Source organism: Catenuloplanes japonicus, assembly GCF_000717135.1.
In the GTDB taxonomy this organism is placed as follows: Bacteria; Actinomycetota; Actinomycetes; order Mycobacteriales; family Micromonosporaceae; genus Catenuloplanes; species Catenuloplanes japonicus.
This window is the reverse complement of the sequence record NZ_JNXY01000037.1, coordinates 1-56,955: the sequence shown is the minus strand read 5'-3', so window position 1 is coordinate 56,955 and position 56,955 is coordinate 1. Positions and strand designations below refer to the sequence as shown.

Sequence of the window (56,955 nt, the reverse complement as noted above, 5' to 3'; positions counted from 1 at the left end):
CGTGCTCGGTGCCGCAGTTGATCGGCCCGGTCTCGGTGGAGTCGAGCAGCAGCAGGATGCCGCGGACCAGATCGTCCACGTACGTGATCGAGCGGGTCTGGGAGCCGTCGCCGTGCACGGTGATCGGCTCACCGCGCAGCGCCTGGCTGATGAACGTCGGGATCGCGCGGCCGTCGTCCGGGCGCATGCGCGGACCGTACGTATTGAAGATGCGGACGATCGCCACGTCGGTGCCACGGCTGCGGTGGTAGCCCATGGTCGCGGCCTCGGAGAACCGCTTCGCCTCGTCGTAGACGCTGCGGATGCCGACCGGGTTGACGTTCCCCCAGTACGACTCCGGCTGCGGGTGCACCTGGGGGTCGCCGTACGCCTCCGAGGTGGAGGCCATCAGGAACCGGGCGCCGTCCGCGGTGGCGCGCTCCAGCAGGTTGAGCGTGCCGATCGAGCCGACCCGGAGGATCTCCACCGGCAGCGAGCCGAAGTCGGTCGGGCTGGCCGGCGAGGCCATGTGCAGGATCGCGTCGAACCGCTCCGCGATCGCCGGGTGGTGACCGGGCAGGCCCTCGGAGATGTCCGCCTCGACCAGCGTGAACCGCGGGTCCTCGGCCAGGTGACCGAGGTTGTCCTTGGCGCCGGTGATGAAGTTGTCCACCGCCACGACCGTGCAGCCACGGCCGATCAGCGCATCGACAAGGTGCGACGGGACGAAGCCGGCTCCGCCGGTGACGAGAACCCGGTGGCCCTCTCCGAAACGCTGGGCAATGACCATGGTGCCCAGACTATAGGTCGCCCCGGACGCAGCGAAGGGGCGGTCAGGTGCTGACCGCCCCTTCCACACAGCGTGTCAGTGAGCCTTTTTCAACGTGGTCCCAACCCCTGCGCGCCCGTCCCGTCGGCTTGAGCGAAGCGTGCACCCGCTGGCCAGGTTGAAAATTGCTCAGTGAGCCCCGGCGCCGGTGATCGATCGCACCTCGAGCTCGGCGAACTTGGCCGGATCGGCCTTGTCACGGCCGATGACCGTGCCGAGCCAGCCGCAGAAGAAGCCGACCGGGATGGAGACCAGACCCGGGTTGGAGAGCGGGAAGATGTCGAAGTCCGCGTTCGGGAACATGGCGGTCGGCGCCCCGGACACCACGGGCGAGAGGATGACGAGTCCGACGGCGGTGATCAACCCGCCGTAGATCGCCCAGACCGCGCCGGACGTGTTGAAGTTCTTCCAGAACAGCGAGTAGAGGATCGCCGGCAGGTTGGCCGAGGCCGCCACCGCGAACGCGAGCGCCACCAGGAACGCCACGTTCAGGCTCTGCGCGAAGATCGCCAGCACGATGGACACGGCGCCGATGCCGAAGGCGGAGATCCGGGCCACGTTCACCTCCTGGCGCTCCGAGGCCTGGCCGCTCTTGATCACGTTGGCGTAGAAGTCGTGCGCCAGCGAGCTGGACGAGGCCAGCGTCAGACCGGCCACCACCGCGAGGATGGTCGCGAACGCCACCGCCGCGATCACCGCCAGCAGGATCGAGCCGCCGGTCTCGCCGCCCAGGTACCGCTCGCCGAGCGCCTGCGCCAGCTGCGGCGCGGCCGTGTTGCCGGCCTTGTCCTGCGCGGTGATGTTCGCGCTGCCGACCAGGGCGGCCGCGCCGAAGCCGAGCGCCAGCGTCATCAGGTAGAAGACGCCGATGATGCCGATCGCCCAGAGCACGCTCTTCCGGGCCGCCTTCGCGGTCGGCACCGTGTAGAAGCGGATCAGGATGTGCGGCAGGCCCGCGGTGCCGAGCACCAGCGCGATGCCGAGCGAGAGCAGGTCCAGCTTGCTCCAGAGCGTCTTGAGCGCGTCGGCGGACTCCACGCCGTACCGCAGGCCGGGCTGGAGGAACGCCTCACCCTTGCCGGACGCGTCCGCGGCGTTGCCGAGCAGCGACGACAGGTTGAACTTGAAGGCCGCGAACACCATGATCGTCATGACCAGCGCGCCGGTCATCAGCAGGAACGCCTTGACGATCTGGACGTACGTGGTGCCCTTCATGCCGCCGATCGTCACGTAGACGATCATGAGCACGCCGACCAGCACGATGGTCAGCTGCTTGGCCGCGTCCGCGTCCATGCCGAGGAACGTCGCGCCCGGCTTGATGCCGAGCAGCAGCGCCACCAGCGCGCCCGCGCCGACCATCTGGGCCAGCAGGTAGAAGATCGACACCGTGATGGTGGAGACCGCGGCCGCGGTGCGGACCGGCTTCTGCCGCATCCGGAACGCCAGCACGTCCGCCATCGTGTACTTGCCGGAGTTCCGCAGCAGCTCCGCGACCAGCAGCAACGCCACCAGCCAGGCGACCAGGAAGCCGATCGAGTAGAGGAAGCCGTCGTAGCCGGACAGCGCGATGATGCCCGCGATGCCGAGGAACGACGCGGCCGACATGTAGTCGCCGCCGATCGCCATGCCGTTCTGGAAGCCGGAGAACGACCGGCCACCGGCGTAGAAGTCGGCCGCGCTCTTGGTCTGGCGGCTGGCCCAGATCGTGATGCCCAGCGTGAGGATCACGAAGACCACGAAGAGCGAGATCGTGAGGGTACGGGCGGTGTCGTTCGTGGCCTCGGCCGCGAGGACGTCCAGGTTGATCAGTTTCACTTGGCGTCCTCCGGGCCCTCGAGCTCCGCCCGGATCCGGTCCGCGATCGGGTCCAGGCGCTGGTTGGCGTACCGCGAGTAGAACCACGCGATCAGGAACGTGGTCACGAACTGGAGCAGGCCGAAGATCAGCGCCACGTTGACGTGGCCGATGACCTTGATGGCCATGAAGTCGCGCGCGTAGGCGCACAGGATCACGTAGAGGGCGTACCAGAGGAAGAAGGCCACCGTCATCGGGAAGATGAAGTTCCGCAGGGACTTGCGCAGCCCCGCGAACTCATCGGTCGCCTGGACGGCGACGTATCTGCTGTTGTCCGGAGTGTCCGTACTCATGTTGCCGGTACACCAACCTTCACGGGTGTGGGCCGATTCGCTTCCGCACCGTAGGAAGCCGGCGACCGGCCGTGAAGTATTGATCGTCATCCCGGTCGGGAGTTGCGCTGAACGGACATGCCACTGCGCCCAGTGACCTGGGTCACGCCGTTTACCGGTCGCTCAGCTCCCGGTATCGCCCTCGGTAGTGCAGCAGCGGCGCTGCGTCCCCGGTCGTCTCGACGTGCGCGACCGTCGCCTCGACCAGCAGCGTCCAGCCCATGTCACGAGCGCCGTCGATGCGGCAGCCCGCCCAGGTCCCGCTGCCGGCCGGGACCGGGCCCCACTCGGTCTCGGTCCACGGATCGGCGCGGAACAGGCCGCCGGGCGCGGGCATCAGGCCGGCGAACCGGTCCGCGAGCTGCCGGTGCGGCGGGCCGAGCGGCGTGACCGCGATCCGGCCGGACCGCTCGGCCGCGTCCCACAGCTCCGACTCCGGGTCGACCAGGCCGAGCACGCGGGCCGGGTCGCCGTCCGCGATCAGCGTGGAGGAGACGGTCAGGCCGGCCGGGCCGGGCGTGGTCCACAGCGTCACCGGCGAGGCCAGCCGGCCGCGCAGCCGCCGCACCGGGGACTTCTCCGCGTCCGGCGTCGCGAACGGGTCGGTGGCGTGGATGCGGGCACCGGGTTCAGTCATGCGTCCATCATTCGCCGGGCCGGGATCCGGTCATCGCGGGGGACCGGATCCCGCCCCGCGGGATCGGATCCCATCATCGCCGGGGCGTGATCGCGGACAGCAGCTCGGGCATGCGCCGGTCCAGCAGCCGGCCGGCGAAGCGGGTGCCCAGCCACAGCGCGGTCCCGCCGTAGAGCACGCCGGCCGGCAGCCCGGCCCACACCCACGTCTCCTCCGCCAGCGTGGACATCGCGAAGACCGGCACCGAGAGCAGCAGCGTGCACAGCATCGCGGCGAAGCTGAACAGGCTCTTCGTCACGCCGGCGCCGGTGTTCACCGCGAACGGGTTCGTCGTCTCCGGCAGCGAGAACGCGCCGAGCACGGACACGAACAGGTTGATCGCCACGCCGCAGCCGTACGCGGCCGCGGCCGCGCCCCACATCGACGGGATCCAGCCTGGCCGGTGCAGCACCAGCGCCAGCGCCACCGGGATCACCAGGATCAGCGGGCCCAGGTAGAACGAGAAGCCGGCCACCCGCGCGCGCAGTTCCGCGGCCCCGGGCACGCCCGCGATGATGTTCGCGGAGTAGGCGGTGCCGTCGTAGCCGAACTGGTTCGCCAGCCCCACGCCGCCGAGCACGCCCACGAACACCATCGACGCGCTCACCGTGGTCAGCGACGGCGGGATGGCCGCGGACCCCTCGATCAGGCCGCGGCTGCCGATGTTGACCATCAGCGGCACGAACATCCCCACCACGGCGAACGTGATCAGGTTCGCCCGGCGCCGGGTGTCCCGCCACCAGTACCGCACCTGCAACGCCACCAGCGCGCCGGACCGGCTCCGCGGCAGCCCGCGCAGCAGGACGGGGTACAGCCGCGTGGTCGGCGACGTGTGCGGCGTCTCGCGCGTGCCCCGGCCGGACGTGGTGGTCGCGGTGCCGACCATCGCGTTCTCCAGCGTCACCGACCACCACCACAGCAGCGCCGCGATCGTGCCGGCGACGATCAGCAGCTTCAACGGGACCGCCCACCAGCGACCCTCCACCACGTCCAGACCCAGCGTGTACGCCGCGGCCAGCGGCGTCCAGCCGAGCACCCGGGCGACGCCGGCCAGCACGTTCCAGTCCGCGGTCCGGGCCGCGGCCAGCAGCCCGATCTGCAGCGGCCCGAGCAGCGCGGCCAGCACCGCCAGCAGGATCGCGGCCAGGTCCCGGACCCGGCGCGACCGCAGCATCGCGGAGAACGCGCTGGTCGTGGCGCGGCTCAGCGAGACGCACAGCAGCAGCCCGGCGACCACGCCGACCGCCTGGAGCGCGCCCGCCACCGGACCGCCGCGCAGCAGCGCGGCCACGGCCAGGCCGGACGTGGCGGCCAGCGTGGCGAACGCGGGCACACCGGCCAGCGCGGCCGCGAACATGCCGCTGACCAGCGTGCGGCGGTCCAGCGGCAGCAGCGCGAACCGGGCCGGGTCCAGCGTCTCGTCCACGCCGAAGAAGACCAGCGGCATCAGCAGCCAGCCGACCACGACCGCGGCACCGCCCAGGCCGCCGACCAGCACCAGGCTGGTGTCGGTACGCGCGAAGCCGGTCGCGGAGAACAGCACGAAGCCGATCACGGAGAACCAGGCGCCGAAGAACAGGCCGATGACGAACAGCGCGATCCGCCACCGCTGCCCGCGCAGACCGTTGCGCATCACGCGCAACTTCAGCCCCACGAAATGCCAGGGCGTCACAGCCATGCGAGCTCCTGGCCGGTGGCCGTACGGCCGCCCACCACCTGCACGAACACGTCTTCGAGGGAGCGGCCGGCCCGGACGTCCGCGATCGTGCCCGCGGTCAGGATCCGGCCCTGGGCCAGGATCGCCACGTGCGTGCAGATCCGCTCCACGACCTCCATCACGTGGCTGGAGAAGATCACGGTGTTGCCGCTCGCGACGTACCGCTGAAGGATGTCCCTGATCAGGGCCGCGGACACCGGGTCGACGGCCTCGAACGGTTCGTCCAGCACCAGCATCTTCGGCGCGTGCAGCAGTGCGCAGGCCAGCCCGATCTTCTTCTTCATGCCGGCCGAGTAGTCGACGACCAGCGTCCGGTCCGCGTCGCCGAGCGCCAGCACGTCCAGCAGCTCGCGCGCCCGCTGGTCGACCACCGCGGCCGGCATGCCGCGCAGCAGCCCGTGGCAGGCCAGCAGCTCCGCGCCGGTGAGCCGGTCGAAGAGGCGCGCGCCGTCCGGCATCACGCCCAGCATGCGTTTCGCGGCCAGCGGGTCGGTCCACACGTCGTGGCCGAGCACGGTCGCGGTGCCCGCGTCCGGCCGCAGCAGGCCCACGGCCATGGAGAGCGTGGTGGTCTTGCCGGCGCCGTTCGGCCCGAGCAGGCCGTAGAACGACCCGGTCGGCACCTCGAGATCGACGCCGCCCACCGCGACCTTGTCCGCGAACCGCTTCGCGAGTCCGTGCAGCGCCAGGGCGAACGTCATGAATCGACCGTATCCGGTCCCGGCACTCAGAGGTGCAAAGACTCCGGCGCGTGCAACCGGAGCATGGTGGCGCCGACCGTGCCCGGCAGGTGCCGGCGGGTGGCCAGCGAGACCAGGACCATGGTGGTGAACGCGAGCGGGACGGTCCACGCGGCCGGCTGGGCCACCGCCTCGGCCGGCCACCCGGACAGCGGCGGTCCGAGCACCGTGACCAGCACCGCGGCCACCGCGGCGCCGCCACCGGTGACGATGCCGGCCACCGCGCCCGCGGCGGTGAGGCCGCGCCACCAGATGCCGAGCACCAGCAGCGGGCAGAAGCTGGACGCCGCGACCGCGAACGCGAGCCCGACCACCTGCGACACGTCCAGCGAGGCCACGTTCAGCGCGAGCAACAGCGGGATCACGCCGCCGGCCACCGCGGCCAGCCGGAACGTGTGCACGGAGCCGCCGCGGCCGAACACGTCCGTGGCGAGCACGCCGGCCACGCTGGTGAGCAGGCCGGAGCTGGTGGACAGGAACGCGGCGAACGCGCCGGCGGCGACCAGCGCGGCCAGCAGCTGACCGCCCAGCCCGGTGCCGATCGCCGCCGAGGGCAGCAGCAGCACGGCCGCGTCCGTGTCGCCGGTGAGCAGCAGCTGGGGGGTGTAGATGCGGCCGAGCGCACCGTAGATCGTGGGCAGCAGGTAGAACGCGCCGACCATCGCGAGCACGACCAGCGTGGTGCGCCGCGCGGCCGCACCGTCCCGGTTCGTGTAGAAGCGGACCAGCACGTGCGGCAGGCCCATGGTGCCCAGGAACGTGGCCAGGATCAGCGAGTACGTGCCGAAGAGGCTCCCGCCGCGGCCGGGCAGCAGCCAGTCCAGCCCGTCCGCCATACCCGCGACGGCCGGCACCGCGGCCCCGGCCGGGAACGTCAGCTCGTCGCCCGCCTTCACCGTCAGCACGCTGCCGTCGGTCATGGTGAGCGTGGCCGGATGCTCGATCGTCACGACCGTGGCCTGCGGAAACGTCAGTCCGTCCACCGGCGAGGGCCGGCCGTCCGCATTCCAGACCAGGACCAGGAAGATCGCGGGTACGGCGAGCGCGGTCAGCTTCAGCCAGTACTGGAACGCCTGCACGAACGTGATCGCCCGCATCCCGCCCAGCGCCACGTTCGCGGTGACGACGACGCAGACCAGCAGCGCACCCAGCGCGTACGGCGCGCCGGTCACGGTGGCCAGCGTGAGCCCGGCGCCCTGCAGTTGCGGCACCAGGTAGAGCCAGCCGATGAAGACCACGAACACGGTCGCGAGCGTGCGCAGCCGCCGGGAGCCGAGCCGCATCTCGCAGAAGTCCGGCAGCGTGAACGCGCCGGACCGGCGCAGCGGCGCGGCCACGAACAGCAGCAGCGCGAGGTAGCCGGCGGCGAACCCGACCGGGTACCAGAGCACGTCGACGCCGTTCTTCAGGATCAGCCCGGCGATGCCCAGGAACGACGCGGCGGAGAGGTACTCGCCACCGATCGCGGCCGCGTTCCAGGCCGGGCTGACCATCCGCGACGCGACCAGGAAGTCCGAGGTGGTGCGCGCCAGCCGCAGCCCGTAGAAGCCGATCGCGACGGTGGCGACGGTCATCAGGACCACGGTCGGGATGACGAACGGATTGTGTGCGGCGTTGATCATCGGCGCTCGACCAGGTCGGCGAAGTCCTGGTCGTTGCGCTCGGCCAGGTGCACGTACGCCCACCCGACCAGGACCAGGAACGGGAACGGGACCACGCCGAGCAGCAGCCACGGCAGGTTCACGCCGAGGACCGTCACGGTGCTGACCGACGGCGCGATCGCGAACAGCAGCGGCAGTCCGCCGAGCCCGACGCCGACCACCACGGCCAGCCGCACGGCCAGCGCGAACTGGGCCCGCATCAGACCGCGCAGCAGCGCCTCACCGACCTGGTTCTGCTCGGCGAGGTCCGCGCGCGCCCGGTCGGCGGCCGCGCGTGGGCGGCCGACCTCGGCGAGCACGACCCGTACCCGGGCGGGCCGGTCCGGCATGTCAGCGGTTCCAGTCCTGCTTCGCGGCGCGTACCAGCCGGTCCTTGAGCTCGCGGGTGTGCCGGCGGGAGACCGGCAGCTCGGTGCCGTCCACCACCACGACGTAACCGGAGTTGGCCAGGCGCAGCTCGGCGATCAGGCGCAGCTGCACCAGGTAAGACCGGTGTATCCGCACGAACCCGGCGTCGGCCCAGCGCTCGGCCAGCGTGGCCAGCGGGACCCGGACCAGGTGCGAGCCGTCCGAGGTGTGCAGCCGCGCGTAGTCGCCCTGCGCCTCCACCCAGCGCACCGCGGACCGCGGCAGCATCCTGGTGGTGCCGGCCAGTTCCACCGGGATGGTCGGATCGTCCTCGGTCCGGGCCATCGCGGCCCGCTGCGCCGGGATCACCCGGGCCTCGGCCACCCGCCGCAGCGACTCGGCCAGCCGCTCGATCCGGACCGGCTTGCGCACGTAGTCCGTCACGCCCAGGTCGAACGCGTCCACGGCGCCGTCGTCGTAGGCGGTGACGAACACGATCGCGGGCGGCCGGGCGAACCGGCGCAGCACGCGCGCCAGCTCCATGCCGTCCAGGCCGGGCATGCGGATGTCCAGGAACACCGCGTCCACGTCCGTGTCCCGCAGCAGCCGCAGCGCCTCGGTGGCGTCGCCCGCGGTGTGCACCCGGGCCACGCGCGGATCCGTGCGCAGCAGGTACGCGAGCTCGTCCAGCGCGGGCGGCTCGTCGTCCACGGCCAGCACACGCAGAAAGGCCGTCATGCCCGTACACCCGGGTGGAACTTCGGCACTCGCATGCTCACCTTCATACCGGCGCCGAGGGCGGTCTCCACGACCAGGCCGAACTGGTCACCGAAGGCCGACCGCAACCGCTCATCCACGTTCGACAGACCGACGTGCTGGCCGGAGTCGTCGGACTCCGCGGCCGCCTGCGCCATCCCGGCGATGAGCGTCGCCGGGTCCATCCCGACGCCGTCGTCCTCCACCGTGATGTGGCACTCCGCACCGGCGTCGGTCGCGTCGATGCTGACCATGCCGACCCCGGGCTTGCGCGAGAGGCCGTGCCGGATCGCGTTCTCCACCAGCGGCTGCAGGCAGAGGAACGGCAGGCTCACCGGCAGCACCTCGGGGGCGATCTGCAGGCGGACCTGCAGACGGTCCCCGAACCGCGCACGCTCGATGGTCAGGTACCGGTCGATCGAGCGCAACTCCTCGGCGAGCGTAGTGAACTCGCCGTGGGCCCGGAACGAGTACCTGGTGAATTCCGCGAACTCCAGGATCAGCTCGCGCGCCCGCTCCGGGTCGGTGCGCACGAACGAGGCGATCGCGGTCAGCGCGTTGTAGATGAAGTGCGGGCTGATCTGCGCGCGTAGCGCCCGTACCTCCGCGCGGGCCAGCCGGTCGCGGGACGAGTCCAGCTCGGCCAGCGCCAGCTGTGCCGCGGCCCAGCGCGCGGTCTCCAGCGTGGCCTGCACCAGTCCGGGCGCGGGCTGCCCGTCCGCGATCGCGACCAGCACCGCCTCGGAGGCGCCGTCCGCGCCGGTCAGCGGCGCCACCACGGCGCCGCGCACGATGCAGTCCACGCGGTCGCAGGGCAGGTCGGACTCGCCGAGCACGGCGGAGCGGTGCTGCGCGATCGCGCGTTCGCCCGCGGCGGCCAGCTGCGCGTTGTGGTGGGCGCCGCGCCCGTCGAGCGCGATCACCCCGTCCGCGCCGACCAGAGCAAGACCGGGAGCGCCGACGAGGGTACGCAGATGCCGCACCGCCTTGGCCGCGTTCACCCGGTCGAGGCCGGCCCGGAGCGGTTCCGCGGCCATGCCGGCCGTGTGCAGCACCTGGTAGGTGGCCCGTTGCGCGTCCGTGGCGATGGCCCGCCGCTGCCGGAGCCGGAGCACGGCGGCGACGGCCGCGGCCAGCGCGCTGATGAGCGCGAGCACCGACGCCACCGTAGACAGATTCGCCCCCACCGCCGAATCCTGACGGTGGGGGCACCCTTTGTCCATCCACCGCCGTAGCCCAAAAAGATCCGGGGGCCGTGCACGATGTGCACGGCCCCCGGATCAGCGCTGCTAGTAGGCGCCCTTGCGGGCGAGCACGACGCCGATCGTGCGCCACAGGATGCTCAGGTCGTACGCCAGCGACCAGTTGTCCACGTAGTAGAGGTCCAGCCGGACCGCCTCGTCCCAGGAGAGGTCCGAGCGACCGGAGACCTGCCACAGCCCGGTGATGCCGGGCCGGACCAGCAGCCGCCGCCGCACGTCGCCGAGGAAGTCGCCGTCGTCCGCGGGCAGCGGGCGCGGGCCGACCAGCGACATCTCGCCGGTCAGCACGTTGATCAGCTGCGCCAGCTCGTCCAGCGAGCTGGCCCGCAGGAACCGGCCGGCCGGGAAGATGCGCGGGTCGTTCTTGACCTTGAAGAGCAGGCCGTCCGTCTCGTTCATGTCCTTCATCGAGGCGAGCCGGTCCTCGGCGTCGACGTACATGGTCCGGAACTTCCAGACCTTGAACGTCTTGCCCTCGTGGCCCACCCGCGACTGCCGGAAGAACGCCGGGCCCGGGTCGGAGATCTTGATCGCGATCGCGATCGCCAGCAGCACCGGCGACAGCAGGACCAGGCCGAGGCCGGCCGCGACGCGGTCCATCACGTTCTTGACCAGCCAGCCGAGGCCGGAGATGGTCGGCTCCTCGACGTGCAGCAGCGGCAGGCCCTCGATCGGCCGGATGTGCACGCGCGGGCCGGCCACGTCGGTCAGCTGCGGCGCCACCACCAGGTCGATGCCGGTGCCCTCCAGCTGCCAGGCCAGCCGGCGCAGCTCGCCCGGCTCCGCGCTGGCCGAGCCGCAGAACGCGATCGTGTCGGCGCCGACCTCGCGGACCAGCGCCAGCACGTCCTTGCCGGCGTGCACCGGGACCGGCGTCTCCAGGCCCTTCGCGGCGGCGTAGCCGTCGGTCAGGTGGATCGCGACCGGCACCAGGCCGGCGGCCGGGCTGCGGGTGACCGCGGTGTAGACCTCGAGCGTCTCCGGCAGCGTGCCGAGCAGCACCATGCGCTGGGCGGCCGCGCCGAACCGGCGGCGGGACATGTGCAGCACGAGTCGCGCCAGGTACCGCGCGAGGACGATCAGGACCGTGGCGCCGATCAGCGCGGTGGCCACGGAGAGACGGGACAGGTCCGTCTTCGTGGCGAACGCGATGAAGGAAACGCTGGCCGCGACCGTCACCGAAGCCCGGGTCACCCGTTTGAACTCATCGGTGCCGAGACCGAGATAGCGACGGTCGTAGGCGCCGTTGGCCCACAACACGATCAGCCAGCCGACCGGCAACAGGATGTACGCCACGGCCTGGAACCACGGCTCGCCGTTGTCCCGGTTCTGGAAGCCCGAGATCGCCTGCTCGAAGAGCGAGATGGCGATCAGGCTGGCAAGTGCCGCGGCGCCGAAGTCGAGAAGGAGCAACAGGACCGTGTACGGGCGGTGCCACCGGGAGACCGTGCGCTTCGCCCGTGACCAGGCGGAACGCGGCACACCGTTGGTGGGACGCTCCGGCGGGGCCGGTTGAATCTCGAACTCGTCGTACTGGGGCACGCTGTTGCTCCGGCCTGTTTTGACGACCGGGCGTTGGAGGCTCGTCGTCACCTCACCTACGTCCTCCCGCGGGGCAGGTGCTCCCCACCCGCCATCCGGGCTGTGGGAAGCCCACCGCATCAGTTTCCCATGTCTCCTCGGGCGTAGCGGTGACCCGGCAGACATTACGCTCCGTCGCTCGGTCCGGGAAACCGGCACCGGCCTGAGGGCCGGTGTTTCCGCGCTTCGGTACGTGAGACCGGGACACTATACCGGCGGAGGCTCGGTGCGAAAGGACGGCGAGACGCTTGCTTCATGGTTGAGACCGCATTGTTCATCTCCGGGGTGCTGGGGAGTCCGTGCAGGTCACGCTGAGGGTGTGAGCGATTACTGTGGAGATTTATCGCACGATCCGGGAAAGTCGTCGATCAGCGAGCGGCTTTCCGCCGGTCTGACAGGTCGGGCAGTACTGCAGGCTGGTGTCCGCGAACGAGACCTCACGCACCGTGTCGCCGCAGACCGGGCACGGTAACCCGGTCCGGGCGTGCACGCGGAAGCCCGAGCGCTTCTCGCCCTTCAGCTCCGCGGCCCGCTGGCCCACCGACCGGGTGACCGCGTCCGTCTCCACCGCGCGCATCGCCTCGAACAGCCGGCCGATCTGCTCGGCCGAGAGCTTGTTGGTCAGCGCGAACGGCGACAGCTTCGCCACGTGCAGGATCTCGTCCGAGTACGCGTTGCCGATCCCGGCCAGGATCTCCTGGTCGGTGAGCACGCCCTTGACCTGCCCGCGCCGGCTGGTGATCCGCGCGGTGAACGTCGCAAGGTCGACCGCGAGCGCGTCCGGGCCGAGCCGGGACACGCCCGGGACCTCGGACGGATCACGGACCAGGTAGGCGGCCAGGCTCTTCTTCGTGCCGGCCTCGGTCAGATCGAAGCCGGAGCCGTCGTCCAGCCGCACCCGGACCGCGATCGGGCCCTTGCCCGGCTTCAGCGGCGCGGCGGTCGGGAACGCGTCCCGATAGTGCAGCCAACCGGCCCGCGCAAGGTGCGTGACCAGGTGAATCTCTTCGCCGAACGTCACGTCCAGGAACTTGCCGTGCCGGCCCGCGGCCGTTATCTCCAGACCGGCCACCGCGGACGGCGGCGGGTCGTACGTCTTCAGCGCACTGATCGCGACGATCTCCAGGCGGTCGACGGTGCGGCCGACCGCGCGCTCGCGAAGGTACGCGGCGAGCGCTTCCACCTCCGGTAACTCTGGCACGTCTCAAACGGTAGCTTCTTAGACCTATGAAGGTCCTGGTCGCGCACAATCGTTACCGCGACGCCATGCCGTCCGGCGAGAACACGATCGTCGCTCAGGAAATGGCGCAGCTGTCCGAGGCGGGCGTCGAGGTGGTCCCGTTTCTCCGCAGCTCGGACGAGATCCCCGCGATGTCGCCGGGCCGGAAGGCGCTGCTGCCGATCTCACCGATCTACGCCCCTCAGCGTGACCTCGCCGACGCGCTGCGTACACATCGCCCGGACGTCGTGCACCTGCACAACCCGTACCCCCTGATCTCGCCCTGGATCGTCCGCACCGCGCACCGGCACGGGGTCCCGGTCGTGCAGACCGTGCACAACTACCGCCAGGTCTGCGCGCCCGGCCTGTTCTTCCGCGACGGCCGCATCTGCACGGACTGCCGTGGCCGCGCGTTCCCCGTGCCGGCGATCGTGCACGGCTGCTACCGGGGCTCCCGGGCGCAGAGCGCGATCATGGCGACCGCGCTCACCGTGCACCGACCCACCTGGCGTTCCGTCGACCGCTTCATCGCGCTGACGACCACAATTCAAGAGCATCTCCAGGGGTACGGCGTGCCGCCCGCGCACATCGTGGTCAAGCCGAACGCGGTGCCCGACCCGGGCCCGCCCGCCCCGCCCGGCGACGGCTTCCTCTACCTGGCCCGCCTGTCCCCGGAGAAGGGCCTCGGCCTGCTGCTGGACGCGTGGCGGCGGCATCCGGACGGCGCGCTCGGCCCGCTGCGGATCGCCGGCGACGGCGAACTGCGCCCGGCGGTCGAGGCCGTGGCCGCGGAACGTGCCGATGTGGAGTACCTCGGCGTGCTGGACCGGGACGGCGTGCGCGCGGCGTTGCGCCGCTCCGCGGTGGTCATGGTGGTCTCGACCTGGCACGATGTGCTGCCGACGGTGACGATCGAGGCGCTGGCCGCGGGACGGCCGGTGCTCGGCACCGCGCTCGGTGGCATTCCGTACCTTGTCGGGGATGCTGGATGGGTGGTGCGTGCGGACGCGGGGGAGCTGTCCGCCGCGCTGCCTCGCGCCCGGGACGGTGCGGCCGCGTTGTCCGCGGCGGCGCGGGCCCGGTACGAGTCGATGTTCCATCCGCAGGTGGTGACCGGCCGCCTGCTCGACGTGTACGACGACCTTCTCGGTAAGTAGGTCGCGATGCCGCGACGCGTGACGGAGAGCGAACGATGATCCCCCCTTCCCCCATCAGCGCGATGCCGGACAACCTGCCCGACCCGCCGCGCCGGTGGTCGCGCCGTCAGCTCCTGATCGCGGGCGGCGGTCTCGCGGCCGCGGGCCTGGCGGGGTGCGGCGTCGGCTTCGTCATCGGCGCGGACTCGGCCCGGGAGGCGAACCGCGGCTCCGAGGCCGGCGGCGCGGACAATCTGCTCAACTTCATCTCCCGGCCCGACCTGCACGTCCAGCGCGTGGTCGTCTCCACGCCCGCGTCCGACCCGTCGGGCGGCCACGTGTTCCTGACGCCGGCGCAGGGCAAGGGCCAGTTCGGCACCCTGATCGTGGACACGTCCGGCGTGCCGGTCTGGTTCCGCCCGGTCCCGGAGCCCGCCGCCGTAGCCACCGACCTAAAAGTCCAGAAATATCAGGATAAGCCGGTGCTGACCTGGTGGGAGGGGACGATCGACGCGACCGGCGGCGTCGGCATAGGACAGGGCGAGTTCGTCATCTTCGACAACCGCTACCGCGAGGTCACCCGCATCCGCGCGGACGGCGTCACCCAGGCCGACCAGCACGACCTGAAGATCACCAGCCGGGGCACCGCGCTGTTCTGGGTCCACCGCCCGGTCTCCGCGAACCTCACCCCGGTCGGCGGCCCCGCCGCGGGCGCGCTGCACGACGGCGTGCTCCAGGAGGTCGACATCGCCACCGGCGAGCTGGTCTTCGAATGGAAGGCCAGCGACCACGTGCCGTACTCCGAGTCGTTCGCGCCGCTGCCGACCGGGGACACGGCGCAGCTGCCGTACGACTTCTTCCACGCCACCTCCGTCGCCGAGGACACCGACGGCAACCTGCTGATCTCCGCCCGGCACACCTGGACGATCTACAAGATCGACCGGACCGCCGGCGACATCATCTGGCGCCTCGGCGGCCGCAAGAGCGACTTCACGCTCCCGGCGGCCGCGGCCTTCTCCTGGCAGCACGACGCCCGGCGGCGCGCCGACGGCACGATCAGCCTCTTCGACAACGCGTCCGGCCTCACCAAGGAGCACGACCGGTCCCGCGGCCTGATCCTGAAGCTCGACGAGGAGGCGAAGACCGCCACGCTGGTCCGGGAGTACATCCACCCGCGCCGCCTCTCCTCGGCCACGCAGGGCAGCATGGAGGAGCGTCCGGAGGGCCGCTCGTTCGTCGGCTGGGGCGAGCTGCCGTACTTCACCGAGTTCGCCGACGACGGCACCGTCCTGTTCGACGGCCGCCTGCCCTCCGACAGCCAGTCCTACCGCGCGTCCCGCGCCACCTGGGCCGCCGAGCCCGCCGACCAGCCCGCCGTCGGCCTGCGCCGCGAGGCCGGCAAACTCGTCGCCTACGCCAGCTGGAACGGCGCCACCGAGATCGAGACCTGGCAGATTCGCGCCGGCCGCCAACCCGGCACGCTCGGCGTCGTCGCCGAGGGCGAACGCACCGGCTTCGAGACCGCCCTCACCGTCACCAACAACCCCGCCTACCTCCGCGCCGACGCCTTCGCCGACAACGGCCGCCTCCTCGGCTCCTCCGCCATCGTCCCGGTCCGCGCCTGACCGGTCACGGAATGATCCAGGCAGTGACCTCGATGCTGATTCGTTCGTTCGTGGCCACACTCGTGATCTCGGCCCGGACCATCTTGCGGGTGTCGCCGGTCTGCTGAGCTGCGGCAAAGCCGGTGAGTAGGCAGAAGATTTGACCTTGTCGCGCCGGGATCTCCGATTCGGGAAGGACGGGCCCTTTTTGAATACGCTCCGCGCACTCCTGTGGCGTGGCGCCCGCCGAAGAAAGCAATGCAGCTTGCGAATCACCCTGTAGCTTGAAATACGGCGTGGGCGCGTTGCCGCATCTGCTGAGCTTGAGGTCAGCGCCTGGACTCTGTCTGACGATCACGCGCGGTTCATCAAGATCGACATAGGCCTCCGAAGCGCATCCGCCTGGCCACTGGAGATCGAGAATCTCTTTTTCATATTTGATGTTGTAGCGGGTTTCTGGATTCAGTGATGGTGCCGCGGTTGATGGTGGCTCGATAGGTGGAGCGGGATTCGTGGTTGCGGGTGCTGACGGATCGGGCCCTGCCGTGTCGCCGGGCCTGGTCGCTGGCGGTGGCGCGGAGGCGGAGATTTGTCCACTTTGAGCTGTGTGCGCCAGGGTTCGGGCATAGTTCGCCTGGTCCAGTGCCCGCACAGTGCCGACCAGCGAAGCCAGTGAGACCAGCAGCGCGACCGCGCTGATCACAAGCGGGAGAGCGCCTCCTCGTCGTCGGTGCGCCTGGCGTCCGTTGGTCCCGGAATGCGTCGGCTGTTCGGGTGGCCCCGGGAAACCGTCCGCGCTCATTGTCGGCTGCCCGATCGGAGAGTTCGGTGATCCGGACATGTGGCCTTCTCCTAAAGGGTGAATTGATCAATTGGTTGGCGTCGGTCTTGTGTCTGGGCCGTCGATTTGTGGCGGTGACGCCGGATCTATTCTCAGGGAGAAAGCTGCTGCTGAAAGCTTTGTGATGGAGCGTATTCGGGCAGTTGTCTACTGCTGTTTGGTCGGCTCGTATCTCGTATCGGATGATCGAACCAGCCTGTTAGGTGAGCAAACAATGACCTCTTCACCCGGAACGGACCAGCGATGGAATGCCGATCGAAAGCTGAGCTTCGGCCAACTGGTAGTCGGATTGGTGAGCCTTGCCGTCGCAGTGGCGGGCACCTATTTCGCCTACGTGCAGGTGCGGGACGAACTCAATGGATCGATGTCACCGACTCCGCGGCCTGTAACGACCTCGGCCCTGACATCGTCCGCAGATGTTGCCCGAACGCCGGGGCGGGCCACGGGGACTGATGCACCCGTCTACCTCGATTCACTCTCGCCCGAAAAGGGCGAAGCACTGGTCAGTGAGCTTCCTCGGCCGCTGAAGGACGCGGCGGGTTACGGGCACGCTCTAGCCATCGCATGTCCGTCGAACTCCACCGGCGATGCGGTACGCGAGGTGTCCTATGCCCTGAGCCGGCGCTATGTGAGCGTCAACGCTGTGGTCCGCCCCTACTACGAGGTCGAATCCGACCGGCAGTCTGCCAGTCACGTCACCATCTCGGTCGACACGCGGCAGCGCGACGGCACGATGACCACACGAGAGACAGGCGCGCAGAAATCTGCGACCATGGCCGAGCCGCAGTATCTGGTTGCGGATCTTGAAGGCGGAGACGTGTTGACGATCCGCGTCCAGTGCTCGGCGCCTACAGGAATCATCATTCTTACCGAAGCCCGCCTCTCGCCTGCCTCATGACGGCGAGGTCAGTCCGCGTCGCCTTCCGGGAAGACCTGGAAGGCGGCCGGGCTCCTCAGATAGAGCCGGGTGCCGCGACGTAGCAGGTCTCCGCGGACCGAGACGCCGAGCATCTGTTCGTGCGCCCGGGTGGCCTGAAGGTAGTCGCTCTCGGGCAGGTCCATCCAGAACCGGCGCAAGCGGTCATCGCCCTCGACAGTGCCGGCGATGCTTATCTCGCCCGAGCCGGCCCCCTCACGGTGCAGCCGTACCACGTTGCCGACGATGGTCACGCTGTCTTCCGCGACGCGTTCTCTCAGCTCCTGGGCGGCAGCGGCCAGCACCGGCAGGTGATCATGCCGGAAACGCACCGCAGGCAGTCGCCTGCCGGGCAGCGGACGGGATGCCGCAAGCGAGAGGGAGATCTCGAAAGGATGCCCGGACCCACCGCCGATCCCTACCAGCGCCTCGCACAGGTTCGCGCTGATCCCGTGTCGTACGGCCGCAGTGAAGGCATCGAGCCCGTCGTCGCTCACGAGTGCCTCGTTCGCGGCGTTGCCCGCAGCAGCGACGGCATCGTAGAGGCGCAGCGCGACTCTGCGTTCGAAGGGCTCAGTCACCTCGTCGAAGCCGTCCACGATCAGCACCGTCCGACCGGCGGCCAACAGAGGCGGCACAGGCGTGTGCACGTTGAGGACGTAGCTTCCCTCCGTGCTCGGGCCGATGCGGACGTCACGGAGAAACCTGAGCACCTCGGCCGGCTTGCGGGCGGGCTGGACGGCCTTCTGCTGCTCACTGCGCACGGAGTACGCAGCCGCCATGACTAGGTTTCGGACACTCTCCAGGGCTTGCACCCCGTCGTCCAGCCCGATCATCCCGGGCGGGCTGTCGACCGGGAAGGTGCGCACGCTGTGCACGTCCATGGAGACGTTGGAGATGTCCCGCAGCACGTCGAGCTCGGAACGTTCCTCGACGACGGACAACACGCGCAGAATGTCGAGCACCCGGGCGCTGTAATCGCGGAGGCCGGAATCGCTGGGCTGCAGCGCCTCGAACTCCTCGCCGTCGACCAGGAGCACCCAGTAGGCGCCGAAGGTGTCACGCTCGCGGATCTGCCAGTTACGGGAGCGCAGATAGAGGGCCAGCTCGCTGGGTGAGCGTGCGGCCAGAGCCCGGCGATCGGTCACCTGTGCGTCGATCATGACGTCGCTCCCTCCAGGTCTCCGGCGAGCAATGCGCCGAGGCTGTCCGCGGTCAGCAGATTTCGTCTCGGCACGTGCAGAACGATGCTCTTCGGGTCCTCGTCCCCGGCGGGCGCGACCGGCTTGTCGCCCATCTGCAGCCAGTATCCCGCTGTTCCGAGCCGCATGGCCTCATGAGTGCAGACGGCATAGTCGCTGACCTTGTCGGGAACGGTGACCATGAACAGGAAACGGGGAATCTGAAAGCCCTCACCAGCGATCTTGTTATATCCTCCCACCTCAAGCCGTACCCGATAGGAATCGTCTTGAAGATCGGGTTTTGACTTTGCTTTGACCTGGCACTCGATCTTCGGCGAGCGGACAGTTCCCCGGGGCCCGGCCTGGGCGATTTGCCAGTCGACGCCGTCGAGGTCGAGGTTCATCTTTGTGGTGGTGTAACCCGCGGCGCAGGCGAGCGCATGGATGAATCCCTCGCCGTGCAGGCCCTGATGAACATTCGCGTGCAAGGCGTGTGCCACCTCCAGCCGATCGCCCGCAGCGGTTACCGGGCGACCGTACGACACGACGGGACGCGCGTGGGGGCACGGATGTGCCCCCGGCGGGTGAAACGTCAGTCGCGGAGGGCGGTGCGGGCGCTGAAGGCGATGCTGGTGAGGAGGAAGGCGCCGTTGACGAGGGTGAAGGCGCCGATGAACCAGATCATGGCGATGGGGGCGACGGTCAGGACGATGCCGGCCACGGCGATGATGGCGCCGTAGTCGCGGATCAGCTTGACGATCCGGATCGGGAGCGTGGTGGAGTTGAGCATGCTGACCGGGTTCGGGCCGGTGGCCATCACGGACGTGATCAGGTTGACCATCCAGCCGCCGGCGAAGAGCGCGATCAGCCACGCCGGCGTCTCCGGCTCCTGCGCGACCGCGGTGGCGGACAGCGCGGCGACCAGCGCGATCTGGCCGGCCACGTCGCAGAGCACGTCGACGCGGGCCCCGTCGGGGCTGGTCTGGCCGGTGACGCGGGCGAGCTGGCCGTCCGCGCAGTCGAACGCGTAGGCCAGTTGCCAGCCGGCCAGCGCGATCAGGCCGATGACGAAGCCGGGCACCTCGCCGGCGGCGACCGGGCCGGCGGTCGCGATGACCAGCGCGGAGACGACCGCGCTGATGCCCAGGTTGAAGATGGTCAGCGTGGTCGGCGCGAGCTTCTTGCGGTACCCGAAGAGCGCGAGCTTGGCGCCGAGGCGCTGACTGATCGCCTCGCTGTAGAGGCCGCCGCCGCGGTTGACGCGGTAGAAGTCGGACTCGGCCGGCTGGTGTTCAGGAGCGCTGGACTGCATCAACGTAGTCTGCCAGCCGCGCGCGAATCTCCCTCGGACCCAGGTCCAGGTGTTCGATGATCGTGTATCTGTCGGGGCGCGTACGCGGCGCGAACGCGACCACGTCCGCGAACTCCTCGTCCGACAGGCCGAAATCCCGGTGGGTACGGTGCAGCTCGTGCCGGGCCAGGCAGGCGGACATCTGCCGGAACCGGTACTCGTCGCCGCGCAGGAACGTGCAGAACAGCGCGCCCATGCCGGCCAGTTCGCCGTGCGAGCCGGTCCCGGGGTTGAGCACGTCGACCGCGTGCATGATCTCGTGGCAGCCGCCGCTGCACGGCCGGCTGGAGCCGGAGACGGCCATGGCGAGCCCGCTGGCGATCAGCCCTTCCGCGAGCACCGTGACGAAGCCGTCGCCGCTCATGTCACCGGGGTGGCTGAGCAGCGCTTCCGCGCCCATCCGGGCCAGCGACGCGGCCAGGCCGTCGACCGGTTCGCCGCGGACGTCGCGGGCCAGCTCCCAGTCCGCGAGCGCGCTGAGGTTGCTGAGCACGTCGCCGATGCCGCCGCGGTTGTAGCGGGACGGCCCGGCCTCGACGAAGTCCAGGTCGACGATGACCGCGATCGGGATGTGGACGCCGTACGACCCCTTCATCCCGTCGTTGACCAGGCTGGCGACCGGGGAGCCGATGCCGTCGTTGGCGAGGCTGGTGGCGACCGAGACCATCGGTATGCCGTACCGGGTGGCCGCGTACTTGGCGGTGTCCAGCGTGGCGCCGCCGCCGATGCCGACCACCGCGTCGTACGACCGGGCCCGCAGCTTCGCGGCCAGCTCGTTCGCGCTGTCCAGCGTGCCGCCCGCGACCGTGAAGATGTCCGCGGCGCCGAGGCTGGGCCGGATCAGGTCCGCGACGCGCGCGCCCACGCCGTGCCCGACGACCACGGCCACGTCGCCGCCCGCGGATATCCGCCCGTCCGCGAGGATCCGGCCGAGGTCGGCCACGGCGCCGCGCCGCACGTCGACGTGCAGCGGGGTGAGGATCGTGCGCGCTAGTAGCGGCATGCGATGGTCCGGGCCCGCGCCAGGTCGTCGTGGTTGTCCACCTCGACCCACGGGACGTCGCCGATGTCCGCGGCCCGGATCGCGCCGCCCCGGTCGGCGTACTCCTGGAAGCCGTCCTCGTAGTAGAGGTTCGGGTCGCGCCGCCAGACCGCCTCCAGGCAGTCGGCGAGCCCGGTCGCGGCGGCCGGCTCGATCAGCGTGAGCCCGATGTACTCGCCGTGCGCCGAGGCCGGGTCCATCTGCTTGGTGATCCGGCTGAGCCGTCCGTCCGGCGTGAAGAGGGTCTTCATCTCCTCGTCGGCCAGCTCCTTGGCGGAGTCGACGGCGAGCAGGATGCCGGGACCGCGCGAGGCCAGCAGCGTCTTCTCCACGCTGACCGGGTGCACGGTGTCGCCGTTGACCAGCAGCGCGCCCCCGGCGAAATGATCACGGGCCAGCCACAGCGAGTACGCGTTGTTCCACTCCTCAGCCCGGTCGTTGTGCACCAGCGTCAGTCGTACCCCATGGCGATTTTGAAGATCTTGCACCCGGTCCGCCACGGCGGAGGCGCGGTAGCCCACCACCACGGTGACCGACGTCAGCCCGGCCTGCGCGAGGTTGGACAGCGCGATGTCCAGGATCGTGGTGTCGCCGTCCACCGGGACCAGCGCCTTGGGCAGGTCGTCCGTCCAGGGGCGCAGGCGGCGTCCGGCGCCGGCCGCGAGCACGAGACCGCGCATGTCGTTGGCACACATACCCGCATCAACGACCGACCGCCACAAAAAGGTCTAAAAGCCGAACATCCGCAGCATCGTGAAGCCGTCCGTGACGATCCGGCGAATCGTGTCGTCGCCGTCGCGGTTCTCGTCCAGCAGGTCGAGCTCGGCCTCGGTGATCCAGACGAACTCGGTGTGCTTGCCGGCCTCCAGCCGCGGCCGGGACAGGTCGCCGTCCACCCGGCACAGGAAGTCGGTCTCCAGCCGGTAGAGCCCGTCGTCACCCTTCCAGGTGTGCTCGCCGACCGTGCCGAGCACGTGCGACAGGATCCAGCCGGTCTCCTCGCGCACCTCGCGGTGCAGCGTCTCCTCCAGGCTCTCGTCCGCCTCGACGTGGCCGCCGGCGATGTCCCACGTGTCCGGGAACAGCCGGCGGTCCGGTGACCGGCGCTGCACGAAGATCCGCCCGTCGTCGTCGACGATCAGCGCGCCGACGCAGAGCAGCGGGTCAGCGGCCGACCGGCCGGTGGGCGAAGTCACGACCGAGACATTAGCGGAACACGGAGCCCTTGCCGTCCCACATGTGATGTGGCGACCATGTTTTGAGCAGGTCAGGAACGAACAGCAAGCCGTGTCGAAGGAGATGCGCCATGCACGTTCGCGAAGCCATGTCCGCTGAGGTCCTCACCGTGGGCCCCGACCACACTCTCCGCCAGGCGGCCCGGATGATGGCCGCCCGCGGCACCGGATCCGCCGTCGTGCTCGACCCGGACGCCGACGGCGTGGGGATCATGACGGAGCGAGATCTGCTCCGCGCGATCGGCGCCGGACTGGATCCGGACGTCGAACGCACCGCAGCGCACCTGACCTGGGACGTCGTCTACGCGGGTCCGGACTGGACGCTGGAGGAGGCCGCGCTCGCGATGGCCCGCGGCGGCTTCCGCCACCTGGTCGTGCTGGAGGGCGGCGAGGTGCTGGGCGTGATCTCGGTCCGCGACATCATGCGCGTCTGGGCGCGGGAAAAGGCATTGAAAACCTTGTGAGGGTACGGCCGGCGCCGGCCGTTTTCTGCGGCCGGCGCCGCCCGCAACCGGTTGTCTTACGGACTTTTCACCGGCCTTTCACCTGGCGGGAACGGGTGTGGGGTATGACCCGGGCCTGCTCGTATCCTGTAGCGCATGACCGCTGAGCAGCTGATCTCATTCGCCCGTGGCGCCCCCTCCCTGGACATCGTGGACATCGAGGGCCTCAAGGCCGCGGCGGTACGCGCGTTCGACGCCGACCCGGCCGGCATCACCGCCTACGGCACCTCGGTCGGGTACCTCCCGCTCCGCACCTGGATCGCGGAGAAGCACGGCGTCACGCCGGAGCAGGTGCTGATCACGAACGGTTCCCTCCAGGCGGACGCGTTCCTCTTCGACCACCTGGTCAAGGCCGGCGACGCCGTCGTGGTGGAGAAGCCGACCTACGACCGGACGCTGCTCAACCTGCAGAACCTGGGCGGCAAGGTGCACCAGGTGACGCTGGACGCGGACGGTGTCGACACCGCCGAGCTGCGCACGCTGCTGGAGTCCGGCGTGCGCCCGACGCTCGCCCACATCATCCCGAACTACCAGAACCCGGCCGGCGTGACGCTCTCCCTGGAGCGCCGCCGCGAGCTGCTGGCGCTGGCCAAGGAGTACGGGTTCACGATCTTCGAGGACGACCCGTACGCGGACATCCGCTTCCGGGGCGACGCGCTGCCGTCGATGCTGTCGATGGACACGGACGGCGTGGTCGTGCACGCGTCCAGCTTCACCAAGACGGTCTGCCCCGGCGTGCGCGTCGGATACCTGGTCGGCCCGGCGAAGCTGATCGCGGACATCGCGAAGCGCGCCACGAACCTCTACATCTCGCCCGGCATGGTGTCCGAGGCGATCGTGCACCAGTTCTGCGTGTCCGGCGACATCGACCGCTCGATCGCGACCGTGAGCGCGGCGCTGGGCGAGCGGGCCCGGGTGCTGGCCGAGTCGCTGCGCGCGCGCATCCCCGGCGTGCGGTTCACCGAGCCGGACGGCGGCTACTTCCTCTGGATCGACCTGCCGGAGGACGTGTTCGTGGACAAGCTGCTGCCGGCCGCTGCCGAGCGCGGCGTGGCGGTCGTGAAGGGCACCGACTTCCTGCTGGAGGGCGGTCAGCACTCGCTGCGCCTCGCCTTCTCGGCGGTGACGGCCGACCAGATCGACGAGGGCGTCCGCCGTCTGGCCGAGGCGATCGACGCGGTTCGCGGCTGAAAACCGACCGACCAGTGGCCCTTAACGCCTGACGGCGTGAAAGGGTGCCCGTTTTGCTTGTCGGATTCCCGACAAAAAGCCAACAGGCCCGGTCCGGGGTTTCGTTCCGGCCGGGCCTGGGGCAAGAATGCGGATGGCCAATCGCCATGCGGTGGCCCTCATAGACATAACCCCGCCCCCTTGGCGCCGGGTGGGCCGCTCGCACCCCCCACCCCCCGAAAGCGGCCGGTCCACCCGGCGCCACCCCCCTTCGCGCGTAACCTCCATGCGGGATACACAACGCATGGACGAGGGGGTGAATGCGGATGGCTGAGCGGAACAGTGCGACGGCCGGCGGCAACGGACACTCGGGAGGCCGCTCCCGAACCTGGACGGCGCCGGTCCGGGCGATGACCCGGATCATCGGCGCCGACGGAGCCCCGCGTTCCACGCCCGCCCAGGACCCCTCGACCCGCAGCGCGGTCGTGGACTGCGCGCTCTACGTGGACGGCGTGCGCCAGGACGGCCAGTGGGACTACGCGGGCGCGCTCGCCGCCGCGGCCGCGCAGCCCAACGCGTTCGTCTGGCTCGGCCTGCACGAGCCGAGCGAGCAGGAGATGGCGCCGATCGCGGAGGCGTACGGCCTGCACGAGCTCGCGGTCGAGGACGCCATCAAGGCGGAGCAACGCCCGAAGCTGGAGCGCTTCAACGACGTGGTGTTCCTGGTCTGCCGCACCGCGCGCTACCTGGAGCACGGCCGGCTGACCGAGCACTCCGAGGTGGTCGAGACCGGCCAGGTGCTGATCTTCATCGGCCCGACGTTCGTGATCACGGTCCGGCACGGCAATGCCGCGAAGCTCTCCCCGGTTCGCACGGATCTGGAGGCACGCAAGGAGTTGCTGGCGCAGGGCCCGTGGGCGGTCGCCTACGCGGTCACGGACCGGATCGTCGACCACTACATCGAGGTCGCGGACGGTATCGAGGACGATCTGGACGCGCTGGAGGAGGAGGTCTTCTCCCGGACCGGCGGCGCCAGCATCCAGTCGATCTACCAGCTCAAGCGGGAACTGGTCGAGTTCCGCCGGGCGGTGGTGCCGTTCCAGCGGCCGCTGCTCACGCTCACCTCGGACGCCAGCCGCGGCACGGTGCCGAAGGAGATCCGCCGGTACTTCCGCGACGTGCAGGACCACCTGAGCCGCACGATCGAGCAGATCACGGCCGACGACGACCTGCTGAACTCGATCCTCCAGGCGCGGCTCGCCCAGGTCTCGGTCGACCAGAACAACGACATGCGGAAGATCGCCTCGTGGGCCGCGATCGCCACGGTCTGGACCGCGGCCGCGGGCATCTACGGCATGAATTTCGACTTCATGCCGGAGCTGAGGTGGACGTTCTCCTACCCGGTCCTGATCACGCTGCTCGTGACCACGTCCGTCGTGCTCTATCGCCTGTTCCGCCGCAACGGCTGGCTCTAGAACGACACGGAAATGCGGCGGGGGTACGCGTACCCCCGCCGCATTTCCGTGTTTTTGATCGTCAGCCCGCGGGCCAGCGGTCCTGGGCGCCCAGCGGGTCGCCGTGAGCCTTGTTGCCCGCGTTGGCCATGCCGGCCGGCCGGATCCCCGCGGACGGCGACGCCGGGTCGGTGACCAGCCGGTCCGATGTGGAGATCCGATCCGCGGTCGGCTCCTTGGAGTCCGGCGAGATGGCGGAGGCCGCCCGCTCCGCCGTGGTCTTCGCGGTCTCGGCCGCGTTCTTGACCGTCTCCTTGGCGGACTCCGTGGCCGAGTGCAGCTTCTCCTTGGCGTTCTCGGTCATCTGCCGCGCCGCGTCGGTGGCGCTGCGCGCCGTGCTCGACTCGTGCGTCGTCCACTGCTCTTCCTCGCGCTGCCGGCGTCTGCGCATGATCATGCCGCCGGCCGCGCCCGCGGCAATGCCGATCATCAGAAGACCGGCCAGCTTGCGGTTCCGCGACATGCCTCGCTCCTCACGGCCAACGGCGCGTCGCAGCGCCTTGACGTTCTTGCGCTTGATCCGGCGGCTCGACTTCCCGGCCTGCTTACCCGCCTGCCGGGCGCTCTCCGCGGCCGCGACGGCCAGCGGAGTGAGCGCCGCGATGCCACCGGCGGCCGCGTTGCGCGCGCTCCTGGCGGCCGGCGTCACGACCTCGCGCGCGGCGTGCACCCGCGGGCCGACCGTGGCGCCGACGCCTTCCGCGGCGTGCGTCGCGGCCTGCCTCAGGTGATCCAGGCCCTCTTCGAGCTCTTCCCGGACCAACTGGCTGCGGGTTTTGCTTCGCCCGATACCGAACACCAGCCCCACCTCCGTAAGGGTGTCTGTCCTGCCTGTGATCCTCCCCCTTCGGGTGCCGCCGTGTAGGCGGAACCGTCACATGGGAGACTCCGCAAGGAAACTGAACTGTCCAACCGACGAAGGAGTACCCGTGGCCCAGGCTGTATACGCCACCCTGCACACCAACCACGGTGCGATTCGGCTCGAGCTGTTTCCGCTGCACGCCCCGAAGACGGTGGCCAACTTCGTAGAGCTGGCCGAGGGCACCAAGGACTGGACGGACCCGCGCACCGGCCAGCCCGGCAAGGGCCCGTACTACGACGGCACCATCTCGCACCGGGTGATCAGCGGCTTCATGGTCCAGATGGGCGACCCGACCGGCACCGGCACCGGCGGCCCCGGCTACAAGTTCGGGGACGAGTTCCACCCGGAGCTGGTCTTCAACCGGCCGTACCTGCTGGCGATGGCGAACGCGGGGCCCGGCACCAACGGCTCGCAGTTCTTCATCACGGTCTCGGCGACGCCGCACCTGAACCACCGTCACACCATCTTCGGCCAGGTGGCCGACGACGAGTCCGCCCGCGTGGTCGACTCGATCGCCACCACGAAGACCGGTGCGATGGACCGTCCGGTGCAGGACGTGGTCATCGAGAAGGTCGTGATCGAGCGCGTCGGCTGACCTGACGTACTTTTGATCTCATGAGTGACGTTCCGGCGACTGTCCCGGTCTGCTACCGGCACCCGAACCGGGAGACGTATGTCCGGTGCACCAGGTGCGACCGATCGATCTGCCCCGACTGCATGAACGAGGCGTCGGTCGGCCACCAGTGCCCGGAGTGCGTAGCCGAGGGGAAACGTACGCAGCGACCGGTCCGCACCGCTTTCGGCGGAAGCGCGGCCGGTCGCGCCGGATACGTCACGAATGCCCTGATTTCACTGAACGTCCTGGCCGCTGTGCTCGGCGTGGTGCTGTCCGGGATGGACTCGCTGATCGGTTCCAGCTTCTTCTCCGGCGCGTCCGTGGTGCACTACGTCGGCGCCGTGATCGGCCCGAGCATCACCCCGCTACCGGACGGCGCGATGTACCTCGCGGCCGTGCCGGATGCCGGCACGGTCTACCCCGGCGTGTGGGACGGCGCCTACTACCGGCTGTTCACCGCCATGTTCATCCACTTCGGAATCATCCACCTGCTGATGAACATGTGGGCGCTGTGGATCCTCGGCCGCCAGCTGGAGATCGCGCTCGGCCCGATCCGCTTCCTCGCGCTCTACCTGCTGGCCGGCTTCGGCGGCAACGTCGCGGCGCTGGTCTTCAACCCCGACAGTCTCTCGGCAGGTGCGTCCACCGCGATCTTCGGCCTGTTCGCCGCGCTCTTCGTGATGCTCCGCCGCCTCGGCCGGGACACGTCCTCGGTGCTGCCCGTGCTGATCGTCAACCTGGTCATCACGTTCGCGGTGCCGAACATCTCGATCGCCGGTCACCTCGGTGGCCTGGTGATCGGCGCGCTGGCCGCGGCCGGGCTCGCCTACGCGCCGCAGAAGAACCGCGCGCTCGTCCAGGGCGGCGCGCTGACCCTGATCTTCCTGGTGCTGGCCGCGCTGACGCTCGCCGCCTCCTAGGGCCGCTGCAGAAAAGGCAGGATCTCGGCCGGGGGTACGCCGAGGTCCGCCTTCGTGAGCACGTGCAGCGCCTCGCCGGTGTCGATCTCCAGCGTCTCCGTGCGGAGGCCCAGCCGCGGCCGGGTGTCCAGCCGGACCGCCTCGATCCCGGACCAGGGCAGCCGCACGCGGCGGGCGAAGCCGGTCACCACGGTCAGGCCGTCCTCGTCCGTCGCGAGCCGGACCGGGGCCAGCACGTCGCGCGCGGCCCAGGCCAGCAGGCCGGCGCAGACCGCCGCGGCCACGCCGAGCTGGGCCGGATCGCCCTCGGCCAGTGCGACCGCGAGCAGGACGAAGGCGAGGCCGCCGGCGGCCTTCACCGCGGGCAGCCATCGGGGAACACGCCAGGTCATGCGCGCCAGCATGCCAGCCCGCTGTCCGGAAACCGCACCGACGTCTGTCCGATGCGCGCATCGGAGCGAGGTGCGGCGCGTCATATCCACTTCACACGTCGTTAAACGCGCATGGACGTCTTCTATCGAACGTTCCTGCCAGCCGCCGCCGAAGCCGGAGTGGCCATCCCGACCGTCAGCCGGCACATGCCGGTCTTCCGCCGGTGCGTCGAAGCGGACGACACCGCCGTTCTGGTCGCTCGATGTCTGCACCCCGACCGGCCGCTGCAGGGGGAGTTCCTGCTCGTACTGACCGAGCGCCGGTTGGTGGTCACCCAGGAGACGCGGTTGCTGCGTCGCCTGCGGCTGCACCTCAACGCGGAGCTGCGACACCTGGGCAACGTCAACTGGAACCCGGACGTGCGGTCGTCCGCGGTCGAGCTCGCGGCCACCGCGATCGACGGCGTACGGGAGCGGTTCTGGATCCGCGTCGGCCACCCGAAGCAGCTCTGGCACACGGATGCACTGCTCAAGCGCGTGTTCCGCCCGGCGCGCCCGACCCCGGCGGCGGCGGTCGGCTGAGGTCCGTGCGAGTGCCTCGCACCTGTTCGGGGCACTAACGGTGACGGTAAAAGCGCAATTAGTCAGACATGGGGGATCGAGGAAGTAATACGCTGTAGCGACGCAAAGTTGATCTCGTCAGACTCGAAACCCGGGATTACGACTGAGGGGATCCTGCGGCTAGGCTATGGCCGATCTCGTCGTCCCGCAGTGTGGAGAAACCTCCGGTGAAGCTCTCGATCCTCATGCCGGTTTACAACGAGGAAGCCCGTCTGGGTAACGCGTTGAAGCAGGCGCTGGCGGTGGACTACCCCTGCGAGATCGAGCTTGTGGTCGTCGACGACGGCAGCTCCGACCGTACCGCAGAGATTCTCGCGGCCGTGGATGACACGCGGGTGCGGGTGATACAGCACGCGAAGAACGCGGGCAAGGGCGCCGCGATCAAGACCGCCGTGGATTCGGCCGAGGGTGAATACATGGTCATCCTCGACGCCGACCTGGAGTACGACCCGAATGACATCCCCCGGCTGCTCCAGCCGGTGCTCGACGGTCACACCGAGGTCGTCTACGGAAATCGGACGTTCGGGAGCCACAGCGCCTACAGCTTCTGGTACGTGATGGGAAACAAGGGCGTCACCACCGCGGCCAACGTCATGTATAACTCGTACATCGGCGACCTGGAGACCTGCTTCAAGCTGATGCCGGTCGCGCTCTACCGCTCGCTCGAGATCAAGTCGCGCGGCTTCGGCATGGAGGCCGAGGTCACCGGCAAGCTGCTCCGCCAGCGCATCCGGCCGTACGAGGTGCCGATCTCGTACCGGGCCCGCGGTCGCGAGGAGGGCAAGAAGATCACGTGGAAGGACGGCGTCGAGGCGATCTGGATCCTCGCCCGCGAGCGCGTCCGGAAGCCGAAGGCGAAGCCGTCGCGCTGACCCTTCCATTCGACCAGAACGCCCGGGTGCACGTCCGCCCCGGGCGTTTTTGCATGGCCTGGTAAAAGCGTCACGTACCATTCAATGCTGTTTTTGCCATAGGGGGTGCGATGCAGGATCTGCTGACGATCGGCGACATGGCGGCCCGCAGCGGCGTCGCGCCGTCCGCATTGCGGTACTACGAGCGACTCGGACTGATTCATTCGGTCCGCACCGGCGGTAACCAGCGCCGTTATCAGCGTTCCGAACTGCGCCGCGTCGCGTTCATCCGGGTGTCCCAGCAGGTCGGTGTGACGCTGGAGGAGATCAAGGAGGCGCTGGCCTCGCTCCCGGACGGCCGCGTGCCGACCAAGGCGGACTGGGCACGGCTCTCCGCCCGCTGGCACGACCGGCTGGAGGAGCGCATCGCGCTGCTCGAACGGCTCCGTGACAACCTCACCGGCTGCATCGGCTGCGGCTGCCTGTCGCTGCAGAAGTGCACGCTCTACAACCCGGACGACGTGCTGGCAGCCTCCGGCCCCGGCCCGCACAAGCTGCTACACGGCGAGTAGCACCTTGCCCAGGTGCGTGCTGGACTCCACCACCCGGTGCGCCTCCGCGGCGTCGCGCATCGGCACGGTGCGGTCCACGATCGGCCGGACCGCGCCGGACGCGACCAGCGGCCACACGCGCTCGCGTACCTGCCGGACGATCTCGGTCTTCTGCTCCTCGGGCCGGAAGCGGAGCGCGGTCCCGAACAGCGTGCCGCGCTTCTCCAGCAGCGGCGACAGGTCCAGCTCCGCCCGTCGGCCACCCTGCATCCCGATGACCGTGATGCGCCCGTCCGGCGCCAGCGCCTTCACGTTCCGCGCCAGGTAGGAGCCGCCCATGATGTCCAGGATGACGTCCGGCCGGACCAGCTTCTCGAAATCCTCGGCCCGGTAGTCGATCACCTGGTCCGCGCCCAGCGCCCGCAGTGCCGCGTGCTTGCCCGCGCTGGCCGTGGTCGCCACCGTGACGCCCAGCGCCTTCCCCAGCTGGATCGCGAACGTGCCGATGCCGCTCCCGCCGCCGTGCACCAGCAGAGTCTCGCCCGCGGTGAGGCGCGCGGCCATCACCAGGTTCGACCAGACCGTGCACGCGACCTCGGGCAGCGCCGCGGCCTCCACCAGGCCGACGCCCGCGGGGACCGGCAGCACCTGTCCGGCCGGCACGGCGACCAGCTCGGCGTAACCGCCGCCGGCCAGCAGCGCGCAGACCCGGTCGCCGACCGCGAATCCGGTCACGTCCTCGCCGAGCCCGGTGATCACGCCGGAACACTCCAGCCCCGGATACGGCGAACCGCCCTTCGGCGGCGGGTACTTCCCCTGGCGCTGCAGCAGGTCGGCCCGGTTCACCGCGCCGGCCGCCACCTCGATCAGCACCTCGCCGCGAGCCGGCGCCGGATCCGGCACCTCGGCCCAGACGAGCGCTTCCGGTCCACCGGGCTCCGGGATCGTGATCGCGAACATGGTCTCTTTCTATACCCATCCGCTCCCCGGCACACCGTCGCATCGGCGCTGGTAGAAAAGTTGCGGGCCGCACTGTCCAACATGTGATCGCCGCCCTGCCCCCGGGGGTGCTAATTACGTCGCGCCGTCTGGCAAACTGGTGGGGGTCGTCGCAATGGCCGGAACTTTTTTGCGGCGCCACGGCGGCGGAGCGTGCCCAAGCACCTCCGACGAAACCGGGAGGGCTCGCCTAGTGGCCGATGGCGGTAGTCTTGAAAACTACTAGGGGTGGTGACACTCCTCCAGGGTTCGAATCCCTGGCCCTCCGCACCGCACGTGAAGCCCCGCTCCTCAGCGGGGCTTTCGTCGTTTCGGTCGTTCGGAGTGCGCCGCTCGTGAGGTGCGCGTGGCTCGTGAGGTGTGCGTGGCTCGTGAGGTGCGCGTGGTGAGCGGGCGCGCGGCGCGGGCCGGGGTCACGGTCGCGGTGGTGCTGCTGGCGGCGAATCTGCGGCCGGCCGTGGTCGCGGTGTCGCCGCTGCTGTCCGGCATCCGGGCGGACACCGGGCTGTCCAGCCCGGCCGCCGCGCTGCTGACCACGCTGCCGGTGCTCTGCTTCGGCCTGCTGGCGCCGCTCGCGCCGATGCTGGCCCGCCGGATCGGCCTTGTGCCGGCGCTGGTGGCGGTGCTGGTCGCGATGATCACGGGCAGCCTCCTGCGGTTGCCGGACCCGATGGTGCTGCTCTTCGCGGGCACGGTGGTCGCCGGCGCCGCCGTCGCCTGCGGGAACGTGTTGCTGCCGGTGCTGGTCAAGCGCGAGTTCCCGGACCGGGCGGGCACCATGATGGGCGTCTACTCGGTGGCGCTGTCCACCGGTGCGGCGATCGCGGCGGGCACGGCCGTGCCGCTGCTCACGCTGCTGGACGGCTGGCGGCCCGCGCTCGCGCTCTGGGCGGTGCCGCCCGCGGTGGCGCTGATCGTCTGGCTGCCGTTGTTGCGCCGCCGTTCCACACAAACCCGGCCCGACACCCACAAAAACACAATCTCCCTCCGGGGTACGCCGCTGGCCTGGGCCGTCACCGCGTTCATGGGAACCCAGTCGCTGGTCTACTACGCGACCGTCGCCTGGCTGCCGGAGATCCTGATGGCGTCCGGCAGCAGCCAGGAGCGGGCCGGATATGCGCTCTCCGTCTTCAACCTGGTGGGCATCGCCGGATCGCTGGCCTTCACGGTGACGGTCGGGCGTACGAAACGGCAGATCGGGTATGCCGTTGTCAGCGCCGTGTTCTATGCGGCCGGATTCGGCGGGCTGCTGTGCGCGGCGGCGGGCCCGCTGGACTTCGTCTGGGCGGCGCTGCTGGGCCTGGCCCAGGGCACCACGATCAGCCTGGCGCTGGCCCTGATCCTGCTGCGCATGCCGGACGCGGAGCACGCCGCGCGGATGTCCGGGATGGCGCAGGGTGTCGGTTACGTGCTGGCCGCGGCCGGCCCGGTGCTGGTCGGGATCGTGCACGACACGACCGGCGGGTGGTCCTGGCCGCTGCTGCTGCTCGGGGCCATGCTGGTGCCGATGACGGCCGCCGGTGTGGTGGCCGGCCGCGACGTGGTGCTGAGCCGCACCTGACGGCGCCCGGTCGCACCTGACGGCGTCCGGTCGCAGGTGAACGCGCCACCGAGAGAGATTGGAGTCCGATCATGAGTCTGGAGCGACCGCTCGCCCCGGATCCGTACGACCTTCTTCCGCCCCTGCCCTCCTTCGCGCTGACCAGCGCGGATCTTCAGGACGGCAAGCCGCTGGAGGACACGTTCGCGCACGACAGCGTGGGTGGTCAGAACCTCTCCCCGCAGCTGAGCTGGTCCGGTTTCCCCGCCGGGACGCGCAGCTTCGTGGTGACCTGTTTCGACCCGGACGCGCCGACCGGTTCCGGCTTCTGGCACTGGGTCGCGGTGAACCTGCCGGCGTCCGTGACGGAGCTGGCACGCGGCGCGGGCTCGACGGAGGGCGGCCTCCCGGAGGGGGCTTTCCACATCCGTAACGATTACGGCACGCTTTCCTATGGTGGTGCCGCGCCACCCGCGGGGGACCGCGAACATCGATACGTCTTTGCGGTACACGCAGTAGACGCTGATGTACTTGACGTTACTTGGGACGTTTCTCCCGCAGTGGTGGGCTTCAATCTCGCGTTCCACACTTTGGCGCGCGCGACTCTGCGTTCCACTTATCGGGTGAGTTGAGCCGTGAGCTAGGACACAGAACCGGGCCGTCCAAATAATGGGCGGCCCGGTTGTTGTCCGAGAGTCAATTACTCCGGAACACGTGCGACGACGAACACCGACTGGCCGAACGGCGGGCGCATCACGGACTCCGCGGCCTTGGTGACCGGGAGCACGAGCGAGTCGTAGAACTTGACCATCGGCCCCTCCTTCGGCGTGAGCCGGAAGATGCTGGTGGCGCCGTAGTAGCCGATCAGACCGAGCGCGTTCGCGTAGTGGAGCGTCTCGATCTCGAGACCGGCCTCCTCCATCGCGGCGCGCATGGTCTTCTTCGTGTACCGCCGGACGTGTCCGGTGGCGTAATCGACGGGGCTCATGGCGAACATGAACGCCGGGACGATGAGAACGACCTTGCCCCCGGGACGCACGAGACCCTTCATGCAGCGCAGCGCGCTGACGTGGTCCTCGATGTGTTCCAGCACGTTGTAGCTGACCAGAGCGCTGTGCGACCCGCTCTCGGACGTCGGCAGGAGCATCTCCCGCACCTCGACGTTCGGAGTGTCGGCGAAGCGCTCCTTGAGCTCCACGAGGCGGTCCGGCTCCGCCTCGGTGGCGGTGAACCGAGACACGTGCGGTGCCCACGCGGCGGCGTAGTTCCCGATGCCGCTGCCGATCTCGATCGGGTCGTCCCCGAGGTGCGGGATCGCCAGCTCGACGAACCACTGACGGTGGTTGACCGCCGTCGCAAGTCCTTCGAGCACCTCGGATTGGACGCGCTGGTCGCCGGTGAGCTCTGCCATGTGTGGGTTCCCTCATGTGGTGATCCGGATTCAGCGAGACCAGAAGTTAACCACTCAACGCCGATGATCGAAAGTTGAGCGGGGCCCCAAGCATGAATTTATGACCTATTTGAGACATGTATCGCAGAGGCTACGCGCGCATAACGGAACTGTGATCCTGCCGTGACCAACGTCGTCACCGAGATGGGTAACGGTCATCTCCGGCCCAGCTCATAGAGACATACGCGTTATCAACCTCGGTTAGGCTCGCGTGGCTATGACTATTCAGGACATCGACCCCTCGAACCGGCCGCTCGGGGTGGCCATGCCCTCGGTGGACATCGAAGCCGAGCGGATCCTCCTCGAGCAGGATCTGGAACGGTCTTCCGGCCTGCGCTCGCCCCGGTGGCGGGCGCGCCTGCTGGATCTCGCCGCGCTGGCCAGCTTCGCGCTGATGGCGTGGCTCGTGACCCGCACCGCGTGGTTCAACCTCGACCACGAGCTCGTCAACGCCCAGGACCAGTCGTTCTTCGAGTGGATGCTGGCCCACGGCGCGCGGGTGGTGACCGACGGCGTCAACCCGTTCGTGTCGTACCAGGTGAACGTGCCCGAGGGCATCAACCTGATGGCGAACACGTCGGTGCTGGCCGTCTCCATCCCGATGGCGCCGGTCACGCTCGCCTTCGGCCCGCACATCGCGTTCAACGTGTTCCTCACCGGCGCGCTGATGCTGACCGGCGTTTCCTGGTACTACGTGCTCTCCCGGCACTTCGTCACCTCGAAGGTCGCCGCGTGGGTCGGCGCGCTGTTCGCCGCGTTCGCGCCGAGCATGATCGCGCACGCCAGCGGCCACCCGAACATCATCTCGCAGTTCCTGATCCCGCTGATCATCTGGCGGACTCTGTGTCTCAAGGAGTCCGGCCGCGCGGTGCGCAACGGCGTGGCGCTCGGCCTGCTGATCGTGTGGCAGGCGTTCATCAACCTTGAGATCCTGTTCATGACCGCGGTCGGCGTCGGCGTGTTCGTCGCGATCGTGGGCCTGACCAAGGCGGAGCACCGGCGTTACTTCAAGACCTTCATCGCCGGCCTCGGCGTGACGGCCGTGGTCGCGCTGACGCTGCTGGCGTACCCGCTCTACATCCAGTTCTTCGGCCCGCAGGCGTACCACGGGCTCGCCACCGACATCCGGAACTTCGGCGCTGACCTCGCGTCGTACTGGAACTACTCCCGCCGTTCGATCGCCGGCGACTGGGAGACCTCCATGTATATGACGCAGAACCCGTCGGAGGAGAACGCGTTCTTCGGCTGGGGCGTCCCGGTGCTCTTCATCGGCCTGGTCGTCTGGCTGCGCAAGAGCCGCGTGGTGGTCGGCCTGGCGTCGGTCGCGCTGCTCTTCGCCGCGATGTCGCTCGGCCCGGAGATCCGCTACATCGGCAAGGACACCGGCTACTCCGGCCCGTGGGAGCTGCTGCACGGCATCCCGATCCTGAACTCGGTGGTCCCGACCCGGTGGGCGCTCGCGGTCGCGCCGGTGCTGGCGATCCTGATCGCGATCGGCATCCAGCGGGCCAACGGCCTGGTCCTGGACCGTCCGAAGGCCGTGCTCCCGGTCCGGCTGGTCACCACCGCGCTGGTCGCGGCCGCACTGGTCCCGCTCTTCCCGACGCCGCTGCTCACCCAGCCGATGGTGCCGACGCCCGCGTTCATCACGAACGGCACCTGGCGGGAGTACGTCGACGAGGAGCACACGGTCGTCACGCTGCCGCTGCCGGACGCGACGTTCCCCGCGGCCGCGCGCTGGTCCGCCTACACCGGGCTGGACATGCGCCTGCCGCGCGGCTACGGGCTGTACCGCAACCCGGTGGACGGCACCGGCGCGTTCGCCGCGCCGCCGCGGGCCACCAGTCAGTACTTCTACAACCTGTGGGCCGGTTACTGGGTGCCGAAGGTCGACGACGCGCGCCGCGCGCAGACGATGGAGGACCTGACCTACTGGGAGGCGGGCCTGGTCATGCTGCCACCGCAGACGCACGACATCGAGATGCGCCGCGCGATGAGCGACATCCTCGGTTTCCAGCCGACCTGGGTCGACGGGGTGTGGATCTGGGATGTCCGGCACCTGACCAGCATCAACAACTGACGTTCATACACCTGTTCTATCCACAGCCTGTGGACAGAGCCTGTGTATAAAAAGCGGCGGGGGGACGCGTACCCCCGCCGCTTTTCTATGTCGTCAGGATTTTATGCAGCAGCCGGTGCACACCTTGGGTGCCGGCAGCGTGAACGCCAGGCAGCAGGTGCGGCGCTGGACCGTGAGCGTGCCGTCCGGTGCCCGGACCAGCTCCACCAGGTCGGCGACGCCGAGCGAGGTCAGCAGCGTCTCGATGTTGTCCACGGTCCTGCCTGGCAGCACGTCGGCCGTGCGGAGCACCCCCTGGGCCACGCCGGACGCGAGCGAGCCGAGCAGGGTCCGCGCGCCGACCCGGGCCTGGCCGCGGAGCCGGTCCAGCAGCGGCGTGAGGTGTTCGTCCAGCAGCGAGGTGCGCAGCGTCGACAGCAGATCGGCCTCGTCCGCCGCGACGCGCACCCCGGGAGTCCCGGCGAGGGCCAGCGGATCGGTCGGCAGCACCGCGACCTCGGTGGACGGGGAGAGCCCGACGCGCAGCAGCGGCGCCTGATCGTCCACCCGGATCAGCGTGTCCGACGGGCGCAGCAGCGGGACGCGGCGCGCGCTGGCCCAGCCGACCACGGCCGGTAGCGCCACCCAGTAGGCGTAGTGCTTCCAGGCGAGCGCGGCGGCCGCGTGCGGCTGGGCCTGCCAGAGGCGGCGGGCGGAGTCGAGCAGTGCGGCCAGCGCGTCGCCGTCGTCGGCGATCAGGTCGCTCGCGGAGATCCAGCCGTCCGGCCGGTGATGGGCCAGCAGGCCGGGGAGCAGGCTCGGAAGCGGATAATTCGCACCGTAGGCGGCCCGGAGCGTCGCGGTGATCGGTGCGAACGGCTCGATGGGCGCCGGGCGGCGGTGGACGACGATGGTCACTCGGCGTCGCCGGCCTCGGTGCGGAGCGTGTCACGATCTGTGATCGGCGTGGCGGCGCTGCGCAACGACTCCCGCAGGGAGCCGGTGAGCCGGATGCATCGCCGCATAACCGCCGCCACCTCGTCAGATCGTTCACCGTCGGACCGACGGTTCACCATAGCTTGCTAAGGATAGCCTAACCAGACTTGGCGGCGAGTTCGCCCGTTTGGTTACTCACAATGACGATACCGAGGACGCTCCGGTTGATCTCCATTAATCCAACGATGATTCCCGTTTTATCCGGATATGAGCGGGCGTTACGTTACGCCGAGTAATCGGTGAGTCGCCATGTGTGCACAATCGTGTCGGGTTTGTCAATGCTTCTGTCCGCAAGGCGCTACTCACTCACGCGGGCTCGGTCGGACAACGGACACTGAAAGCCCGGTCGACTCCGGCCGGTCCGCCATAAGCGGTCCGGTGGGAAGCACCGGCAGCCGAGAAGGACGCGTGATGACAGCACAGCCGACATCGCCGACCTCGCCGCTGGAGCGCGCGGCCGACTCCTTCGCCGCGGAGCTCTCCCAGTGGCGTGCCGACCGAGGGATGACGAAGAAGCAGCTCGCGGCGCGAATGGGCTTCGACCCGTCCTACGTGAGCCACGTCGAGGGCCGCCGCCACCGCCCCACCGAGGACTTCGCACGCCGCGCCGAGGCCGTGCTGGAGGCCGGCGGCCGCATCTGGCAGCGCTTCCAGGAGTACGACGAGCTCCGCCACGTGCGCAGCGTCGGCCTGACCCACCGCGACCCGCCCGTCCCCGAGCAGTGGCTGCCGCCCGGCACCGGCCTGGTCGTCGAGCAGGAGATCGCGGAGCTGGTCTACTCCGGCGGCGAGTACCGCTGCCTGATCCGCCGCGCGCTCTACAACGCCGGCACCGAGCCGGTCACGCGATACATGGTCAAGGTCGCGGTCGACCGCTTCCCCACGGATCCGGAACGATCCAACCGGCACCACCGCGACAACCCGCTCTCCTTCGACGAGCTGCGCCTCACCGCGTTCTGGGGTGCGCCGTACGCGCGCGAGCCCATGCGCTGGCGGAAGAAGCGCGACCGCGACGCGGACAAGGAGATGTGGCTGCTCTTCGAGAACGATCACGGCCGGTTCCCGCTCTACCCGGGTCAGCGGACCACGATCGAGTACGCCTACTCCGTACCCGAGGAGAAATGGGGTCAGTGGTTTCAGCGCGCGGTGCGGCTGCCCACCCGGCAGCTGACGGTCCGCCTCGACTTCCCGGCCGGTCTGGACCCGACCGTCTGGGGCGAGGAGACCTCACTCTCCGCCGAGGAGGCGCCGCTGCGCACGCCGTTCACCCGCAACGAGGAGAACGGGCGCGCCGTCTTCGAATGGTCGACGGACGACCCGCCGCTCAACGCGCGCTACAAACTCTCCTGGCGATTCCGCGGCACCGTGACGTCGTCCGCAGAGACCGGGAGCCGCGCCGGTGACCGCATGCGCGCGGCCGGCATCGTGCAGCGCGGCGCCCCGCAACTCACCGAGCCGGCCCGCCAGCTCGTGCTCCCCGAGCAGGCCACGGACGCGCGTGACGTGGTAGCCCAGCTGCACCGCGCGCTCGACCGGGTCGGCACGCTGCACGACTTCCGCAAGGGCATCGGGCTGGCCGCGCCGCAGATCGGGCTGCCCTGGGCGGTCGCGGTGGTCCGCCCGCCGGACGCGGAAGAGCCGTTGGTGCTGCTCAACCCGCTGGTCGTGGCCGAGTCGCCGGAGACCGACATCCAGTACGAGGGCTGTCTGTCCTTCTTCGACCACCGCGGCGCGGTCCGCCGGCCGCTGCGCCTCCAGGTCGAGCACGAGCGGTGGGACGGCAGCCGGACGGTCACCACGTTCGACCGGGCGACGGCGAGGCTGGTCGCGCACGAGATCGACCACCTGGACGGGCGGCTCTACCTGGACCGGATGCCCCCGGACGCACGGCTGCTGACCATGGACGAGTATCAGGGCGGCGGGCTGCCCTGGCACTACTGACCTCTACCGCACGTGACCTTCACTGCACGGCCCCGAACGCGTCGTACCGGATCCGATCCGCCGGCACGTTGAGCGCGGCCAGCGTGCGCAGCGTCGCCCGGACCATCCCGGACGACCCCGCCACGTAGAAGTCGTGCCTGTCCCACGGCCCGTACCGGCCGACGATCTCCGAGACGTCGCCGTGCTCGCCCTCGAAACCCGCGTCCCGGCTGCAGGCCGGCACCAGCGACACCCACGGGTGCCGGGCCGCGATCGCGCGCAGCTCCGGCAGGTCGTAGAGATCCTCCCGGGTGCCGCCGCCGAAGAACAGGTGCACCCAGCGCGTCCTGTTGTACCGGGTCAGCTCCTCCAGCAGCGCCTTGATCGGGGCCAGGCCGGTGCTGCCCGCCACGAAGACGATGTCCCGGGTCGAGTCGCGGTCCATGGTCATCGAACCCATCGGCGCGGCCAGTCGCAGCAGGTCACCGGGGCGCACCCGGCGGACCATCATGCCGGACACCCACCCGGTGCTCAGCGCGCGGACGTGGAACTCCAGCGTGTGATCACGGCGCGGCGCGTTCGCGATCGAATAGACCCGCCAGAGCCTCGGCTGGTGCGCCGGGCACTCCACGCTCACGTACTGACCCGGCCGGTACTCCAGCTTCCGCCCCGGCAGCGCCGTGAGCACGGCCACATCCCGCCCGCGCCGCTCGTGGCTGAGCACCTCCGCGACCCAGTACGGCGGGTTCGTGTCCGCATCCGCCTCCGCCGCGTCGATCATCTTCTGCGCGATCAGGCCGTACGCGTCCCGCCACGCCTGATCGAACTCCGGCGTCCACCGCTCGCCGCCGAAGATCCGCAGCGACTCCAGCAGCGCGTCGCCGACCACGGCGTACTGCTCCGGCGCCACCTCGAACTTCCGATGGTCCCGCCCCAGCCCGCGCAGGTAGACGTCGAGCTGCTCCGGCGCGTCCAGCGTCCGCACGGCCGTGACGATCGCGCCCAGCAGCCGGGCCCGCTGCACGTCCATCTGCACCGGGAACAGGTCACGCAGATGCGGATTGGACAGGAAAATACGTGCGTAGAAGTAGCCGGCGAGCTTCTCCTGCTGCTCCGCGACCACGGTCCAGCTCTCTTGCAGAAGGTGCGACAGGTTACCCATGGGACCTCCGTGCCTCCGGGATCGACCGACCCGGCGCGATCGTCGAGCCCCGGCGATCAGGTGAAGCGGACCCGCTGTGCGACCGGACACGGACGGGCGGCACAGTAGGACCCGTGAGCGACGTCGCACCGCAGGATCGGACGATCAAATTCGAGCTGCTGATCGTGTTCGGCCTGTCCCTCGGCCAGTCCGCGGTCTACTCCGTGGTCAACATCATCGGCCGGCTCACCGCCGCCACGCCGCTCTCCGCGCAGACGTCCACGCTCAACCCCGCCGCGTCCGACCGCCCCTACCTGGACCTGACGCTGCAACTGCTGCGCATCCTCTTCGGCCTGATGCCGGTCGTGCTCGCACTGCACCTACTGGCTCGCGAGCGAATCTCCATGCCGTCCCTCGGCCTGGACCTCCGCCGCCCGTTCTTCGACCTCGGCTCCGGCGCCGCCCTCGCCGCCGGAATCGGCCTGCCCGGCCTCGCGTTCTACCTGGCCGCCCGCGAACTCGGCCTCAACACCACCGTCCAGGCCTCCGCGCTCAACGACGTGTGGTGGACCATCCCGGTCCTGATCCTGGCCGCCGCCAAGAACGCCATCCTCGAAGAGGTCCTGGTCGTCGGCTACCTGATGCGCCGCCTCGACGACCTCCGCTGGCGCGTCCCCGCGATCATCCTCACCAGCTCCGTCCTCCGCGGCTCCTACCACCTCTACCAGGGCTTCGGCGGCTTCATCGGCAACATCATCATGGGCGTGGCGTTCTGCCTCTTCTACCTGCGTACCCGCCGCGTGATGCCCTTGATCGTCGCCCACACGGTGCTCGACATCGTGGCGTTCGTCGGCTACGCGCTGTTGGCGCCGCATGTGTCGTGGCTTTAGGGGCTTTTAGGGGCATAAAATCCAGATTTTCCCGCTCCCGGCGTGGTGCGGCCCGTTTGCTCCCGCGGGCAAACCTCCGGGGGTCGGAAGACTCCGCTGGCGCTCCGCTTCCGACCCCCGGTCGGAGCCGGTTTCGCGGTGGCTTCTGCTCACCAGCCGTGCGGCGCGCGTTCCAGAACAGAAATGGCCTCCCACTTTCCGTGGGAGGCCATTTCTTACTGTGCGCCCGAAGGGACTCGAACCCCTAACCTTCTGATCCGTAGTCAGATGCTCTATCCATTGAGCTACGGGCGCTTGCCTTGCTTCCTTGCTGCAGTCAGCATACACACCTGACTTTCGCGCGGAGACTCCGGGATTCGAACCCGGGAGGGGCGGTAGCCCCAACCGCATTAGCAGTGCGGCGCCATAGACCAGACTAGGCGAAGTCTCCTCGGCCACCCGGGGGCGACCGCGCGTTGAGAATACCGTGCCCCCACCCGGGTGGGCAAAGCAACCTCCCAGGCCACGCCGCCGGACCCGAATGCGGGCGCTCGGGGACGAAGATCCTGGCACGGTCCCAACCCTGCAAAACCGTGGTCAACAGCTAGGCTACCTGGGCATGGAGGACCAAACGGAGGGCACCGAGGGCGGCACGGAACCACGTCGCCCCGAGAAGCGGGCGAACACGCGGGCACGTCCGTCGTGCGCGCCGTTCCAAGCCGCCGAGCCGGACCCGGCCGACCGCAGCACCTCGCAGCCGCCCGCGCGCCGGGTGCCGCCACCCGCGGTCACATTCCGTCCTCCCGTCGATTCCGCTCCGATTCCACCCCAGGTCAAGCCGGCCCCAGAGCCCGCATCCGAGGCGCCCGAACCACCCGATGTGACGGTGGCCACGCCGCCCGAGAAAAAAGCGCCGGCCCGAAAGGCGCCCGCGCCGAAAAAGACGCCCGCCCCAAAGCCACGAAAGGCGTCCCCACCTGTGAAAACCGCCGCCGAAAGCACGCCGGAGCCAAGAAAGGTGGCACCTGCCGTAAAGAAGACGACTACACCACGTAAGCGTCCGGAGTCCGCCCTCGTACCCCCGACAGATCCGGCCCTTCCCGCGGGAGCCGCGCCTTCGGCGGCGACCTCGTCTGCGCCTGTCGTGAACGTGGCGCCTGCTACGGAGGTCGGGTCTACGGCGCCTGAATCTGTGGCGGAGGTCGCGTCTGTGGCGGAGTCTGCGCCTGGAGTGGGGGCGGCGTCTGTGGTGGAAGCGGTGCCTGCGGCGAACACCGCGCTTCCGGCGGAGGCTGCGGCTGTCGTGGAAACCGCGCCGCCGCTGGACGCCACGCCTGTGGCGGAGCCTGTACTTCTGCCTGAGGCCGCACCTGCGGCGGAGTCTGCGCTTGCGGAGAGATCTGCGTCTCCGTTGAGGGCCGAGTCTGCGAAGGAAGCGTCACCTGCGGCGGAAGCCGCGCCTATGGCCGAGGCTGCGTCTGCAGTGGAAGGTGCGCCCGCAGTAAAGCCCTCGGTGCCGGCAGAAGCTGCACTTCCCGCTGAGGCCGCCGCGCCGATGTCAGCCGCGGACACTGCCTCTCCGGCGGAAGCCGCGCCGCCGGTAGATCCGGAGCTTTCGGCCGTGGCCACGTCTCCGCGCGGGAGTACCGCGCCGACAACGTCTGTGAGCCGGATCATTCCAAGTCAGACTTTCGGATCCGCCGTCACCGGCCCCATCTGGGCCAAGATCGCGGACCGCCCCGGCCACGCCGGCGAACTGCTCACCCTGGCAGCGGTGGAAACCCTCGGCCCGCGCGCTCGCGACTGGGCCGCGCAGATGCACGCCACCTACCCCTCGGCCGCCCCCGACGCGCTCGCCCGCCTGGCAACCATGCGGTCCACGCAGGTCTCCGCCGCCGCCGGAATGCTGGCCGCGACCACCGGCGCCTACGCGCCGCTTGTCGAGTACACCTTTGTCGCCTGGGTGCAGGCTGCCCTGGTCCTCCGCGTCGCGGCCGCTCACGGCGTCGACCCCACCGACCCCGAACGCGCGATCGACCTCCTGGTCCTGCTCCGCCTGCATTCAAGCCGCGAAAGCGCCCGCGCTGCCCTCGACGCCGCGGTCGGCGAGCACGGCGGCGGCCTGCTGCGCGCCCACCCCCTTGAGGGCATCTGGCGCCTGGCAACCCCGTTGGCAGCCCGCGTCGGCGGCTGGGCCGCGCTCCGCACCGCCGCCCGCCTGCTCCCCGGCGCCGCCATCCTGGTCGCCGCCCTCACCGACGCCGCGGCCACCGACCTTCTGGCCGCCCGCGCCATCGCCTACTACCGAAAGCTCTGACGCGTTTCGGTGTCGAGCTTGCCAGGCGTTTCCCCTGCGGATTACGGACCAGCACCACGCGCACAGGGCCGATACGCGCTTCTGCCCAGGTAGTCGACGCCCGAAATTTCACCATAAAGCCGAACCGCCATCGATCCACAGCTCGATCGGCCTCAGCGCCGGGCTGGGTCCCTCTCCGCCCGTGATGGTCGCGCAGACTCCGGCAATAGCTCCTTTATGCCGAAATTTCGGGCGCGAGGCACCCGCCCTCGCCGCGGGCCTTAGCCGGTCAGGATCGACCTCGGCTGCGATCCGACCACCGTCGGCCGCCCTGCCACGCTCGTGCCGTAAGCAGCCGACGAGACTTCCGCCGCCACGCGACGCGCCCGGCAGACCGGCCCATCTGACTACGGATCAGAGGGCCAGGGGTTTGACGCCCTTCGAGCGCCCCATGGGAGAGGCGCTAATTGGCTGTGCTGATACGCGAGGATGGATGGGTGGCTCCGGTGGACGAATTCGCGGATCTTCGCCGTGAAGTGGAGCGGTTGCGGGCGGAGAATGCCAGGCTGTCTCGGCTGCTGGAGATTCGCGGGAAGGACACCGTTCCGGCGCCGGAGCAGCTGACCACGCCTGCTGCCGTGCCGGGGCTCGTCACGATGGGCTCACCGGTGGCGGACAAACTAACGCTGTTCGCCGCCCTCTTCCGGGCCCGCGCCGACGTCTACGCGGTCCGTTGGGAGAACGTCCGATCGGGTGGTGCCGGGTGGATGCCCGCCGTGGCCGGCGGCTGGCGAAAGGGCATGGACCGGCGCGGTGCCGTTCACCTTCCCCGTACCAAGGAGGTTGTCGCGGCGCATCTGGTCGGCGACCTGTTCATGGGGCTCTACCCGCTGTTGCCGGGCAACACCTGCCACTTCCTGGTAGCCGACTTCGACGGCGTGACGGCGATGCTCGACGCGCTCGCCTTCGTCAAGGCGGCTCGGGCCGCCTCTGTGCCGGCCGCGTTGGAGATCTCTCAATCTGGGCGCGGAGCCCATGTGTGGATCTTCTTCACGGATGCGGTCGCGGCGGCGACGGCTCGGGCGGTCGGCACCGCGCTGCTTCACGAGGCGATGGTGCTGCGCGGGTCGATGGATCTGCGCTCGTACGACCGTCTGTTCCCCAATCAGGATGTGCTTCCCGACGGCGGGTTCGGCAACCTGATCGCCGCGCCGCTGCACGGCCGGCGACGCAAGGACGGCCTGACGACGTTTCTCGACCTCGGCACGCTTGAGCCGTACGAGGACCAGTGGGCATTTCTGTCGACGTTGGACCGGTGCAGTCCCGGTACGGCGGACCGCATCGCCCGGAGTACGAGACGCGCCACGACCGGCGCTGACGTGGCGAAGATCAGCCGGTCGGCTGCCACCCAGGTCCATCCCGCGCTGCCCCCGGTGGTTCGCGCGGAAGCCGGCGCCGGGCTGAGCATCGGGACGGCGCAGCTGACTCCGGCCGCGCTGACCACGTTCAAGCACACCGCAGCCATGATCAATCCGAAGTTCTACGAGCGGCAACGACTGCGGAAGTCGACCTGGGACACACCGCGGTTCATCCGTGGGTACGACCTCACGCTCGACGACCGTCTGGTCCTGCCGCGCGGGCTGCGCCCCACGGTCGCCTCCATCATCGAGCAGGCAGGGTCGCGATTGGCCGTCACCGACGTCCGGAATGCCGGCCGGGAAATCGACGTCGCCTTCGCTGCCGAGCTCACCTCCACACAGAGCGCCGCGGTGGGCGCCCTTCTTGCACACGACGACGGGCTGCTGGTTGCTCCGCCCGGTTCCGGCAAGACGGTGATGGGCTGTGCCATCATCGCCGAGCGGGGCGCCTCCACGCTGGTCCTCGTCGACCGCAGGGCGCTCGCCGACCAATGGCGTATGCGCATCGAACGGTTTCTTGGCATCACACCGGGCCAGCTCGGCGGCGGCCGGCGCAAGCTCACCGGGGTCGTGGATATAGCGCTGCTGCCGTCGCTGGCCAGACGCGACGACATCGCCACTCTCACCGAGGGGTATGGGCACGTCATCGTCGATGAGTGCCACCACCTCGGGGCCGCCGCATATGAGCATTCGGTCAAGCGGATCGCCGCCCGATTCTGGCTCGGCCTAACCGCCACTCCCGACCGGCGTGACGGTCTCGGCCAGCTTGTTACCTGGCAGCTGGGACCGGTGCGGCACACCATGACGGACGAGATGCAGGGGACGCTCGCGGCCGCGATGCAGACCGAGGCCGGCCCGCGACGGGTGCTGTTCCTCCACGACACCACGTTCCTGCCCGGAGACGTGGACCTGGGGGAGCCGGGCGCGCTGGCCGAGGTCCATCGCAGGATGGCGCTCGACGAGCCGCGCAACAACCAGATCGCCGACGACGTCGCCGCGGCGCTGACCCGCGGGCGTAACTGCCTGGTCCTCACCCGGCGGGTCGCCCACGTCGAGGCGCTTACCGCCATTCTGTCCGCGCGAGGGCACGAGGCGCTCGTGCTGCAAGGAACGATGAGCGCGACCAGCCGTCGCGCGGTGGTCGACCGACTCGACACGGCCAAGGCCGGCGACGGGTTGCTCGTGATCGGCACCACGCCGTTCATCGGCGAAGGCTTCGATGCCCCGGTGCTCGACACCCTCTTCCTTGCCGGACCGATCTCCTACGACGGTCTACTCGTCCAGTGCGCCGACCGCGTGATCAGGGCCGCGCCGGACAAGGACACCGCGGAAGTCCACGACTATCACGACCGGGACGCCCCATCCTGGCCTCCTCGCTTCAACGTCGCATGCCCGGATATCGGACGCTTGGCTTCGAGAGGCCCGCGTAAAGAAGAGGCCGCGTTAAGAACAGACCTCACAAGGCGCGATAGGCGGAGGCGAGGCGGCGGGCGGCCTCGGTGAGGTCGTCGGGGGAGTAGCGGGAGAAGGCGAGGCGGATGGGGCGGCCGGGGGCGCGGTCCAGGAAGAACGTGTTGCCGGGGAGGAAGCCCACGCCGTGCGCGGCGGCCGGAGCGGCGAGGTCGTCGGCGCCGGGGAGGCGGATCCAGAGGAACCAGCCGCCGTCCGGTACGTCGAAGGTGGCCGCGGGCAGGTGGTGATGCAACGCGGAGACGAGGGCGTCGCGTTGCGCGGCATAGCGGAGCCGCAGCCGGTCGAGGTGGGCGGCGTAGTCACCGAATGCTGCCATCGCCATCGCGGTCGTGTGGTTCACGCCGCCGCCGCTGTCGATGTAGCCGCGCTGGGTCAGCAGGCGGATTCGGTCCGGGGAGGCGGTGATCCAGCCGAGGCGGAGGCCGGGGGCCACGGTCTTGGCGAGCGAGTTGATCCGGATCACGACGTCGGACGCGTCCAGCGAGTAGAGCGACGGTGACGGGGTCACGCCGTAGTGCAGTTCCCGGTACGTGTCGTCCTCGATGATCGTGAGCCCGCCACGACGGGCCGTCTCGATCAGGGCGACGCGATGTGGGCCGGGCAGGGACGCACCGGTCGGATTGCTGAACGTGGGCACCACGTAGAACAGTGCCGGCCGCCGCTCACGGATCACCGACGCCAACCGGTCGGGATCGTCGGCGGGTGCCTCGATCAACTCCAGGCCGTGGTCGGCCAGCGTGCGGAGCGCGTAATGGTACGTAGGCGTGTCGACCAGTACTGGCCCGCCCCGGCCGAACACGGACGCGATCAGCTCCAGCGCGTGCGAGGCACCCGCGGTCACGAACACCTCGTCGGCCGGCCCGCCGATCCACTCGATCAGGGGCGCGGGTCCGGCGGTGCTGCCGTAGGCGAGCGCCGCCGGACCCCACCGCTCCAGCGCCACGGAGACCGCGGCAGTCCACTCGGTCACCGGCAACGCGTCCGGGTGCGGATGGCCCCAGCCGAGGTCCAGCGTCCCGGGTGCGGTGTGGAACTGCTCGATTGCGGTCATGCACCGCAATGTTTCACATGAAACATCAACGGCGTACCCCCGGATGATGTTGATCTTTAGATGGCCTTGAGAAGGTCGCGGAGGCGGTCGTAGGCGTTGTTCTGGTCCTCGGCCTGGAGGGTCCAGTCGAGGGTGACGCGCTCGCCGCTGCGCAGGACGATCTCGAACCGCTTCGGGAAGGTGCGCACCTGGGAGCCGGACACCATCTCCTCCATCGGCAGGTAGCGCGTGCCGGGCGTGGCGACGACCGCCTCCGCGTCGCCACGCTGGACCCAGTCCATCACCCGGCCGCGCATCTTGTGGGCCAGGGTCATCCGGCCGAAGCTGGGGACGAGCGCCAGCCCGGTGTCCAGGATGATCACGTCGATGCGCCGGTGGGGCATGCCCGGCACCTTCATGTTGATCACGCCGGCCAGCACGCTGGCGCGACGCAGCGGCACGGTCGTCTCGACCTGCTTCGCGGCGGCGACGTCGATGCCGAGCGCTGCCAGCTGCCGGCGTGCCTCGCCGACCGTGGCCCGGTCCGTCGCCAGCAGCGCGATCGGCTCAAGATCAAGCTCGGCCTCGGAAGTCCCCGAAGCCTCGGAGGTCGCAGGCGCCACAGAAGCGCCGGCCGCCACCGGGACGGACGACAACAACCGCGGCCCGCCGGTCCACGAGTGATCCCAGTGCGCCACCCCCGACCGCACCGCGGCCAGCGCGAACAGCGCGTCCAACGGCCCGGCGAAGAGCTTCGCCGCCTCCTCCGGCGCCGCGTCCGGGAACACCACGGCGGCCATCGCCGGCAGTCGCCCGGCCTCGATCTGGTCGAGCACCACGCCGACGTCCGCGACCGGCCGGCCGATCGCCCGAGCCAGCGCGCGGAGCAGGCCGTCCATGTTCTCCTGCAGCCTGCTGCTGGCGCCGTGGCCGATGAACTGCTGCCACGGCATCACGGTCAGCTGCCGGCCGCCGAGGATGTGTTGCTGCAGCGCGAGCCCGGCATCCCCGAGCCCGGGGAGCAGCAGCGCGGCGGGACGGTCGTCCGGCGTGATCGCCGACTCCGGCGCGGCGTGGATCGCGGCGACCCGCTCGTTGATCGGCGGGTGGCTGTCCCAGCGGGAACGGTGCTCGACCGGACGGGAGGCCCGCAGCGCGGCGATCTCCTCCGCACGCGCGGTGAGCAGCTCGCGGAAGCCGGCGAAGAGGTCGTCCGGCGCGGCGCCCGCCTCCAGGCCGGGGCCGACGTACCGGTCCAGGTAGAAGTCGAACGCGGCGGCGAGCACCCGGACCTCCTCCAGGGCGCTCGCGGCCGCGTCCCGGCCGGCGACCCGCACGGAGGACAGGTCCGCCTCCAGCTCCTGCTTCCGGCTGACCGCGTTGTCGACCAGCAGGAACAGCCGGCCGTACCCGCGGTAGACGTAGCCGATCAGGTTTCCGGAGCCGAGGTGTTCGATGGTGCGTCCCATCGCCATCCTGCCCCGGTACGACACGCCCGCCAGCCGCGTGTGCGCGCCGGACAGGTGACCCAGCTCGTGCGCGAGCACGGACCGCAGCTGCGCGACCGTGAACGCCTGCAGCAGCGGCATGCCGATCAGCATGGTGCGGCGGCCGCCGATCAGGCCCATCAGGCGGGTCTTCTCGGAGACGGCCGCGTTGACGCTCGCCACCAGGAAGATCTCGTCGGGGGTACGGGTGCCGACGGCCTGCGCCAGCTCGTCCACAGTGGCCCACAGGTGGGGTGCGTTCTGCCGGGTGAGCGGGATGCCGTTCGGCGGTGAGTTCTGTTCGCGGACGGCCTTCCACGTGCCGTAGCCGACCGCCCACACCGTGGCGAAGAAGATGACGAACGCGAACTTGGCCGGTGCGGCGCCGGCCCTGGTGTTGACCGCGATCCAGACGGCGAGCCCGGTGCCGGCGGCGAACAGCACCAACGCCACCAGGTAGAAGCCGACCAGCATGATGATGGAGACGAGCGCTCTGAACGCCGTCGTCATTGAGCCTCTTTGAACGCGGTCCCAGCCCTTGTGCGTCCGACCCGTTGACCCGGCAGCGGTGTCTACCTGCTGGCCGGGTTGAAAATTGCTCATTGGAGTCCTCCCCGTGATCGCACGGGAAGCTACCGGCGGGCGGGGCGTAGCACAATCGGCTCGTAAACTATTTCGTCGCACCGATTCACACTCAATGAGGAGCCACGGAGCCACATGAGCACCGAGACGCTGGAGTTCCAGGCAGAAGCGCGCCAGCTGCTGCAGCTGATGGTCCATTCGATCTACTCGAACAAGGACATCTTCCTGCGGGAGCTCATCTCGAACGCGTCCGACGCCCTCGACAAGCTGCGCCTGGAGTCGCTGGTCGACAAGGAGCTCGACGCGGACACCGGCGATCTGCACATCGCGCTCGACGTCGACGCGGAGTCGCGCACGCTGACGGTCCGGGACAACGGCATCGGCATGTCCCGTGAGGACGTGGTCCGACTGATCGGCACGATCGCCAAGTCCGGCACCGCGGAGGTGCTGGCGAAGCTGCGCGAGGCGAAGGAGAACGCGGAGCTGATCGGCCAGTTCGGCGTGGGCTTCTACTCGACGTTCATGGTCGCGGACCGCGTCACGCTGACGACCCGAAGGGCAGGGGAGTCCGAGGGTACGAGGTGGGAGTCCGCCGGCGAGGGCACGTACACGATCGAGACGGCCGAGGACGCGCCGCAGGGCACCACGGTCACGCTGCACCTCAAGCCGGAGGACAGCGAGGACCACCTCTTCGACTACACCGCCGAGTGGAAGATCCGCGAGATCGTCAAGCGGTACTCGGACTTCATCTCCTGGCCGATCCGGATGACGGTGGAGAAGAAGGGCGACGACGACACCGTCGAGTACGACGTGCAGACGCTGAACTCGATGAAGGCGCTCTGGGCCCGCCCCCGCAAGGAGGTGGAGCAGTCCGAGTACAACGAGTTCTACCGGCACATCAGCCACGACTGGACCGACCCGCTCGAGACGATCCACATGAAGGCGGAGGGCACGTTCGAGTACGAGGCGCTGCTCTTCATCCCGTCGCACGCGCCGTTCGACCTGTTCATGCGCGAGGGCAAGCGCGGCCCGCAGCTGTACGTGAAGCGCGTCTTCATCATGGAGGACGCGGAGGCGCTGCTGCCGGACTACCTGCGCTTCGTCAAGGGCGTGGTGGACGCGCACGACCTGTCGCTCAACATCTCCCGCGAGATCCTGCAGCAGGACCGGCAGATCCAGGCCGTACAGCGGCGGCTGGTGAAGAAGGTTCTAGCCACCGTGCGTGATCTGCAGGAGAAGGAGAACGAGAAGTACCAGACCTTCTGGCGCGAGTTCGGCCGCGCCGTCAAGGAGGGTCTGATCAACGACCAGGACAACCAGTCCGCGATCCTGGAGATTCTGTCGGCCGCGACCACGCACGACGCGGACCAGGTCACCACGCTGCGCGACTACATCGGGCGGATGAAGGACGGCCAGCAGCACATCTACTACATGACCGGCGAGTCCCGCGCGATGATCGAGAACTCGCCGCACATGGAGGCGTTCCGCGCCAAGGGCTTCGAGGTGCTGCTGCTCACCGACCCGGTGGACGAGGTCTGGGTGGAGCGGGTGGCCGAGTTCGACGGCAAGCCGCTGCAGTCGATCGCGAAGGGCCAGGTCGACCTCGAGTCCGAGGAGGAGAAGGCGGCCGCGAAGCCGGAGCAGGAGCAGCGGAAGAAGGACTTCGCCGGCCTGCTCACCTGGATGACCGGCGTGCTGGACGAGAACGTGAAGGAGGTCCGGCTCTCGTCCCGGCTGACCACGTCGGCCGCGTGCATCGTCGGCGACGACCAGGACGTGACGCCGACGCTGGAGAAGATGTACCGCGCGATGGGCCAGGAGGTGCCGCACGTCAAGCGCATCCTGGAGCTGAACGCGACGCACCCGCTGGTGACCGGCCTGCGGTCGGCGCACGAGGGCGGTGCCACCGAGGGGCTGTCCGAGACCGCGGAGCTGATCTACGGCATGGCGCTGCTGGCCGAGGGCGGCGAGCTGTCCGACCCGTCCCGGTTCACCCGGATTCTCGCGGACCGGCTCGCCGCGACGCTCTAACTCGTCAGGTACGGCCCGGTGACGAACTCGCCGCCCACGGTGTACGGCCAGGGGTTGACGATGCATCCGTTCAGCCCCATCGACTGCTGCATCATCGCGGGCGCGAGTTCGCCCTTGCCGGGGCAACCCATGTGGTCGAACCCCAGGTAGTGGCCCATCTCGTGGTTGATCACACCGGCGTGGTACCCCTCCACGGACATCGAGATCGGCGAGCCCTGCAGCCAGCGCCTCAGGTTGATCAAGATCGTGTTGCCGATCTTGCAGGAGAACTTGCCACCGGTGTCGTAGCCCTGCGCGGCACACTGCGCGTCCACGGTTCCCGGCGTGGCCAGCCGCACCCGCACCGCGTACTGAGGCCCGCTCACCCGCTGGAAACGCCATGACGCGTCGGCCAGTCCGTGCTCCGGCGCGGTGATCGGCGCCGCGGCCGAGCCGGCCCAGCTGCGCCGGTCGTGCCACACCTCGTCGATGACGGCCGCGAACCCGTCCGCCGTCACCGGCTCCACGTCGCCCCACTCGATGCCGGTCTCCACCTCCACCCGGTAGGTGATCAGCGTCCGCCCGGTGCCGATCACCTCCTGTGAGCCCTTCGCGGTCGCGAACCCGCCGTCGCCGAACTCCGGCACCAGCTCGTCCGGCACCGGCTCCAGGCTCGGGCTGGGACTCGGGCTAGGACTGGGGCTCGGACTCGGGCTGGCCGCGGACACCTGCTCCACCGTCGGATCGCCCACCCGCCACGTCGGCCCCTCCGGCGCTGTCCCGCACGCGGACAGCGCGACGGACAGCAGCACGGCGACTCCGATGATCCGACCTGCACGTTGCCGCACCGGCAGACTCCCCCCACACTCGTGGCGCCCGCCCCCGACGGACGCCCTCGGCTGAAAAGGTCCGGAAACCAGATCAAGACCATTCCGTGGTACGTCGTATCCGACCTACAGACGTGGCCGAGGTCCCAAAAGTGGGCGGGAGTGTCGTACCCCACTATTAGCGTGTCGTCATGGCTACCGCGGCGGCATACGCATACCTCGACCACTCGGCGCTGGCGACGGACACCGGCCTGACGTTGCAGACGTCCGGCGGCCCCGCCGCCAACCCGCGGTTCTTCACCGGCTTCCTCACCCAGCCCGGCGCCGCCGCGGTCGGTCTGCTCGCGGTGGCCGAGGTGGCCCGCACCCGATACTTCCGGCCGGTCAGCCCGGCCAGCCTCGACCCGGTCGTCACGGCCGGCTCCGACCGGCTGCGGTTCGAGTCGTTCTCCGGCTGCTGCGGCGTCTACGCCCGGCTCGACGTGCTGCCCGCCGGCGTCGACGGCGACATCACCGACCACGGCACGACGAACGTGGACGTCAACGTCCCGCTCCAGCGCGCGCTCTCCCGCGTCGGCCGCGCCGACCCGATGCACCTCTCCGTCGGGCCGGATGATCTCACCGTCACCACGTTCGACGGCCCGACCGTCGAGCGGAAGGTGCCGCTGCCGTCCCGCTGGCTGCGCGGCTTCGCCGAGGCCCAGGTGATCACGTCCCGGTTCGACCCGCGCGCCGAGGTCGGCGCCGCCGAGGCCCGCGCGCTGCTGCACCGCCTCCCGGTCGCGGAGCGCGGCGTGCTCTGGGCCGTCCCGGCCGGCCGCTCGCTGCGCCTCACCTCCCGCCCGGTGCCCGGCGCGGTCTGCCTGCCCGGCGCCGGCCGGCTCGTCGCGCTCCGCCCGTTCCTGCGCTTCGCCACCACGCTGCGCGTCTACGGCCCGCCGGTCACGGCCGGCAGCGGACCGGTCGCCAGCACCTGGGAGCTCAGCTCGCCCGCCATGCGCCTGTCGCTCACGCTCTCCCCCGAGCCGTCCCGCGGTTTCTCCGGCGAGGGCGCGGTGCTCGAGTCGCTCGCCGCGGACGACGCAGCCGACGACGCCGACCTGATCAGCGCGCTGCTCTCCTGGGACCCGACGATCGACACGGACGCGCTCGCGCTCTCCTCCGGCCTCTCCGCCCAGCGCGTGCGGGACGCGCTCACCCAGCTCGGCACCGCCGGCCGGGTCGGTTACGACGTGGCCGAGGCCGGTTACTTCCACCGCACGCTGCCCTACGACGCGGCCGCGGCCGCGAAGATGAACCCACGGCTCGTCGGCGCGCGCGCCCTGGTCGCGGCCGGCGCGGTCACGCTCGACGGCGAGGCCGCCTCGGTCCGCAGCGGCGACGAGACCTATCGGGTGCGTGTGCTCGCCGACGACGCCTCCACCTGCACCTGCCCCTGGTGGGCCAAGCACCGCGGTGAGCGCGGCCCGTGCAAGCACGCGCTCGCGGTCCGCATGGTCCGCGCCGGCGACGCCGCCGACCTGGACGAGAGCGCGGAGGCGCTGGCATGACCGAGGACGCGGGCACGCTCTTCGAGTGGCTCGATCGCCGGCAGCGCAACAAGGACTACGTCGGCGTGGTCAGCCTGCTCATCAAGATCTCCGAGGAGAGCCGGCTCGCGGTGGCGCCGCTGGCCGAGGCGTACATCAAGTCGATCAAAGGCGAGGCCTGGTGGAGGCCGACCCCCGCGCCCCAGGCCGCCGGCCTCGGACTGATCGTGCTCGGCACCGCGCCCACCGCGGCCAAGGCCGCCGCGCTGCTCACCCGGCGTGAGATGCGCGACGCCTGGGGTGCGATCCCGCTCGTCCCGCTGCGCGACCTCCTGAGCGCACGTCAGATGCCGTGGCTCGGCGACGTCGCCGCTCGCGTCGCCGAGCGGCTCTCCCCGCAGAACGTGACCTGGTCCGGTGAGTGGGAGTTCGCCGACACGTTGTTCCGAGAGTCCGGCACCATGCCCCCGGCCACCGAGGCGGTGCTGCTGGGCTGGCTCACCCAGATGACCCGCACCCGGCACCACCGGGAGAAACCGGTCCCGGTCGTCGACAAACTGCGCGACCATCCCTACCTCGACCTGCTGCTCCCCGCGTTCTTCGAGATCGACGGGCTCGGCGGCATCACCGGCGGCGGCGAGTGGAACCACGAGACCAAGGCGTGGGAGACCATCCCGCACTTCCCGCTCGCGCTCGCCCAGCTCGCCACGGAGGGCCGCCTCGACCGCGCGATGCTGCTGACCGGCACGCTCGACCGGCTGCTCCGAGGCGACAAACCCAACTCTTTGCGTACGTTCACGGCGCTGCACGACGCGCTCGCCCCCACGCTCGACGAGCTCGCCGCACACGCGCTCGACTACGCCCGCCTGCTGCCGGACGCCGGCTCACCGATCGCCGGGCTGGCCCAGCGCGCGCTGCGCGCGATCGACGACGCCGGCCGGCTGGAGCTGGAGACGCTGCTGGAGGCCAGCGCGCCGACGATGCTCCGCAAGGAGAAGGCGCTGGTCAAAGCGCAGCTCTCCTGGCTGGAGAAGGTGGCCCGTCGCGAGCCCGGCCGGCGCACCGAGATCATGGAGACAGTCGCGGCCGCGTTCGGTCACCCCGCGCTCGACATCCAGGAGCGGGCGCTCACCATCGTCGGGCGCGCGCTGCCGAAACTCGCGCCCGACGACCTCACCCGCCTCGCGGACCAGGCCGTGCTGCTCGGCGGCGACCTGCCCGCCCGCGCGGCCGCGCTCTTCGGCGTCACGGTCGGTTCCGTGGGCGATGACCCGATCACGCTCCCGCCGCATCCGCCGGTCGCGGCGATGCCGCCGCCGATCGGCAGCGCCGCCGAGCTGGCGGAGGAGATCGTCGTGCTCGTCGAGTCCGAGACCGCGGTCGGCTGGGAACGGGTGCTCGACGCCGTCGTCAGGCTGAGCGCGGCCGGGGATCGTGCCGCGCTCGCCGAGGCCGTGCACCCGGTCCTCGACCGGAACGCCATGGCCTTCACCGAGAACGCGTGGATTCGTCGCCCGCGCTTCCTGTTCCTCGGCGAGGCGGTGCGCGCCGCGACCAGTGAGCAGTCCGGCCGTGACGGAAAGATCTGGCAGAAGATGGTGGCCGCGATCCGGGAGGCGTGGTCGGCCACGTCGCTCGTGCACCGAGCCGGCGACTCTCCCTACGGCGTGCTGGTGCTGCGCATCTCGGAGCTGTCCCTCAAACTGCGCCGTGAGCCGGTCCCACTCCTGCTCTCCACACCCACGCACGTGACCGGCTCGATCGACGCGGGCGTGCTGTTGGAGCGGCTGCGCCGCGCCGAGGCCGAGGGATGGACCCCGTGGCCGTTCGACCTGGACCAGGCGCTCGTCCGGGTACCGCGCACGGTCGACCCCGAGGTGGTCACGCACGCGTCCGCGCTCACCAGCACCGCGGGGAAGGCGTTCGCGGAGATGCTGCGCGCCGGCGGCGTGGCCGATCCGATCGCCACCCGGGTGGAGCAGCGTGCCCGGAAGGACCGGCAGAACTACGGGGAGGTCCCGCGACGGGTGGTGGTGACGCTGGAGCCGGCCGCCCCGACCGGGCTGGTGTTCGAGCGGCGCCTGCTGCACCTGACCCGCGAGGCCTACCCGACCTATGCGGCGGCGGAGGTGACCGACGTCTGGACGATGACCATGCCGCACCACCGGGACGCGGTCGCCGCGTGGGCGCTGCCCAGCCTTGCCGGGCTCGCGGACCTGGACGACAAGGGTGCCGCGCGGATCCTGCCGATGCTGGCCGAGTGCGACGGTCCGGCCGGGCTCGGCCTGTCTTACGGGCTGGCCTACGCGCTGGGTGCGCGGCACCCGTCCGATCGGGTCGCCGCGGTGGACGCGTTCCTCGCCCTGGCCGCACGCGGTGAGCCGTTCGCCGGTGGGGTGGGTGCCGCACTCGGTGACCTGGCCGCGGACGGCGCGGTCAAGGTGAGCCGGATCGTGGCGCCGCTGCGCGACATTCACCAGGCCGGAGCATCAGCAGAAACGTGGGAATTACTCGTGGCGGCACTTCCACTACTACTCCCAATCGGCCCGCGCGCATTGCCGGACCTGCTGGAACTGGCCGCTCAGGTGGCGCCGGCCGCCGGTGCCACGGGCACGTTCGCCGAGCTGGAAGCGGTTGCGGGCCGGTCCGGAACGGGTCGACTGATGAAAGAGGCAAAACGCTTGCGCGATGTGTTGAATCGGTAACGCAAAGTGGAGGTTTCGCACGTGGGGGGCCCGATTTGGCGCTGAAGGAACCTCCCTGTAATGTTCTCTTCAGCGGGGCACCGGGCCAGCGAAGCGGAAACGCAAACGGGCCGGCCCACTGAATCCCAGGAAATATCGCTGAGGTAACCTTCTGCGGTCTGGATCTGGGAAACCAGGAAGTCCAAGTTGAACGGCCCGAAAAACACCGGGTTGACACAGCGAAGACAACCTAGTAAGATAGACCAAGTGCCCGGCGGTGACAAAGGGCGCGAATACGGACGAAATACCCCAGAACTTGGGTCGGTGTAGCCGGTTTGAGTGTGGTGTGTGGTTGTTCTTTGAGAACTCAACAGGGTGCTTGAAAAGCCAGTGCCAATTATGATTT

At 69.8% G+C, this 56,955-nt stretch carries 48 protein-coding genes, 3 tRNA genes and 1 pseudogene (1 of these 52 only partly in view); 22 read left to right on the top strand and 30 right to left on the bottom strand.

The annotated features are described in order from the left end of the window. The 12 genes and pseudogenes from OP04_RS40645 to OP04_RS40590 all read right to left on the bottom strand — a co-directional run. A protein-coding gene (locus OP04_RS40645) for a UDP-glucuronic acid decarboxylase family protein (RefSeq protein ID WP_033345335.1) crosses the window boundary here: on the bottom strand, positions 1–769 show its 5' portion. Its footprint begins 209 nt before the window's first position; 769 of the gene's 978 nt are visible here — the first part of the coding sequence; it begins with the start codon at positions 767–769; its stop codon lies beyond the left edge, outside the window. Between the two features lie 168 nt (positions 770–937). Further along, positions 938–2,614, bottom strand: a complete 1,677-nt coding sequence (locus OP04_RS40640; RefSeq protein WP_033345409.1) for a solute symporter family protein — start codon at positions 2,612–2,614, stop codon at positions 938–940. Between the two features lie 5 nt (positions 2,615–2,619). Then, positions 2,620–2,955, bottom strand: coding sequence for a DUF485 domain-containing protein (locus OP04_RS40635; protein ID WP_033345334.1), 336 nt, complete (start codon positions 2,953–2,955; stop codon positions 2,620–2,622). A 160-nt stretch (positions 2,956–3,115) separates the two neighbouring features. Then, positions 3,116–3,640, bottom strand: a pseudogene (locus OP04_RS40630) (flavin reductase family protein); the annotation flags it as partial. A 64-nt stretch (positions 3,641–3,704) separates the two neighbouring features. Continuing rightward, positions 3,705–5,348 carry a hypothetical protein gene (locus OP04_RS40625; protein ID WP_033345332.1) on the bottom strand — a complete coding sequence of 548 codons (1,644 nt, stop codon included), beginning with the start codon at positions 5,346–5,348 and terminating at the stop codon, positions 3,705–3,707. Further along, complete coding sequence (locus OP04_RS40620; protein ID WP_033345331.1) at positions 5,339–6,088, bottom strand: ABC transporter ATP-binding protein; 750 nt, start codon at positions 6,086–6,088, stop codon at positions 5,339–5,341. Before OP04_RS40620 ends, OP04_RS40625 begins: the two co-directional genes overlap by 10 nt. Positions 6,089–6,114: 26 nt before the next feature. Continuing rightward, positions 6,115–7,749, bottom strand: coding sequence for a sodium/solute symporter (locus OP04_RS40615; protein WP_033345330.1), 1,635 nt, complete (start codon positions 7,747–7,749; stop codon positions 6,115–6,117). Continuing rightward, positions 7,746–8,117 (bottom strand): hypothetical protein, encoded by a 372-nt coding sequence (locus tag OP04_RS40610; RefSeq protein WP_033345329.1) that lies wholly within the window; start codon positions 8,115–8,117, stop codon positions 7,746–7,748. Before OP04_RS40610 ends, OP04_RS40615 begins: the two co-directional genes overlap by 4 nt. 1 nt (position 8,118) lies before the next feature. Further along, positions 8,119–8,874, bottom strand: a complete 756-nt coding sequence (locus tag OP04_RS40605; protein ID WP_033345328.1) for a LytR/AlgR family response regulator transcription factor — start codon at positions 8,872–8,874, stop codon at positions 8,119–8,121. After that, on the bottom strand, positions 8,871–10,079 hold the full coding sequence (locus OP04_RS40600) for a sensor histidine kinase (RefSeq protein WP_033345327.1): 1,209 nt from the start codon (positions 10,077–10,079) through the stop codon (positions 8,871–8,873). The genes OP04_RS40605 and OP04_RS40600 overlap by 4 nt, the downstream gene beginning before the upstream one ends. A gap of 102 nt (positions 10,080–10,181) precedes the next feature. Next, positions 10,182–11,816, bottom strand: a complete 1,635-nt coding sequence (locus tag OP04_RS40595) for a sugar transferase (RefSeq protein ID WP_051799834.1) — start codon at positions 11,814–11,816, stop codon at positions 10,182–10,184. A gap of 259 nt (positions 11,817–12,075) precedes the next feature. After that, positions 12,076–12,936, bottom strand: a complete 861-nt coding sequence (locus OP04_RS40590) for an Fpg/Nei family DNA glycosylase (protein WP_033345325.1) — start codon at positions 12,934–12,936, stop codon at positions 12,076–12,078. Between the two features lie 26 nt (positions 12,937–12,962). On the opposite strand from OP04_RS40590, the gene OP04_RS40585 reads away from it, so the two are divergent. After that, positions 12,963–14,111 carry a glycosyltransferase family 4 protein gene (locus tag OP04_RS40585; RefSeq protein ID WP_033345324.1) on the top strand — a complete coding sequence of 383 codons (1,149 nt, stop codon included), beginning with the start codon at positions 12,963–12,965 and terminating at the stop codon, positions 14,109–14,111. A 35-nt stretch (positions 14,112–14,146) separates the two neighbouring features. Next, positions 14,147–15,715, top strand: a complete 1,569-nt coding sequence (locus tag OP04_RS40580) for an arylsulfotransferase family protein (RefSeq protein ID WP_232323924.1) — start codon at positions 14,147–14,149, stop codon at positions 15,713–15,715. Positions 15,716–15,719: 4 nt separating this feature from the next. Here OP04_RS40580 and OP04_RS54060 read toward each other — a convergent pair whose 3' ends face one another. Continuing rightward, positions 15,720–16,397 carry a hypothetical protein gene (locus tag OP04_RS54060; protein WP_157241027.1) on the bottom strand — a complete coding sequence of 226 codons (678 nt, stop codon included), beginning with the start codon at positions 16,395–16,397 and terminating at the stop codon, positions 15,720–15,722. Between the two features lie 352 nt (positions 16,398–16,749). On the opposite strand from OP04_RS54060, the gene OP04_RS54055 reads away from it, so the two are divergent. After that, on the top strand, positions 16,750–17,433 hold the full coding sequence (locus tag OP04_RS54055; protein ID WP_157241025.1) for a hypothetical protein: 684 nt from the start codon (positions 16,750–16,752) through the stop codon (positions 17,431–17,433). Positions 17,434–17,441: 8 nt separating this feature from the next. On the opposite strand, the gene OP04_RS40570 is transcribed toward OP04_RS54055, so the two are convergent. From OP04_RS40570 to OP04_RS40545, 6 genes are all read right to left on the bottom strand, one after another. After that, entirely contained in the window at positions 17,442–18,614 is a 1,173-nt protein-coding gene (locus OP04_RS40570; protein WP_033345322.1) for a hypothetical protein, read from the bottom strand. Beyond that, on the bottom strand, positions 18,611–19,120 hold the full coding sequence (locus OP04_RS40565; RefSeq protein ID WP_033345407.1) for a DUF4365 domain-containing protein: 510 nt from the start codon (positions 19,118–19,120) through the stop codon (positions 18,611–18,613). The genes OP04_RS40570 and OP04_RS40565 overlap by 4 nt, the downstream gene beginning before the upstream one ends. A gap of 104 nt (positions 19,121–19,224) precedes the next feature. Further along, on the bottom strand, positions 19,225–19,944 hold the full coding sequence (locus OP04_RS40560) for a CDP-alcohol phosphatidyltransferase family protein (RefSeq protein WP_033345321.1): 720 nt from the start codon (positions 19,942–19,944) through the stop codon (positions 19,225–19,227). Then, on the bottom strand, positions 19,925–20,986 hold the full coding sequence (locus OP04_RS40555; RefSeq protein ID WP_033345320.1) for an iron-containing alcohol dehydrogenase family protein: 1,062 nt from the start codon (positions 20,984–20,986) through the stop codon (positions 19,925–19,927). Before OP04_RS40555 ends, OP04_RS40560 begins: the two co-directional genes overlap by 20 nt. Continuing rightward, a complete protein-coding gene (locus tag OP04_RS40550) occupies positions 20,974–21,705 on the bottom strand; it encodes a phosphocholine cytidylyltransferase family protein (RefSeq protein ID WP_033345406.1) in 732 nt (243 codons plus the stop codon). Before OP04_RS40550 ends, OP04_RS40555 begins: the two co-directional genes overlap by 13 nt. 48 nt (positions 21,706–21,753) lie before the next feature. Beyond that, the gene (locus tag OP04_RS40545) at positions 21,754–22,221 is read right to left on the bottom strand and encodes an NUDIX hydrolase (RefSeq protein ID WP_033345319.1); all 468 of its coding nucleotides are present in this window, start codon (positions 22,219–22,221) and stop codon (positions 21,754–21,756) included. Between the two features lie 110 nt (positions 22,222–22,331). Between OP04_RS40545 and OP04_RS40540 the strand changes: the two genes are divergently transcribed. The 3 genes from OP04_RS40540 to corA all read left to right on the top strand — a co-directional run bounded on the left by OP04_RS40540 (position 22,332) and on the right by corA (position 25,408). Beyond that, positions 22,332–22,724 carry a CBS domain-containing protein gene (locus OP04_RS40540; protein ID WP_033345318.1) on the top strand — a complete coding sequence of 131 codons (393 nt, stop codon included), beginning with the start codon at positions 22,332–22,334 and terminating at the stop codon, positions 22,722–22,724. Between the two features lie 135 nt (positions 22,725–22,859). Then, positions 22,860–23,954, top strand: coding sequence for an aminotransferase-like domain-containing protein (locus OP04_RS40535; RefSeq protein ID WP_033345317.1), 1,095 nt, complete (start codon positions 22,860–22,862; stop codon positions 23,952–23,954). 305 nt (positions 23,955–24,259) lie between these two features. After that, positions 24,260–25,408, top strand: coding sequence for a magnesium/cobalt transporter CorA (gene corA, locus OP04_RS40530; protein WP_033345405.1), 1,149 nt, complete (start codon positions 24,260–24,262; stop codon positions 25,406–25,408). A 61-nt stretch (positions 25,409–25,469) separates the two neighbouring features. Here the strand turns inward: corA and OP04_RS50660 are convergent, their stop codons facing one another. Beyond that, entirely contained in the window at positions 25,470–26,255 is a 786-nt protein-coding gene (locus OP04_RS50660; RefSeq protein WP_051799833.1) for a hypothetical protein, read from the bottom strand. A 121-nt stretch (positions 26,256–26,376) separates the two neighbouring features. Between OP04_RS50660 and OP04_RS40520 the strand changes: the two genes are divergently transcribed. Further along, entirely contained in the window at positions 26,377–26,904 is a 528-nt protein-coding gene (locus OP04_RS40520; RefSeq protein ID WP_033345316.1) for a peptidylprolyl isomerase, read from the top strand. A gap of 20 nt (positions 26,905–26,924) precedes the next feature. Continuing rightward, positions 26,925–27,845, top strand: coding sequence for a rhomboid family intramembrane serine protease (locus tag OP04_RS40515; protein WP_033345315.1), 921 nt, complete (start codon positions 26,925–26,927; stop codon positions 27,843–27,845). On the opposite strand, the gene OP04_RS40510 is transcribed toward OP04_RS40515, so the two are convergent. Further along, a complete protein-coding gene (locus OP04_RS40510; RefSeq protein WP_157241022.1) occupies positions 27,842–28,237 on the bottom strand; it encodes a PH domain-containing protein in 396 nt (131 codons plus the stop codon). The two genes, OP04_RS40515 and OP04_RS40510, sit on opposite strands and share 4 nt — an antisense overlap. Before the next feature lie 111 nt (positions 28,238–28,348). Between OP04_RS40510 and OP04_RS40505 the strand changes: the two genes are divergently transcribed. The 3 genes from OP04_RS40505 to soxR all read left to right on the top strand — a co-directional run bounded on the left by OP04_RS40505 (position 28,349) and on the right by soxR (position 30,260). Continuing rightward, positions 28,349–28,798, top strand: a complete 450-nt coding sequence (locus OP04_RS40505) for a hypothetical protein (RefSeq protein WP_051799832.1) — start codon at positions 28,349–28,351, stop codon at positions 28,796–28,798. Positions 28,799–29,004: 206 nt separating this feature from the next. After that, the gene (locus OP04_RS40500; protein WP_033345313.1) at positions 29,005–29,709 is read left to right on the top strand and encodes a glycosyltransferase family 2 protein; all 705 of its coding nucleotides are present in this window, start codon (positions 29,005–29,007) and stop codon (positions 29,707–29,709) included. A 110-nt stretch (positions 29,710–29,819) separates the two neighbouring features. Further along, the gene (gene soxR, locus OP04_RS40495; RefSeq protein WP_033345312.1) at positions 29,820–30,260 is read left to right on the top strand and encodes a redox-sensitive transcriptional activator SoxR; all 441 of its coding nucleotides are present in this window, start codon (positions 29,820–29,822) and stop codon (positions 30,258–30,260) included. Here the strand turns inward: soxR and OP04_RS40490 are convergent. Then, entirely contained in the window at positions 30,246–31,199 is a 954-nt protein-coding gene (locus OP04_RS40490) for an NAD(P)H-quinone oxidoreductase (RefSeq protein ID WP_033345311.1), read from the bottom strand. The genes soxR and OP04_RS40490 overlap by 15 nt on opposite strands. Positions 31,200–31,417: 218 nt before the next feature. Between OP04_RS40490 and OP04_RS54050 the strand changes: the two genes are divergently transcribed. The 3 genes from OP04_RS54050 (at position 31,418) to OP04_RS40480 (ending at position 33,410) form a co-directional block, all read left to right on the top strand. Then, positions 31,418–31,506: transfer RNA gene (locus tag OP04_RS54050), tRNA-Ser, on the top strand. Between the two features lie 117 nt (positions 31,507–31,623). Continuing rightward, entirely contained in the window at positions 31,624–32,799 is a 1,176-nt protein-coding gene (locus tag OP04_RS40485) for a CynX/NimT family MFS transporter (protein WP_198154157.1), read from the top strand. A 71-nt stretch (positions 32,800–32,870) separates the two neighbouring features. Further along, positions 32,871–33,410, top strand: coding sequence for a YbhB/YbcL family Raf kinase inhibitor-like protein (locus OP04_RS40480; protein WP_033345310.1), 540 nt, complete (start codon positions 32,871–32,873; stop codon positions 33,408–33,410). 68 nt (positions 33,411–33,478) lie between these two features. Here OP04_RS40480 and OP04_RS40475 read toward each other — a convergent pair whose 3' ends face one another. Continuing rightward, complete coding sequence (locus OP04_RS40475) at positions 33,479–34,189, bottom strand: methyltransferase (protein ID WP_033345309.1); 711 nt, start codon at positions 34,187–34,189, stop codon at positions 33,479–33,481. A 256-nt stretch (positions 34,190–34,445) separates the two neighbouring features. On the opposite strand from OP04_RS40475, the gene OP04_RS40470 reads away from it, so the two are divergent. Continuing rightward, on the top strand, positions 34,446–36,308 hold the full coding sequence (locus tag OP04_RS40470; RefSeq protein WP_085067165.1) for a glycosyltransferase family protein: 1,863 nt from the start codon (positions 34,446–34,448) through the stop codon (positions 36,306–36,308). A gap of 93 nt (positions 36,309–36,401) precedes the next feature. On the opposite strand, the gene OP04_RS40465 is transcribed toward OP04_RS40470, so the two are convergent. Beyond that, positions 36,402–37,205, bottom strand: coding sequence for a hypothetical protein (locus OP04_RS40465; RefSeq protein WP_232323923.1), 804 nt, complete (start codon positions 37,203–37,205; stop codon positions 36,402–36,404). A gap of 489 nt (positions 37,206–37,694) precedes the next feature. On the opposite strand from OP04_RS40465, the gene OP04_RS40460 reads away from it, so the two are divergent. Further along, positions 37,695–39,224 carry a peptide deformylase gene (locus OP04_RS40460; RefSeq protein ID WP_033345308.1) on the top strand — a complete coding sequence of 510 codons (1,530 nt, stop codon included), beginning with the start codon at positions 37,695–37,697 and terminating at the stop codon, positions 39,222–39,224. 19 nt (positions 39,225–39,243) lie between these two features. Here the strand turns inward: OP04_RS40460 and OP04_RS40455 are convergent, their stop codons facing one another. After that, on the bottom strand, positions 39,244–40,365 hold the full coding sequence (locus tag OP04_RS40455; protein WP_033345307.1) for a globin domain-containing protein: 1,122 nt from the start codon (positions 40,363–40,365) through the stop codon (positions 39,244–39,246). A 113-nt stretch (positions 40,366–40,478) separates the two neighbouring features. Here OP04_RS40455 and OP04_RS40450 point away from each other — a divergent pair, with 113 nt between their 5' ends. Then, entirely contained in the window at positions 40,479–41,234 is a 756-nt protein-coding gene (locus tag OP04_RS40450) for a CPBP family intramembrane glutamic endopeptidase (protein ID WP_033345306.1), read from the top strand. A gap of 221 nt (positions 41,235–41,455) precedes the next feature. Here the strand turns inward: OP04_RS40450 and OP04_RS40445 are convergent. Together OP04_RS40445 and OP04_RS40440 are read right to left on the bottom strand one after the other, a co-directional pair. Continuing rightward, positions 41,456–41,528, bottom strand: a tRNA-Arg gene (locus OP04_RS40445). A gap of 47 nt (positions 41,529–41,575) precedes the next feature. Then, positions 41,576–41,664: transfer RNA gene (locus tag OP04_RS40440), tRNA-Ser, on the bottom strand. 1,323 nt (positions 41,665–42,987) lie between these two features. Here OP04_RS40440 and OP04_RS40435 point away from each other — a divergent pair. Further along, positions 42,988–43,530: an EcsC family protein gene (locus OP04_RS40435; protein ID WP_157241020.1), complete on the top strand. Its 543-nt coding sequence runs from the start codon at positions 42,988–42,990 to the stop codon at positions 43,528–43,530. Positions 43,531–44,015: 485 nt separating this feature from the next. Further along, complete coding sequence (locus OP04_RS48780) at positions 44,016–46,430, top strand: DEAD/DEAH box helicase (protein ID WP_232323922.1); 2,415 nt, start codon at positions 44,016–44,018, stop codon at positions 46,428–46,430. On the opposite strand, the gene OP04_RS40425 is transcribed toward OP04_RS48780, so the two are convergent. Together OP04_RS40425 and OP04_RS40420 are read right to left on the bottom strand one after the other, a co-directional pair. After that, positions 46,384–47,451 (bottom strand): aminotransferase-like domain-containing protein, encoded by a 1,068-nt coding sequence (locus OP04_RS40425; protein WP_033345305.1) that lies wholly within the window; start codon positions 47,449–47,451, stop codon positions 46,384–46,386. The two genes, OP04_RS48780 and OP04_RS40425, sit on opposite strands and share 47 nt — an antisense overlap. 56 nt (positions 47,452–47,507) lie before the next feature. Next, positions 47,508–49,427, bottom strand: coding sequence for a M48 family metallopeptidase (locus tag OP04_RS40420; RefSeq protein WP_051799829.1), 1,920 nt, complete (start codon positions 49,425–49,427; stop codon positions 47,508–47,510). Positions 49,428–49,634: 207 nt separating this feature from the next. Here OP04_RS40420 and htpG point away from each other — a divergent pair, with 207 nt between their 5' ends. Continuing rightward, on the top strand, positions 49,635–51,530 hold the full coding sequence (htpG, locus tag OP04_RS40415; protein WP_033345304.1) for a molecular chaperone HtpG: 1,896 nt from the start codon (positions 49,635–49,637) through the stop codon (positions 51,528–51,530). Here the strand turns inward: htpG and OP04_RS40410 are convergent. Continuing rightward, positions 51,527–52,321: a DUF3152 domain-containing protein gene (locus OP04_RS40410; protein WP_198154156.1), complete on the bottom strand. Its 795-nt coding sequence runs from the start codon at positions 52,319–52,321 to the stop codon at positions 51,527–51,529. The genes htpG and OP04_RS40410 overlap by 4 nt on opposite strands. 206 nt (positions 52,322–52,527) lie before the next feature. On the opposite strand from OP04_RS40410, the gene OP04_RS40405 reads away from it, so the two are divergent. Both OP04_RS40405 and OP04_RS40400 read left to right on the top strand, forming a co-directional pair. Continuing rightward, positions 52,528–53,886, top strand: coding sequence for an SWIM zinc finger family protein (locus tag OP04_RS40405; RefSeq protein ID WP_033345302.1), 1,359 nt, complete (start codon positions 52,528–52,530; stop codon positions 53,884–53,886). Beyond that, positions 53,883–56,570 carry a DUF7824 domain-containing protein gene (locus OP04_RS40400; RefSeq protein ID WP_033345301.1) on the top strand — a complete coding sequence of 896 codons (2,688 nt, stop codon included), beginning with the start codon at positions 53,883–53,885 and terminating at the stop codon, positions 56,568–56,570. Before OP04_RS40405 ends, OP04_RS40400 begins: the two co-directional genes overlap by 4 nt. Positions 56,571–56,955: the final 385 nt, after the last annotated feature.

What these genes read in the sequence shown, in the direction of transcription:
- OP04_RS40635 (WP_033345334.1), bottom strand. Translation starts at nt 2,955, where the DNA reads ATGAGTACGGACACTCCGGACAACAGCAGATACGTCGCCGTCCAGGCG.
- OP04_RS40625 (WP_033345332.1), bottom strand. Translation starts at nt 5,348, where the DNA reads ATGGCTGTGACGCCCTGGCATTTCGTGGGGCTGAAGTTGCGCGTGATG.
- OP04_RS40620 (WP_033345331.1), bottom strand. Translation starts at nt 6,088, where the DNA reads ATGACGTTCGCCCTGGCGCTGCACGGACTCGCGAAGCGGTTCGCGGAC.
- OP04_RS40615 (WP_033345330.1), bottom strand. Translation starts at nt 7,749, where the DNA reads ATGATCAACGCCGCACACAATCCGTTCGTCATCCCGACCGTGGTCCTG.
- OP04_RS40610 (WP_033345329.1), bottom strand. Translation starts at nt 8,117, where the DNA reads ATGCCGGACCGGCCCGCCCGGGTACGGGTCGTGCTCGCCGAGGTCGGC.
- OP04_RS40605 (WP_033345328.1), bottom strand. Translation starts at nt 8,874, where the DNA reads ATGACGGCCTTTCTGCGTGTGCTGGCCGTGGACGACGAGCCGCCCGCG.
- OP04_RS40595 (WP_051799834.1), bottom strand. Translation starts at nt 11,816, where the DNA reads ATGCGGTGGGCTTCCCACAGCCCGGATGGCGGGTGGGGAGCACCTGCC.
- OP04_RS40585 (WP_033345324.1), top strand. Translation starts at nt 12,963, where the DNA reads ATGAAGGTCCTGGTCGCGCACAATCGTTACCGCGACGCCATGCCGTCC.
- OP04_RS40580 (WP_232323924.1), top strand. Translation starts at nt 14,147, where the DNA reads ATGATCCCCCCTTCCCCCATCAGCGCGATGCCGGACAACCTGCCCGAC.
- OP04_RS54055 (WP_157241025.1), top strand. Translation starts at nt 16,750, where the DNA reads ATGACCTCTTCACCCGGAACGGACCAGCGATGGAATGCCGATCGAAAG.
- OP04_RS40570 (WP_033345322.1), bottom strand. Translation starts at nt 18,614, where the DNA reads ATGATCGACGCACAGGTGACCGATCGCCGGGCTCTGGCCGCACGCTCA.
- OP04_RS40560 (WP_033345321.1), bottom strand. Translation starts at nt 19,944, where the DNA reads ATGCAGTCCAGCGCTCCTGAACACCAGCCGGCCGAGTCCGACTTCTAC.
- OP04_RS40555 (WP_033345320.1), bottom strand. Translation starts at nt 20,986, where the DNA reads ATGCCGCTACTAGCGCGCACGATCCTCACCCCGCTGCACGTCGACGTG.
- OP04_RS40550 (WP_033345406.1), bottom strand. Translation starts at nt 21,705, where the DNA reads ATGCGCGGTCTCGTGCTCGCGGCCGGCGCCGGACGCCGCCTGCGCCCC.
- OP04_RS40540 (WP_033345318.1), top strand. Translation starts at nt 22,332, where the DNA reads ATGCACGTTCGCGAAGCCATGTCCGCTGAGGTCCTCACCGTGGGCCCC.
- OP04_RS40535 (WP_033345317.1), top strand. Translation starts at nt 22,860, where the DNA reads ATGACCGCTGAGCAGCTGATCTCATTCGCCCGTGGCGCCCCCTCCCTG.
- corA (WP_033345405.1), top strand. Translation starts at nt 24,260, where the DNA reads ATGGCTGAGCGGAACAGTGCGACGGCCGGCGGCAACGGACACTCGGGA.
- OP04_RS40515 (WP_033345315.1), top strand. Translation starts at nt 26,925, where the DNA reads ATGAGTGACGTTCCGGCGACTGTCCCGGTCTGCTACCGGCACCCGAAC.
- OP04_RS40510 (WP_157241022.1), bottom strand. Translation starts at nt 28,237, where the DNA reads ATGACCTGGCGTGTTCCCCGATGGCTGCCCGCGGTGAAGGCCGCCGGC.
- OP04_RS40505 (WP_051799832.1), top strand. Translation starts at nt 28,349, where the DNA reads ATGGACGTCTTCTATCGAACGTTCCTGCCAGCCGCCGCCGAAGCCGGA.
- soxR (WP_033345312.1), top strand. Translation starts at nt 29,820, where the DNA reads ATGCAGGATCTGCTGACGATCGGCGACATGGCGGCCCGCAGCGGCGTC.
- OP04_RS40490 (WP_033345311.1), bottom strand. Translation starts at nt 31,199, where the DNA reads ATGTTCGCGATCACGATCCCGGAGCCCGGTGGACCGGAAGCGCTCGTC.
- OP04_RS40480 (WP_033345310.1), top strand. Translation starts at nt 32,871, where the DNA reads ATGAGTCTGGAGCGACCGCTCGCCCCGGATCCGTACGACCTTCTTCCG.
- OP04_RS40475 (WP_033345309.1), bottom strand. Translation starts at nt 34,189, where the DNA reads ATGGCAGAGCTCACCGGCGACCAGCGCGTCCAATCCGAGGTGCTCGAA.
- OP04_RS40470 (WP_085067165.1), top strand. Translation starts at nt 34,446, where the DNA reads ATGACTATTCAGGACATCGACCCCTCGAACCGGCCGCTCGGGGTGGCC.
- OP04_RS40460 (WP_033345308.1), top strand. Translation starts at nt 37,695, where the DNA reads ATGACAGCACAGCCGACATCGCCGACCTCGCCGCTGGAGCGCGCGGCC.
- OP04_RS40455 (WP_033345307.1), bottom strand. Translation starts at nt 40,365, where the DNA reads ATGGGTAACCTGTCGCACCTTCTGCAAGAGAGCTGGACCGTGGTCGCG.
- OP04_RS40425 (WP_033345305.1), bottom strand. Translation starts at nt 47,451, where the DNA reads ATGACCGCAATCGAGCAGTTCCACACCGCACCCGGGACGCTGGACCTC.
- OP04_RS40420 (WP_051799829.1), bottom strand. Translation starts at nt 49,427, where the DNA reads ATGACGACGGCGTTCAGAGCGCTCGTCTCCATCATCATGCTGGTCGGC.
- htpG (WP_033345304.1), top strand. Translation starts at nt 49,635, where the DNA reads ATGAGCACCGAGACGCTGGAGTTCCAGGCAGAAGCGCGCCAGCTGCTG.
- OP04_RS40405 (WP_033345302.1), top strand. Translation starts at nt 52,528, where the DNA reads ATGGCTACCGCGGCGGCATACGCATACCTCGACCACTCGGCGCTGGCG.
- OP04_RS40400 (WP_033345301.1), top strand. Translation starts at nt 53,883, where the DNA reads ATGACCGAGGACGCGGGCACGCTCTTCGAGTGGCTCGATCGCCGGCAG.